The organism is Acinetobacter sp. Marseille-Q1623, from assembly GCF_902809895.1.
Taxonomy (GTDB): domain Bacteria; phylum Pseudomonadota; class Gammaproteobacteria; order Pseudomonadales; family Moraxellaceae; genus Acinetobacter; species Acinetobacter piscicola_A.
Genome location: NZ_CADDWG010000001.1, coordinates 2,133,844 through 2,191,514 on the forward strand (window position 1 = coordinate 2,133,844; position 57,671 = coordinate 2,191,514).

62 protein-coding genes (2 of these 62 only partly in view) are annotated in these 57,671 nt (G+C 39.7%); 20 read left to right on the forward strand and 42 right to left on the reverse strand.

Features of this window, described 5'->3' with window-relative positions:
* From HUV91_RS10085 to HUV91_RS10240, 32 genes are all read right to left on the reverse strand, one after another.
* Positions 1-403 carry the 5' end (the start) of a beta-ketoacyl-[acyl-carrier-protein] synthase family protein gene (locus HUV91_RS10085; protein WP_174493309.1) on the reverse strand. Its footprint begins 797 nt before the window's first position, so only the first 403 of its 1,200 coding nucleotides appear in the window; it begins with the start codon at positions 401-403; the stop codon falls past the left edge of the window.
* Between the two features lie 7 nt (positions 404-410).
* Positions 411-968 carry a DUF3261 domain-containing protein gene (locus HUV91_RS10090; RefSeq protein ID WP_174493310.1) on the reverse strand — a complete coding sequence of 186 codons (558 nt, stop codon included), beginning with the start codon at positions 966-968 and terminating at the stop codon, positions 411-413.
* Positions 959-2,266, reverse strand: coding sequence for an NAD(P)/FAD-dependent oxidoreductase (locus tag HUV91_RS10095; protein ID WP_174493311.1), 1,308 nt, complete (start codon positions 2,264-2,266; stop codon positions 959-961). Before HUV91_RS10095 ends, HUV91_RS10090 begins: the two co-directional genes overlap by 10 nt.
* Before the next feature lie 18 nt (positions 2,267-2,284).
* Positions 2,285-4,606, reverse strand: a complete 2,322-nt coding sequence (locus HUV91_RS10100; protein WP_174493312.1) for an MMPL family transporter — start codon at positions 4,604-4,606, stop codon at positions 2,285-2,287.
* A complete protein-coding gene (locus HUV91_RS10105) occupies positions 4,581-5,177 on the reverse strand; it encodes a LolA family protein (RefSeq protein ID WP_174493628.1) in 597 nt (198 codons plus the stop codon). The genes HUV91_RS10100 and HUV91_RS10105 overlap by 26 nt, the downstream gene beginning before the upstream one ends.
* A 121-nt stretch (positions 5,178-5,298) precedes the next feature.
* Entirely contained in the window at positions 5,299-5,718 is a 420-nt protein-coding gene (locus tag HUV91_RS10110) for an acyl-CoA thioesterase (protein ID WP_174493313.1), read from the reverse strand.
* Between the two features lie 3 nt (positions 5,719-5,721).
* The gene (locus tag HUV91_RS10115; RefSeq protein WP_174493314.1) at positions 5,722-7,272 is read right to left on the reverse strand and encodes an HAL/PAL/TAL family ammonia-lyase; all 1,551 of its coding nucleotides are present in this window, start codon (positions 7,270-7,272) and stop codon (positions 5,722-5,724) included.
* A 15-nt stretch (positions 7,273-7,287) separates the two neighbouring features.
* Entirely contained in the window at positions 7,288-8,214 is a 927-nt protein-coding gene (locus HUV91_RS10120; RefSeq protein WP_174493315.1) for an acyltransferase, read from the reverse strand.
* Positions 8,207-8,956: a glycosyltransferase family 2 protein gene (locus HUV91_RS10125; RefSeq protein WP_174493316.1), complete on the reverse strand. Its 750-nt coding sequence runs from the start codon at positions 8,954-8,956 to the stop codon at positions 8,207-8,209. The genes HUV91_RS10120 and HUV91_RS10125 overlap by 8 nt, the downstream gene beginning before the upstream one ends.
* A gap of 9 nt (positions 8,957-8,965) precedes the next feature.
* Positions 8,966-10,660 carry an AMP-binding protein gene (locus tag HUV91_RS10130; RefSeq protein ID WP_174493629.1) on the reverse strand — a complete coding sequence of 565 codons (1,695 nt, stop codon included), beginning with the start codon at positions 10,658-10,660 and terminating at the stop codon, positions 8,966-8,968.
* Positions 10,661-10,669: 9 nt separating this feature from the next.
* Positions 10,670-11,251, reverse strand: coding sequence for a septation protein IspZ (locus tag HUV91_RS10135; protein ID WP_174493317.1), 582 nt, complete (start codon positions 11,249-11,251; stop codon positions 10,670-10,672).
* Positions 11,248-11,496, reverse strand: a complete 249-nt coding sequence (locus HUV91_RS10140; RefSeq protein ID WP_130074110.1) for an acyl carrier protein — start codon at positions 11,494-11,496, stop codon at positions 11,248-11,250. Before HUV91_RS10140 ends, HUV91_RS10135 begins: the two co-directional genes overlap by 4 nt.
* A gap of 9 nt (positions 11,497-11,505) precedes the next feature.
* The gene (locus HUV91_RS10145) at positions 11,506-11,766 is read right to left on the reverse strand and encodes a phosphopantetheine-binding protein (protein ID WP_111858831.1); all 261 of its coding nucleotides are present in this window, start codon (positions 11,764-11,766) and stop codon (positions 11,506-11,508) included.
* Positions 11,750-12,556: a lysophospholipid acyltransferase family protein gene (locus HUV91_RS10150; protein WP_174493318.1), complete on the reverse strand. Its 807-nt coding sequence runs from the start codon at positions 12,554-12,556 to the stop codon at positions 11,750-11,752. Before HUV91_RS10150 ends, HUV91_RS10145 begins: the two co-directional genes overlap by 17 nt.
* Positions 12,553-13,179 carry a beta-ketoacyl synthase chain length factor gene (locus HUV91_RS10155; RefSeq protein ID WP_174493319.1) on the reverse strand — a complete coding sequence of 209 codons (627 nt, stop codon included), beginning with the start codon at positions 13,177-13,179 and terminating at the stop codon, positions 12,553-12,555. Before HUV91_RS10155 ends, HUV91_RS10150 begins: the two co-directional genes overlap by 4 nt.
* Positions 13,180-13,383: 204 nt before the next feature.
* Positions 13,384-14,793 (reverse strand): ribosome biogenesis GTPase Der, encoded by a 1,410-nt coding sequence (der, locus tag HUV91_RS10160; protein WP_130074107.1) that lies wholly within the window; start codon positions 14,791-14,793, stop codon positions 13,384-13,386.
* A 191-nt stretch (positions 14,794-14,984) separates the two neighbouring features.
* Complete coding sequence (gene bamB / locus HUV91_RS10165) at positions 14,985-16,133, reverse strand: outer membrane protein assembly factor BamB (RefSeq protein WP_174493320.1); 1,149 nt, start codon at positions 16,131-16,133, stop codon at positions 14,985-14,987.
* Positions 16,133-16,834 (reverse strand): YfgM family protein, encoded by a 702-nt coding sequence (locus tag HUV91_RS10170; protein WP_174493321.1) that lies wholly within the window; start codon positions 16,832-16,834, stop codon positions 16,133-16,135. The genes bamB and HUV91_RS10170 overlap by 1 nt, the downstream gene beginning before the upstream one ends.
* A gap of 28 nt (positions 16,835-16,862) precedes the next feature.
* Entirely contained in the window at positions 16,863-18,158 is a 1,296-nt protein-coding gene (gene hisS / locus HUV91_RS10175) for a histidine--tRNA ligase (RefSeq protein ID WP_130074104.1), read from the reverse strand.
* Between the two features lie 3 nt (positions 18,159-18,161).
* Complete coding sequence (gene ispG, locus HUV91_RS10180) at positions 18,162-19,283, reverse strand: flavodoxin-dependent (E)-4-hydroxy-3-methylbut-2-enyl-diphosphate synthase (RefSeq protein WP_130074103.1); 1,122 nt, start codon at positions 19,281-19,283, stop codon at positions 18,162-18,164.
* A 23-nt stretch (positions 19,284-19,306) separates the two neighbouring features.
* Positions 19,307-20,098 carry a helix-turn-helix domain-containing protein gene (locus HUV91_RS10185; protein WP_130074102.1) on the reverse strand — a complete coding sequence of 264 codons (792 nt, stop codon included), beginning with the start codon at positions 20,096-20,098 and terminating at the stop codon, positions 19,307-19,309.
* Entirely contained in the window at positions 20,089-20,889 is an 801-nt protein-coding gene (pilW, locus tag HUV91_RS10190) for a type IV pilus biogenesis/stability protein PilW (RefSeq protein ID WP_174493322.1), read from the reverse strand. Before pilW ends, HUV91_RS10185 begins: the two co-directional genes overlap by 10 nt.
* 44 nt (positions 20,890-20,933) lie before the next feature.
* Positions 20,934-22,169, reverse strand: a complete 1,236-nt coding sequence (rlmN, locus tag HUV91_RS10195; RefSeq protein ID WP_130074100.1) for a 23S rRNA (adenine(2503)-C(2))-methyltransferase RlmN — start codon at positions 22,167-22,169, stop codon at positions 20,934-20,936.
* A gap of 169 nt (positions 22,170-22,338) precedes the next feature.
* Positions 22,339-22,770 carry a nucleoside-diphosphate kinase gene (ndk, locus tag HUV91_RS10200; protein ID WP_016166212.1) on the reverse strand — a complete coding sequence of 144 codons (432 nt, stop codon included), beginning with the start codon at positions 22,768-22,770 and terminating at the stop codon, positions 22,339-22,341.
* A 119-nt stretch (positions 22,771-22,889) separates the two neighbouring features.
* On the reverse strand, positions 22,890-23,090 hold the full coding sequence (iscX, locus tag HUV91_RS10205; protein ID WP_130074099.1) for a Fe-S cluster assembly protein IscX: 201 nt from the start codon (positions 23,088-23,090) through the stop codon (positions 22,890-22,892).
* A 123-nt stretch (positions 23,091-23,213) separates the two neighbouring features.
* Positions 23,214-23,765, reverse strand: coding sequence for a phosphatase PAP2 family protein (locus tag HUV91_RS10210; protein ID WP_174493323.1), 552 nt, complete (start codon positions 23,763-23,765; stop codon positions 23,214-23,216).
* Between the two features lie 29 nt (positions 23,766-23,794).
* Positions 23,795-25,084 (reverse strand): glycosyltransferase family 4 protein, encoded by a 1,290-nt coding sequence (locus HUV91_RS10215; RefSeq protein ID WP_174493324.1) that lies wholly within the window; start codon positions 25,082-25,084, stop codon positions 23,795-23,797.
* A 91-nt stretch (positions 25,085-25,175) separates the two neighbouring features.
* Positions 25,176-25,553, reverse strand: a complete 378-nt coding sequence (locus tag HUV91_RS10220) for a hypothetical protein (protein ID WP_130074096.1) — start codon at positions 25,551-25,553, stop codon at positions 25,176-25,178.
* Between the two features lie 130 nt (positions 25,554-25,683).
* Entirely contained in the window at positions 25,684-26,493 is an 810-nt protein-coding gene (locus HUV91_RS10225) for an XAC2610-related protein (RefSeq protein WP_174493325.1), read from the reverse strand.
* Between the two features lie 365 nt (positions 26,494-26,858).
* The gene (gene ilvC / locus HUV91_RS10230; RefSeq protein ID WP_174493326.1) at positions 26,859-27,875 is read right to left on the reverse strand and encodes a ketol-acid reductoisomerase; all 1,017 of its coding nucleotides are present in this window, start codon (positions 27,873-27,875) and stop codon (positions 26,859-26,861) included.
* A 113-nt stretch (positions 27,876-27,988) separates the two neighbouring features.
* Complete coding sequence (gene ilvN / locus HUV91_RS10235) at positions 27,989-28,480, reverse strand: acetolactate synthase small subunit (protein WP_130074093.1); 492 nt, start codon at positions 28,478-28,480, stop codon at positions 27,989-27,991.
* Positions 28,477-30,204 (reverse strand): acetolactate synthase 3 large subunit, encoded by a 1,728-nt coding sequence (locus HUV91_RS10240; RefSeq protein ID WP_130074092.1) that lies wholly within the window; start codon positions 30,202-30,204, stop codon positions 28,477-28,479. The genes ilvN and HUV91_RS10240 overlap by 4 nt, the downstream gene beginning before the upstream one ends.
* Before the next feature lie 563 nt (positions 30,205-30,767).
* Here HUV91_RS10240 and HUV91_RS10245 point away from each other — a divergent pair.
* The 7 genes from HUV91_RS10245 to HUV91_RS10275 all read left to right on the forward strand — a co-directional run bounded on the left by HUV91_RS10245 (position 30,768) and on the right by HUV91_RS10275 (position 40,586).
* On the forward strand, positions 30,768-31,115 hold the full coding sequence (locus HUV91_RS10245) for a DUF4124 domain-containing protein (RefSeq protein WP_174493327.1): 348 nt from the start codon (positions 30,768-30,770) through the stop codon (positions 31,113-31,115).
* Positions 31,116-31,346: 231 nt separating this feature from the next.
* Complete coding sequence (gene leuS, locus HUV91_RS10250; RefSeq protein WP_174493328.1) at positions 31,347-33,971, forward strand: leucine--tRNA ligase; 2,625 nt, start codon at positions 31,347-31,349, stop codon at positions 33,969-33,971.
* 241 nt (positions 33,972-34,212) lie between these two features.
* Entirely contained in the window at positions 34,213-34,752 is a 540-nt protein-coding gene (lptE, locus tag HUV91_RS10255; protein ID WP_130074090.1) for an LPS assembly lipoprotein LptE, read from the forward strand.
* Positions 34,753-34,764: 12 nt separating this feature from the next.
* Positions 34,765-35,757 (forward strand): DNA polymerase III subunit delta, encoded by a 993-nt coding sequence (gene holA, locus HUV91_RS10260; protein WP_174493329.1) that lies wholly within the window; start codon positions 34,765-34,767, stop codon positions 35,755-35,757.
* A gap of 98 nt (positions 35,758-35,855) precedes the next feature.
* On the forward strand, positions 35,856-37,169 hold the full coding sequence (locus HUV91_RS10265) for a MacA family efflux pump subunit (protein WP_174493330.1): 1,314 nt from the start codon (positions 35,856-35,858) through the stop codon (positions 37,167-37,169).
* Between the two features lie 2 nt (positions 37,170-37,171).
* A complete protein-coding gene (locus tag HUV91_RS10270; RefSeq protein WP_174493331.1) occupies positions 37,172-39,151 on the forward strand; it encodes a MacB family efflux pump subunit in 1,980 nt (659 codons plus the stop codon).
* Between the two features lie 19 nt (positions 39,152-39,170).
* Positions 39,171-40,586, forward strand: coding sequence for an efflux transporter outer membrane subunit (locus HUV91_RS10275; protein ID WP_174493332.1), 1,416 nt, complete (start codon positions 39,171-39,173; stop codon positions 40,584-40,586).
* 76 nt (positions 40,587-40,662) lie between these two features.
* On the opposite strand, the gene HUV91_RS10280 is transcribed toward HUV91_RS10275, so the two are convergent.
* The 3 genes from HUV91_RS10280 to orn all read right to left on the reverse strand — a co-directional run bounded on the left by HUV91_RS10280 (position 40,663) and on the right by orn (position 43,104).
* Positions 40,663-41,466, reverse strand: coding sequence for an enoyl-ACP reductase FabI (locus HUV91_RS10280; RefSeq protein ID WP_174493333.1), 804 nt, complete (start codon positions 41,464-41,466; stop codon positions 40,663-40,665).
* A gap of 150 nt (positions 41,467-41,616) precedes the next feature.
* On the reverse strand, positions 41,617-42,351 hold the full coding sequence (locus HUV91_RS10285) for a Bax inhibitor-1/YccA family membrane protein (protein ID WP_130074084.1): 735 nt from the start codon (positions 42,349-42,351) through the stop codon (positions 41,617-41,619).
* 192 nt (positions 42,352-42,543) lie between these two features.
* A complete protein-coding gene (gene orn, locus HUV91_RS10290) occupies positions 42,544-43,104 on the reverse strand; it encodes an oligoribonuclease (protein ID WP_171457479.1) in 561 nt (186 codons plus the stop codon).
* A gap of 122 nt (positions 43,105-43,226) precedes the next feature.
* Between orn and rsgA the strand changes: the two genes are divergently transcribed.
* From rsgA to secB, 4 genes are all read left to right on the forward strand, one after another.
* The gene (rsgA, locus tag HUV91_RS10295) at positions 43,227-44,285 is read left to right on the forward strand and encodes a ribosome small subunit-dependent GTPase A (protein ID WP_174493334.1); all 1,059 of its coding nucleotides are present in this window, start codon (positions 43,227-43,229) and stop codon (positions 44,283-44,285) included.
* A gap of 91 nt (positions 44,286-44,376) precedes the next feature.
* Positions 44,377-44,784, forward strand: a complete 408-nt coding sequence (locus HUV91_RS10300) for a rhodanese-like domain-containing protein (protein ID WP_111858804.1) — start codon at positions 44,377-44,379, stop codon at positions 44,782-44,784.
* Positions 44,785-44,800: 16 nt separating this feature from the next.
* On the forward strand, positions 44,801-45,058 hold the full coding sequence (gene grxC, locus HUV91_RS10305; protein ID WP_130074081.1) for a glutaredoxin 3: 258 nt from the start codon (positions 44,801-44,803) through the stop codon (positions 45,056-45,058).
* Between the two features lie 30 nt (positions 45,059-45,088).
* Entirely contained in the window at positions 45,089-45,547 is a 459-nt protein-coding gene (secB, locus tag HUV91_RS10310; protein ID WP_130074080.1) for a protein-export chaperone SecB, read from the forward strand.
* Positions 45,548-45,863: 316 nt separating this feature from the next.
* On the opposite strand, the gene HUV91_RS10315 is transcribed toward secB, so the two are convergent.
* Together HUV91_RS10315 and coaBC are read right to left on the reverse strand one after the other, a co-directional pair.
* Positions 45,864-46,238 (reverse strand): cytochrome b562, encoded by a 375-nt coding sequence (locus tag HUV91_RS10315; RefSeq protein ID WP_130074079.1) that lies wholly within the window; start codon positions 46,236-46,238, stop codon positions 45,864-45,866.
* A gap of 179 nt (positions 46,239-46,417) precedes the next feature.
* Positions 46,418-47,683, reverse strand: coding sequence for a bifunctional phosphopantothenoylcysteine decarboxylase/phosphopantothenate--cysteine ligase CoaBC (coaBC, locus tag HUV91_RS10320; RefSeq protein WP_174493335.1), 1,266 nt, complete (start codon positions 47,681-47,683; stop codon positions 46,418-46,420).
* Between the two features lie 113 nt (positions 47,684-47,796).
* On the opposite strand from coaBC, the gene radC reads away from it, so the two are divergent.
* Together radC and HUV91_RS10330 are read left to right on the forward strand one after the other, a co-directional pair.
* A complete protein-coding gene (gene radC, locus HUV91_RS10325) occupies positions 47,797-48,534 on the forward strand; it encodes a RadC family protein (RefSeq protein ID WP_174493336.1) in 738 nt (245 codons plus the stop codon).
* Between the two features lie 39 nt (positions 48,535-48,573).
* Positions 48,574-49,485: a bestrophin family protein gene (locus HUV91_RS10330; RefSeq protein ID WP_130074076.1), complete on the forward strand. Its 912-nt coding sequence runs from the start codon at positions 48,574-48,576 to the stop codon at positions 49,483-49,485.
* Between the two features lie 80 nt (positions 49,486-49,565).
* Here the strand turns inward: HUV91_RS10330 and HUV91_RS10335 are convergent, their stop codons facing one another.
* Complete coding sequence (locus HUV91_RS10335) at positions 49,566-50,417, reverse strand: PHP domain-containing protein (RefSeq protein WP_174493337.1); 852 nt, start codon at positions 50,415-50,417, stop codon at positions 49,566-49,568.
* A 47-nt stretch (positions 50,418-50,464) separates the two neighbouring features.
* On the opposite strand from HUV91_RS10335, the gene HUV91_RS10340 reads away from it, so the two are divergent.
* From HUV91_RS10340 to mnmC, 4 genes are all read left to right on the forward strand, one after another.
* Positions 50,465-51,076, forward strand: coding sequence for an inner membrane-spanning protein YciB (locus tag HUV91_RS10340; RefSeq protein ID WP_130074074.1), 612 nt, complete (start codon positions 50,465-50,467; stop codon positions 51,074-51,076).
* Between the two features lie 14 nt (positions 51,077-51,090).
* Positions 51,091-51,393, forward strand: a complete 303-nt coding sequence (locus HUV91_RS10345; RefSeq protein ID WP_130074073.1) for a YciI family protein — start codon at positions 51,091-51,093, stop codon at positions 51,391-51,393.
* Between the two features lie 4 nt (positions 51,394-51,397).
* Entirely contained in the window at positions 51,398-51,895 is a 498-nt protein-coding gene (locus HUV91_RS10350) for a hypothetical protein (protein WP_174493338.1), read from the forward strand.
* 61 nt (positions 51,896-51,956) lie between these two features.
* Complete coding sequence (gene mnmC / locus HUV91_RS10355; RefSeq protein ID WP_174493339.1) at positions 51,957-53,888, forward strand: FAD-dependent 5-carboxymethylaminomethyl-2-thiouridine(34) oxidoreductase MnmC; 1,932 nt, start codon at positions 51,957-51,959, stop codon at positions 53,886-53,888.
* 75 nt (positions 53,889-53,963) lie between these two features.
* On the opposite strand, the gene HUV91_RS10360 is transcribed toward mnmC, so the two are convergent.
* A complete protein-coding gene (locus HUV91_RS10360) occupies positions 53,964-54,278 on the reverse strand; it encodes a rhodanese-like domain-containing protein (RefSeq protein ID WP_130074070.1) in 315 nt (104 codons plus the stop codon).
* A gap of 91 nt (positions 54,279-54,369) precedes the next feature.
* On the opposite strand from HUV91_RS10360, the gene HUV91_RS10365 reads away from it, so the two are divergent.
* The 3 genes from HUV91_RS10365 (at position 54,370) to HUV91_RS10375 (ending at position 56,030) form a co-directional block, all read left to right on the forward strand.
* Positions 54,370-54,858: a YajQ family cyclic di-GMP-binding protein gene (locus tag HUV91_RS10365; RefSeq protein WP_130074069.1), complete on the forward strand. Its 489-nt coding sequence runs from the start codon at positions 54,370-54,372 to the stop codon at positions 54,856-54,858.
* A gap of 23 nt (positions 54,859-54,881) precedes the next feature.
* Positions 54,882-55,385, forward strand: a complete 504-nt coding sequence (locus HUV91_RS10370) for a DUF4442 domain-containing protein (protein ID WP_130074068.1) — start codon at positions 54,882-54,884, stop codon at positions 55,383-55,385.
* Positions 55,386-55,517: 132 nt separating this feature from the next.
* Complete coding sequence (locus HUV91_RS10375) at positions 55,518-56,030, forward strand: nuclear transport factor 2 family protein (RefSeq protein WP_174493340.1); 513 nt, start codon at positions 55,518-55,520, stop codon at positions 56,028-56,030.
* Between the two features lie 78 nt (positions 56,031-56,108).
* On the opposite strand, the gene HUV91_RS10380 is transcribed toward HUV91_RS10375, so the two are convergent.
* From HUV91_RS10380 to HUV91_RS10390, 3 genes are all read right to left on the reverse strand, one after another.
* Complete coding sequence (locus HUV91_RS10380) at positions 56,109-56,477, reverse strand: acyl-CoA thioesterase (RefSeq protein ID WP_416332289.1); 369 nt, start codon at positions 56,475-56,477, stop codon at positions 56,109-56,111.
* Between the two features lie 78 nt (positions 56,478-56,555).
* Positions 56,556-56,984 carry a thioredoxin TrxC gene (gene trxC / locus HUV91_RS10385; RefSeq protein ID WP_174493341.1) on the reverse strand — a complete coding sequence of 143 codons (429 nt, stop codon included), beginning with the start codon at positions 56,982-56,984 and terminating at the stop codon, positions 56,556-56,558.
* On the reverse strand, positions 56,981-57,671 hold the 3' portion of the coding sequence (locus HUV91_RS10390; protein WP_174493342.1) for an alpha/beta hydrolase. The gene runs 209 nt beyond the window's last position; only the last 691 of its 900 coding nucleotides appear in the window; its start codon lies beyond the right edge, outside the window; its stop codon occupies positions 56,981-56,983. Before HUV91_RS10390 ends, trxC begins: the two co-directional genes overlap by 4 nt.

Below are 57,671 nucleotides of genomic sequence, written 5' to 3' on the forward strand. Positions count from 1 at the left end.
CAACTTGAGCGGTTTGATCACCTTGGAAATAACGTTGTAATTCAGGTTCATTATCTGCAATCCCTGAGGTCGATGTCCCGATAATAATCGCCAAACGTTTAGGGTCAAATTGGGCTGTATAAGTCCGTAGCTCGGCTTCAATACGTTGTAGTGCAGTCAAAGCAAAACGTAAATTTCGAGTTTCAACCGCTTTTAAGGCATCAGGCACAGTCTCAATTAAATCAACGGAACACGCACCGACCCAAACCTTTTTTTCTAGAATAAAGTCTGATCTTAAGCTTAAGGTCTGATCCGTTTGGGTTAATGCTTGTCGCATCTGTACTGCATCTGCACCCAAAGCAGACAAGCCCACACTGAGTTGAATGCCAACGGCTGGATTTTGCGTATCAATCTGTTTAGACATTCAACATTTACTCATTATTTTCTAAAGTATTTGGCACGGGACTAAAGACCATTTGGTAGGGTACTTGCAGATTATCCAGTTCAATCTGTGTCGCGAAATGTCGTATATTTAATACTTTTTGTTTTTTAATTTCAACATCTTGAATTTTCACATCTGCAGCATCCACATATTGTTTTACATGAACCTGTTCAGGTGGATGTTGAATAAAATCGGGATAAGTTGCAAATAAAATATCACGTACCACAAACTCAAAAGGTAATAATTTCATTGCATCAATGCGCTGCTCTACTGTGACCTTTTGCCCATCAAAATGCACTTTAAACAACTGCTGCCCTGTTAAGCTTAAAGCCAGAAACTCCAACTTTTGATCTTGCTGTTGTTGATACAGCAAAAAGCTAAAGCTGTGTTCTTGCCACTGCACTTCCACTTGATCTTGACGTTGGTATTGCTGCGCAGTCCATTGCGTAGTCGCCAGACCTTGAGCTTTGGGCAAGAGCTGCTGACATGCACTCAAGGGTACCATCATCAGCAACGCTAAAAAGCTATTTTTCCATCTCATTCGCATTCTTCGATTCCAATAACAGCTGCTTGTGGCTGATCTTCTCGACAATATGCTGCCAAAGTACTCAAACGTTGCTTGGCATTTTTATGAATTGGGTTGTGCTCATCCCATGCATAGCCTGCTAAAAGCGATGCAATCATACGGCGAATTTTATCATTTTGAGTTTTTGAAAAAACCACATCCTGAAACTCACCCTCATACCAAGACTCCACATAGGCACGGAAGACTTTAATCCCTTTACGTAGCGGCTGTTCATAGTCTTGCATCCAATCTACAGCTTGCCCCTGAAGCACACGTACAACCAAAGGCACTGCTAAACTTGATGACTTCAGCGCAATCGTCACACCTGAAGAAAACACAGGGTCTAAAAACTCACCTGCATTGCCCAATAATGCATAATTTTGACTCGCCAAGTGTTTCACATTGGCAGAATAACCCACCAAAGTTCGCACAGGAGTATCAAACTTTTTATTACGCAGTACATGTGATAAAGCAGGATCATCCGCTAAAATGCGCGCAAATGTTGCCTGCAAAGTTTCAGGACTGGCATCATCAAACTGATAATGATCAAAAAAATCTTGTTCAGCGACTACGCCAAAAGAGGAACGACCATCTGCAAATGGAATCAACCAATACCAAGCGCGTGGATCTTTTTCATGTACGGTAATCAAAATCTTTTCACGATCAAAATCAGGATCATCTAAAATTCCATCTTCAATATGAGTAAAAATCGCACGACGCACAGGAAAATTAGACGGACTTTCAAGGTCTAAAAACTTCGGTAAAATGCGTCCAAAACCACTTGCATCAAGTAAAAATTTTGCTTGAATTTGATATTGGACCGCTTGCTCATCTTTAACCGTTAAAATCGGATGTTGAGATTCAACATCCACTGCGATGACTTCATGTCCAAAACGAATTTCTGTACCATATTCTTCAGCTTGTAATGCCAATAAATGGTCAAAATTAGCACGGCGTACTTGCCAAGTCGTACCTGGACCTTCGCTAAATTTTTCAGTAAAGTCATAGAAACTGCGCTGTTGACCTTTTAAAAAAGCTGCCCCATTTTTAAATTGAAATGCATATTCTTCCACATGCTTTCGAACAGTGTCTAATAAACCTGCTTCTTCTAAAAATACCATCGATTGTGGTAATAAAGACTCACCAATTGAAAAACGAGGAAAATATTGTTTTTCAATGATGGTCACGGCATAGCCTTTTTTGCGTAATAATGCGGCTGCTGAACTCCCCGATGGACCTGCACCAATAATTAATACATCTGTGTGTTGAATTGAATTCATGATTTCCCCAACTTTTAGCTATTTTGCTGATTCTTTTAAAATAATAGAATGTTGATGATCTGCTTTCGTAAAAATAGTCGCGTAAATAAATGAAAATATCACGCCAAATAAAACCGTTAAACCAAAACAATGGATGGCATATGTCGAACTCAATGACAATAAACCAAAACCGAGTAAAGTCGACATCATACATAAGAATAATGCCATACCGACAACTTGTGGATGATCATGCCCATGCCGATAAAAAATCGCATAATCCACCCCAATCCCGATAATCAAAAATGTGCCCATAATACTGAACAAATTAATTTCTACCCCAAGCCATGCTTGGACAGCAAAGGTACTGAGCAATGCCAAACTGACGGGTAAAATCAGTGCAACAATCGCATTAACACCATAAATCAAAGTCAAACCGATCAGCAATGCTGCCAAAGCATAAAGCAGCAAGTATTGTGCTTGAATACGATGATTGTGAAACAAAGTCGATAAATTACTCACCGGCTGCAAAAATTGAATCTGTGCTGTTTGTAACTGCTTCAATGCTTGTACCTGTTGTACGCCTTGCACCATCACCAAACGCTCATGTGCATTGACCTGTAAAAATGCCAAAGGATGCTGTGCAAAATCAGACAGGCTTAATAACGGTTGCTGTGAAAGTTGTTGTTGCCATGCCCATACATCTGCCACATCGAGTTGCATTGCTGTGGCATAACGGCTCAACTCAGCTTTTGGAATCTGTTGTAACAGTTGAATATTGGCACGTTGTGTGGCTAAAGACGGAACTGATTGCCCAATCGCTTGTGTACTTTGTAATACACCCTGTTGCTGTAAGTGATTTAATTGGATCAATAAATCTTGCTCAAGCTGTTCAAGTTCAGCCGTATTTTTGCCACGAATGACGAAATAATCATTACTTTGCTGCTGCCCAAAACGTTCACGCACATAGCGATCTTCTTGTTTCAGCTTTTGATCCATACTTTGTAAATTACGAATATCATCATTGGCTTTAAGAAAATATAGACTTCCTATCGACACCACTGCGATGACGGCAATCATGCCAAAACGTAAGGTGTTACGCGTTAAAACATAGTCACGTGCACGCCCAATAAAGCGCAAGGTATCAATTGCAGGCTGTGCATTGAGTGCCTTTAAACGTGGCAATAATAAAATACTGGTGATCCACGCAGCACTTAACCCCACAATGGAGAAAACTGCAATCTGCTTAAAGCCCGGAAAGGGTGTAAAGGTCAAAAATACATATGCAACCAAAGTCGTCATCAAGCCCATAAACAGACTTGGCAAAACAGGTTTTAGAACCTTAAAACCATCGACTTTACGATGCTGTGATTGCAATGCCATAAAATAAAAAGAAAAATCGACACACACCCCAACTAGACTGGCACCAAACACCAAGGTCATCAGATGGATTTCACCAAATACCCAATGCGTAACCGCAAAAGCCACCAGACTGCCACTACTGACTGCAATAAATTCCGTCAGCATTGGACGTAATGAACGGAAACCAAACCAGACCAACAACAACACACCCAAACTTGAGCCTAATCCGATTGTCGAAATTTCTTTTTCAGCCGACTGCGTACCAAAGCTTGAAAATAATAACGTCCCTGTCCAATGGGTTTTTGCCCCGATTTTTTGCATCTCTGAATCGAGATTATGCATCCAAGTCGTTGTATTTTCTTGATAATCAATATTATAAGGGCTTTGTGTGAGTAATAAACTAAAAAACCGTGAATGTCCTTTTTCATCATGAATGGTGGCAAAGCCCTGTTCCATTTCAATGCTTTGGTCTGTTTTCTGATTGGACAGATTCATTGCAAAACGCGGAAATAATAACAGCGGATCTTTTTGCAATAATTCAGCCGTGATCGGCATTCCCGGACTCATCACTTGTAATAAAGCTTGCTCTGTAATCGCGGCATAATCATGCTGTTTTAACGCAGTTATATCTTCTGCACTCAACAAACCTGCATGATGCTGATAGAGCGTTTGCGCAAACTGATCAGTGTCTAATTGTGGTTTTAACGGCTGCCATAATGCAGTCTCAGCGACCCGTTGTTTCAGTAAATCAGTCGCATGTTGTAAAACCTGATCATTGGGCGCATCTATGACTAAAAACAATTGCTTGTTCAACTGTTCACTGACATATTTTTGCGTTTGCTCAGAGGCTTTGTCTTGGTTTTCTTTCGGTAACAGTGAAAAAATATTGGTTTGAATATGAATATCACGCTGCACCCATGCATAGGCTAAGCAAGAGATCACAATCAATAAAATAGCAAGCCACAGCGTAGTGAGTTTATTTTGCCAATTTGAAAAGAGCATCTTCTGTCGCCATCATTTGAACAGGTTGGGTCGTATGCTGACTAAATAGAATGGTCGTTGCATTATTGGCTTTTTCAGTGATCACAATACGGTCCACAAAGCGCTGACCTTGTGCATCTACACGCACAAATAGCTTTTTAAATAAGCTACTTTTTGGGGTTAATGTTACATTCCATTGCGTTGGGGAATAATGAGCTGAAACGATATTAAAGTTTTTTGCCAATGCCGCTTCATTGCCTGACATCAACTGTAAAAACATAGTGGCTACTGAGCCATAAGGTGATTTATCAATTTCAATTTGGCTCAAAGTCCGTTGGGTTTTTTGCACCAATTTTTTTGGAGTCACAATCAAACTGGCTTGTACAGGACTTTGAATCTGCCATAACACACCATTTTGTTTGGAAAATAAAACCGTCCCATGAGAAACAAAGGTTTTATTCAAAGATGCCAATTTCTTTTGCTGTTGAAAATTGGCACGCACTGTTGGTGTGGCTGACAATTGTTTAAAGATCTGCTCCACTTGGCTAGTTTGCGCAAAACTTGTCGTGGAAAATGTCATACTCAACACCATCGCACAGAAGCACACCCACAACAACTTCAATAGCAGAGCAGATGTAAATTTGGTCTGCTGTAGCGCCAATGCTTGCGATGCGACTTTCATATTTTGCATGACAATTTCCTCTAAATTCACACTAAGCAGGCTGAAAAGCCGACCATGCATTTAAACGTTCAAACAGGACAGATGGCGATTGAAAACACATTTCACGCGTTTCAATATGAACAGCAACCTGTGAGGTAAAACCTTTGGTCAAACGCTTGCCTGAGTCTGCATCAAAAATCTGATATTCAATTTTCAGACGGTTTTCCCATTCTTTTAAAATGGCACGCACACGTATTTTTTGTTGAAACTCGATGCCTTGTACATAACGTACATAGCTTTCAATGACTGGCCATGCATAGCCCGATTGTTTCATTTGTACATAGTTATACTGAAATTCATCAAGTAATTTACAACGTGCGATTTCAAAATATTTAATGTAATGCCCATGCCATACAATGTTCATGGTGTCGACATCATGAAATGGTATTTCAATGATCACATCAGCATGCATAACTCAGCTCCATTTCAACTGTTGATCATAACCATTGAGCAAATCAAACTGTTCAAAACGGTCAACCAAACGCTGTAAATCCTGTTGTAAAGGGCGATCTTCCTCTACAAAGGTGAAGCTTTCAAGCACCCACTGTTGGAACTGCGTTAACACCTGCCCCAATTGTGTATTCAGTCCTTTGAGTTGAATTGCTTGTACTGCGGCACAACTGAGTGCTGCCATCACTTGCTCAGTCAATAGGATCACTCGGCTAGCATCACGTGCAGCAATGGTGCCCATACTGACTTTGTCTTGATTGTGACATTCGGTCGAACGTGAAAAAATTGAAGCGGCAACGGTTTGTTTTAAGGCTTCTGCCGTCCATGCAGATACCCCAATTTGCACAGCTTTAAAGCCATGATTGAGTGGCAAACGCTCAAGACTTGAACCTGTTAAATTACGCGGCAAACCATGATTCATCTTGTGATCGACCAATTGTGCAAGCTGTCGATCCATTAAATCGGCAATATTGGCGATCATGATTTTTAAACTGTCCATGGCTTGGGCAATGTGCCCACCATAAAAATGCCCACCGTGTAATACCCGTAAATTGACAGGATCAATCAAAGGATTGTCATTACTTGAATTTAATTCATTTTCAATAAACTGACGCAGCCATACTTTAGAGTCTTCAAATACACCTATCACATGCGGTGCACAGCGTAATGAATAACGGTCTTGTAAACGTGGACTTTGGTGCGCTGTCTGTACTTCACTGTTTAACCAATTGCGTAATTGCGCAGCAATCTGTTGTTGCCCCTGATGCGGTTTTTGTGCAAATAAAACTTCATCAAAATGGCTCGGATTACCCTCTAAAGCCAAGACATTCATGGCTGTGACCAAAGTACTGCTGAGTGAAATCTGTTCCGCTTTTTTATAGTTCAGGCATGCGATGGCAGTCATGACTGCAGTGCCATTCATCAGTGCCAAACCTTCTTTTGGACGCAGTACCAAAGCCTCAATTTTCTGTTCAGCATAGACTTCTGCAATTGGAACGATTTTTTGCTGTGACTGCAAATACACATCACGCTCACCAACCAAAGCACCTGCAATATAAGACAATGGTGTTAAATCACCACTTGCCCCGACAGAACCTTCAGATGGAATCACAGGAATAATATTTTCATTGAGCATCCAAACCAGACGTTCCAACAATGCCAAAGACACACCTGAATAACCACGTGCCAAAGAACATAAACGTGTCACCACCACAGCACGTGCAGTGATTAAATCAAGATTCTGCCCCAAACCACAGCCATGAAAGCGTGATAAATGCAGGGGTAATTCGTGCACCTGATGCGTTGGAATTTCTACAAGACACGAGTCACCATAACCTGTGGTCACGCCATAAATTACCCCTTCATCTTCAAGCAACTGATCTAAAAAATCAGCACCACGTTGAATCAACTGACGCCATTCTGCTGTTTCAGGTAATGCCACATGGCAACGATGTTGTGCCACAGCCACAATCTGCTCGATGGTTAATGCCTGTTCCCCGACGACTAAAACTTGCATATTGTTATTTTCCAATTATTTATTCCAAAAATGATAAAAGTTAAACCATTGATATGGTGCACGTATGCAATGTTGTTCTAGCAACTGTACATACTGTCGTGTAATGCGATGGATCGCAGCAGTACGTTCACGGCGTGGCAATTGCATTTTCTCAGCCAACAGATGGATATGCACATCAAAACTCTGTTGTTGACGATAACAAAACACCGCTAATAACGGCACTTTCAGCAAATTTGCCAAGATCCATCCACCTTGAGGCCAAAGTGCATATTCACCTAAAAACTGTACACTTTGCACACGGTCTGACTGTACAGGTACACGGTCAGCCGCAATCACGACCCATTCCCCTTGGTCAACTTTATCTTGTAGCAGTAAAGCGGTGTCTATTCCTAACTCATCGACCGCAATCAGTCGTACATCGGCCTTACTGTTTAATTTTTTAATAAAATCATTAAACTTGGTGGCATGCTTTTGATAAACCAAGACATTAATTTTTTGTGTATGTTCTGACTTAATGGCACGTAACAATTCGGTATTGCCAAAGTGCGATACAACAATAATCGCTCCCTTTTGATAATGTGCCCGAAAATGTTCATGCCCATGCAAATTCAGTTTTTGCTCAGAAATATGCCCCAACCAACCTTCAATTTTATCTAAAAGACATTCGCCAAATTGCATGAGATGGGTATAACTATTTGCAAGCGTAGGTGCATGAGTAAACGGTGACTGTTCACCTGCAAATTGATGTAATTTGCTGAGATATTGCAAAGAAGCTTGCTTCGCGGTTTTAGAAAATAGCCAATACCACATAATCACAAAGTACAACACGATACGACATAAAAAACGCCCCCCTAAACGATAGAACCACAACATCAGCATCAAAGGCAGTGCACCACCTTTTTCTTTGAGCTCATTCCAACGCGGTGATCCTGCTTCAGACATCTGCCGAACCTTTATATTTATTTTTGAGCAGTTTAGGCAAGCGCAATAACATTCCAGCAAACAAACGAGAATGCGCTTGAGACATGCCTAAATTATCTCGCCACACATGAAAATGTGAAATACCTTGCTCAGGATAAATTACTTTGGTTGGTACATTAATAAAAGGGATATTTTCCCATTTCAGACGCACTAAAATTTCACTGTCAAAGCCCATACGTGCTTGAAATTTTGCAGTATTTAATATTTGAATGGTCGCTGCCAATGGGTAAATCCGAAATCCACACATACTGTCTTTAATGTCAAAAGACAGACTATTGATCCATACCCAAATATGCGTTGCATAACGTCCATATAAACGCTTTTTCGGTACAGTGTCATCAAAAATGGGCTGGCCGATCACCATTGCTTTTGGGTGCTGCTGTGAGATCTGTAAAAACTTAGCGATATCCTGCCAGTCATGCTGACCATCTGCATCAATTTGTAATGCATGGCTAAGACCTAAATCAAAGGCTTTTTGCAGCCCTGTCATGACGGCTTGCCCTTTGCCTTGGTTCATTGCATGTTCAACCAAAATAACATGTTCACACTGCTGATCCAGCATATGCAAGAGCTGTGTACATTCGGCATCACTACCATCATTTACCACAATGACAGGCAAGGCAAAATCATTTAAATGCTCAAGCAATGCTTGAATATAATGTGGATGATTATAAACAGGGATCACAAAACCATACTGCGCCATATTCATCTCCTAGATCGTATCGGTTTGCTGTTGCAGTACAAACAGTAAACGCCCTGATGCCAAAAGCTGTTGTTCTGAGCGCATTTGGAAATATACTTTGTGTTGTTTACGCTCTAAAAGCAAAGTCACCACAGCAAAAGGTTTAATCAAATCTTGAAATTTAAGTTGCTCATAGCCATTGCACCATGCTAAATCTGCCCATGCTTGTTTTGCAAACTGCTGAATAAATCCAATCTGCCCAACACCAGGATAAATAGGATAATTTGGAAAATGCCCCTTAAAACATTCAAGTTCAGGTGGAAATTCCAATAAATATTGTGCAGATTCTGCAGTATATGACTGATTCAGGACGACGGGCGTCAATAAAGGCTGAAACAAAGATTGCATCATCTGTTTATTCAGTTTGGATTGACTGTTACGAGGCAATTGTGACAAAAAGCGCCATTGCCGTGGTATTGCTATACTTTCTAATTTATCAGTTAGTTGTTGTTTGAGTTGTGCCACAAACTGTGCTTTACCGACTTGCGCTAAATGCTGTCTTGCACTTTCAGATAAAACAGCGACACACACTAAAATGTACCGATGTTGTTTTTCAATTAACAGCGTATGACATTCAAGCACATCGGTTAAAGTTAAGATTTTTTGCTCAATCGCATCCAAACTTAGCCGTTTTTCTTCAAGTTTAACAATACGATCTAAACGTCCAAGTAACTGAAAAGCAGATTGAGTTTGTGCTGCATCTACAGCCTGCGCACGATCACCCGTAAAAATCCAGTCGTCAGTAAATGCATGATTGGTTTTCACGCCTAACTCTTCTTGTGCTGTGACCTGTATTTCTACATTAGCAAAAGGGGTCCATACAGCCTCATCCTGCTGACGATGGGCGATTCCACCTGTTTCCGAGCTCCCCAACACTTCCACAATCGGACGATTCAGCAAAGGGCGTATGCCTGACTCTAATTTTCCACCCGAAGAATATACAGACTGACAATCTTGCAATACCACGTCCCTTGTCCAACGCTTCAATAAAGCAGGACTTGAAATCACATAATTTTTACGTTGCAAATGCTTTAATTTTTGCTGTACTGCGACCACATCTTCGGGAAAGGCGAGCTGTGGAAGATAAAAACTGCGTCCCGTTGCTAAAGGCAAAAGGAGTTTAAATAACAACCCATAAATATGCTGATGACTGACCGTTGCGATGGCAATACTGTCCTGATCTAAATCAAAACTTTGATCTAAACCTTGTACTTCATTCAGCAGTTGACGCAATGTTCTGGGAATTTTTTTCGGTTGTCCTGTAGAACCCGAGGTATAAAAGTAAACTTGTGCTTGTGTCAGAAATGCATCATCTAAAAGGAGCGAATCAAAATAAAATGGTGCTTTTACATCTGTAGTATGTTCTACAATCGGCTGAGGGCTTAAAAAATAAATATCTTGTGCTGCCAATTCAAGTTCCAAATCTTTCACACGATTCGGTGCCAACAGCAGTTCTTTATTGGCCAATAATGCTGCAAAAAACAGCACCAAAAATGTATAGCTGTCATTTTCCCAAAGTGCATATTGTTTTGCTTTTAACTGTTGTATCGCATTGGCTTGTTGACAGACCTCTTGCCAAAAATCACGAAAACTGATTTGCCCCAAATCTGCTTGGACACACAACGTTTTCAAAGATTGGATATGCGTTTGGAAATGACACAACAACATTTTAAATCACTCTTTCTTTTGGTTATTTAACTCAGCCAATTGCTGCTGATTTAAACGCTGATGGCGTTTACGCAAAATAAACTCACCTAAAAACAAAATTCCCATCAACATATAGGAAATAAAGCCATTATAAATGACCCAAATTTTCATGGGTGCAGCGATCACCGTATATAAAGCAATGGCAGCATTAAATACAAAGAAAATGCACCAAACAATGGTGACCTTTCTTGTCCAAATCACCCCTGACTCAGGTAAATTCGGCTCAACCAAACGCGCAAAACGCTCAATCATTGAAGGTGGTTTGATTAAGGTTGAAGCAAAAATAATCCCTGCTCCCACACTCATCAATACCGGGTACATTTTTAACCAAGCGTGCTCTTGGAGCAATAGACTAAGCCCACCACACAGAATGGCAAACCATGTCAGTGGCAAGAGTAAGGGATGACCTTGACTAAATAATCGGATGACACCGAGGACAATCAAGACGACACTGATCCAAACGAATTGTCCTTGAGATAAGCCCCAACCAACGAAAAAGGGATATGCAATCATTAAAATGACAACAATCCCTTTAAAAATATGCTTCATTCAACTGACATGTTTTGAATGACCGTCACCACATCTTGAACTGTGCGGACATTTTTAAAGTCTTCAGGCTGCACTTGCTTCCCTGTTAATTCTTTAATTTTCACAACTAAATCAATCGCATCAATACTGTCTACATCTAGATCAGAATACAAATTTGAATCCAACTGAATATCATCAGGTTCAATTTCAAATAACTCTTCCATCCACTCACGCAGTTTTTCTAAGATTTGTTCTTGTGTTAACATCTTATCCTCTTATGCTTTTTGTTGGCTTTCAACCAAAGCCACTAAACTTTGAATTGATTTAAAATGCTGTTTAGTGTCTGCTGACTCAGCATTGAGATGAATGTTGTAGCGTTTTTTCAATGCTAAACCTAATTCTAATGCATCAATTGAATCTAAACCTAAGCCATCCCCAAATAAAGGGGCTTCAGTGTCGATGTCATCTATGCTGATGTCCTCGAGTGCAAGTACATCAATAATCATTTGTTTTAATTCATCAGCAAGATTGCTCATTGTTGGATAGCTCTTGATTAAAAAATTGTTGAAGTTTTTGATTTAATTGACGAACACGCTTTGGCGAAACCTGAGTATCCTCAAGTAACTCATCAATTTGAATCGCATCTAAAACTTTGATTTGGATATGAAAAGGTTCAGATGGCACATGATACCATTTTTCATTTTTGGTTAATGTCGATGGCGTACAACGAATTAAAATTGGACGAATAGGCACATTGGCACGTAATGCAATATTGGCTGCACCGCGTTGAAACTCATTCAGTATTTCACCTTTCGCTGTGCGTGTTCCTTCAGGGAAAATCAATAAGGAAGCCGCATGATCTTCTTGCAATCGTGCGACACAATCTTGAATAAACTGCTCAGAACCTGCATTTAAAATATAGCCTGCTGAACGTACTGGACCTTTAGTAAATGGATTTGACCACAGCGCCTCTTTCACCACACAATTGGCTTTTTCCATCAGTCCAATTAATACGACGACATCCACCAATGTTGGATGATTCGCAATCACCAATTCTTGACGGCTTTGTTGTAACTTTTCTAAGCCTTCAATGTCATAAGTCATGATGCCCAATTTGACCATCATTTCAGTAAAACCTTTGAAACTGTGGCGAATCACTTGCTGTGCACGATTTTGTCGAATTTTGGCATCGGAACTCGATAAATTCACCAAAGGAGCAATAATCCCACCGATCGCCACACCACCTAAGCCAAAACTAGCAAAACTGAATCCCGTTGCACCCACACGCCAAGCATAGTTTATTTTTTTACGAAGTTGTTTCATCATTCACATCTTGACCAAGTACCACAGCTTGACTGTGATGGGTTCGTCCAAAAATTATAAAAATTATCTGCATCTAAATATTTAGGTTCTACTTCTCGCACAGCACGTTCATCAAGTTGTACATTTGCCGCCCTTAAATCCAATACAGCAGCAAAGGCAAAACCTTGAAATGCTTGCTGTTCCACATAAATATCTGGCAAGGCTTGGTCATAATATACCACCATTGCCCGACCTTGAGGACACATGGTTTTTAAATACGCATAAGCCTCTAATACTGCTTCAGACCAATTTGCACATAAACTGGTAGAGAGCGTTGCATCCTGACATAAAATCGAATACAAACCGCCGATTGCATTGTGTACAGAGGTTGAAAACTGTGTCGGTGAAGGCGTTAAACCTTGCAAAACATCTTGTAGAATTTTATAGGTTTTATGTTCATCACCATATTGAGATGCCCATACAATATAATCTACAGGGTTTTCCTCAACACATTCAATGGCAGTATTTAATGCTAATTTTGCAAGAGAAGATAATCGTCTACGCTGCATGGCAGGAATATGCTCAAGCGCAGGCAAACTTTCTCCTGCACAACGATATTTAAACTGTGAGATATTCAATTGAATCATGTTGAATCTCTGCCTACGGCATCACTATTTTCTATTTTTTTGCAACCTATAAAAATTGCGCGATGATTATATCACTGCATATAAAAAATACTCATCAAAAATCAATCTGTTTTTTGTATTTTTCAGTAAAAATATTTAACCAAATGAGCAAAACCCAAAGCGAACTTTGGGTTTTTCTTTTGAAAAAATATAAGGTAATGAAAGTTAACGATTAAATTTCTTTTCTGCTTTCTTAAATTTCTGAATATAACGACGACGACGTGCTGCTGTACGCTCATCCACCTGAGATTTACGTCCTTCAAATGGGTTTTCCGAAGTTTTAAAATCAATGCGTACAGGTGTACCTTCTAACTTGTAGACTTTACGGAACACATTTTCTAAATAACGACGATAGTCCGCAGGCGTTTTGTCGACTTTATTCCCATGAATCACAATCGTCGGTGGGTTCTGTCCGCCCATATGCGCATAACGCATTTTGATTCGTTTACCACTAAACATTGGCGGTTGATGTGCATCAGTCGCATCATTCAAAATTTGTGTTAATTTTGCAGGTGAAACTTTTAAGTGTGAAGAATCATAAGCACGATGAATCGAAGGATATAAATCCCCAACACCTGTGCCATGTAATGCTGAAATTAAATGAATTTTTGCCCAGGGAATAAAGTCAAAACGACGATCGACATCCAATTTACACTGTTTGCGGTCATACTCAGACATATTGTCCCATTTGTTAATGGCGATGACCATGGCACGCCCTGCTTCAAGCGCATAACCAATTAAATGTAAATCTTGTTCAACAATCCCTTCACGTGCATCCACAACCACGACCACAACATGTGCATCTTTCATTGCCTGTAAAGTTTTCACAACTGAGAATTTCTCAATCATTTCATCAACTTTACCTTTACGACGTACCCCTGCGGTATCAATCAGTGTATATTGACGACCATCACGTTCAAAGGGAATATAAATCGAGTCACGTGTTGTCCCTGGTTGGTCAAATGCCACCACACGTTCTTCACCCAATAATCGGTTAACTAAGGTTGATTTACCGACGTTTGGACGCCCAATAACAGCCAAACGTAAACCCGTCGCTTTATCGTGCTCTGCTTCATCTTCATCTTCAGGAACATCCGCAAGGACATCTTCAAGCATTTGCTGCACACCACGACCATGACTTGCAGCCACTTGTAGGGGCTCACCCATACCAAGTTTAAAGAACTCAACCAAAGCCGCTTCAGCATGTACGCCATCGACTTTATTGGCAACTAAAAAGACTTTTTTACCTAAGGTACGAAGCTCACGGGCAATTTGTTCGTCTGAAGCCAACAAACCTGCACGTGCATCAACTACAAATACAATAATATCAGCTTCATTGATGGCAGTTTTTGACTGCTCCGCCATGTAGGAGTCAATTCCTCCTTCATTTTCACCAATACCGCCAGTATCAACAACAATAAACGATTTATTTTGGTATACAGCATCACCGTATTTACGGTCACGTGTAAGACCTGCAAAGTCTGCAACAAGTGCATCACGACTCTTGGTAATCTGGTTAAATAACGTTGATTTTCCGACGTTCGGACGTCCAATGAGCGCAATTACGGGTTTCATAGATTAACCTTAATTCAAGATCAGCCAGTTGGACTGGTCTGAACATCAGAGAGCGAGGAAGAATGTGGGAGTAAATACTCCACGATCTTTCGATCAAATTCACTAAAATAAAGAACTCGGGGTATTGATTTTCAATCACCCCGAGTCATAAAAAATATATAGGTATTAGTTTAACACATGCATTAAAAAAATTAACGGTTCTGCCAAACAGTTAATTTACCTGTGCGTGTTGCAACATACAGTTGATTATCAATCACACGTAGTGTACGTACTTCACCACTGGTTTTTGCACGCCCCACAATTGTACCTGAGTTAGGGTCAATCAGATGCAACACACCATCCAAATCACCGACAACTAAATATTGTCCAAGAACAACCACATTACTCAGTTCACGATTTAACAATTGATCATTTGACCAAATGACTTGACCCGAAGTCAAGTCAAATGCTGCAACTTTACCATTGGTTTGCGCAACAAAAACTTTATTATCATACACTTCTGGACGTGTTGAACTTCCTGCATCAACACTCCAAATCACACGTTGTGAAGCTAAGTCCAATACAGTGACTTGACCTTGATAACTATTGGTCACGACAAACTGACCCACCACCACAGGTTCACCATCCACGTCAATAAGACGCTGAATATCTGAACGACCATCTGTCACTGCAACACGGCGCTGCATACGTGGCATACCCGACAAACTATCAATCGCATACACATAGCCCGTCGATGTCGCTACCGCAATGGTCCGTGGATCTAACTCTACAGGTGCAGCTTGACCACGTAAACTAAATGATGCATTCGATAGCTTGTATGTCCATGCTTGTTGACCTGTTTCTTGATCAAAAGCATAAACCGTACCATCATTGGCAACCACAATCACACGACCCGTTTGGATATGCGCTGGGCTAATAATCGCACCAGAAAGCTGTGCTGCCCATTTTTGCTCACCTGTTGCTTGATCTAAAGCAAACAATTGACCCTTACTATTACCAACAATCACAAGCCCTTGTGCTGCTTCAACACCTGAACTCAAACCGTTTTTAGATACTTTTTTTGACCATAGGCGTTGTTTACCTTGGTATGCTTCAACTTTACCATTCGGATCAAGTAAGAAAATTTTACCGTTATCTGCATCAAGTCTTAAACGTAAAGGATCTTCTTTTGCAGTCGAAGAAACACTTTGCGAAAACACTGGGACAAGACCTGTTGCTTGCGCAATCTTAGGAAGTGGGTTGGGTTTAACTTTTTCTTCTTTGACTTTGTTGCTTGAACAACCAACCAATGCAACTGATAATATTGCCAAAGCAAAAGGTATTTTATATTTTCTATCCATTAAGACTCATCCACTTGTGTTTCTAAGATTGGGCGTTCAAAATCAGGATCATCCACTAATACGCCGACACTTTCGAGTTTAATTTGTAAAATTTGACGCTCTTGTTTACGTTCCAATAACGCATCCCATGCAGCTTGATATGATTTTTTAGCATTCTCAATATCATTTTTTGCCACATAAACATCACCTTTCATTTCTTCCGCAGTCGATTTGAATGTAGGTTCATTCACTGCAGATAACGTTTTTAAGGCTTCATCATATTTCTTTTGTGCAAATTGTGCATCTGCTAGACGAATTTTAACAGCTTGTAAAATACCTTTATCGTCAATTTTAGAGTTTTCGACTTTTTTCAGCTCACGCTCAGCTTTGGCATAATCTGCTTGATCATACGCCAATTTCGCCATAGTAAATTGGGTCTGAATCGCCTGAATCGAGTCTGGATCTTCTTTAACGAGCTTATCTGCTGCTGTCGTTAATGCCGCTGTTGCTTTTGCATCACCATTTGCCGCATGTGCTTGATCAAACAATTGCTGCACTTTGGCAGTCTGATTTTGCGCTTTTGCCAAATTATTTTTTTGCCAATACTGCCAACCAAAAAAGGCGATCAACGCAATGAGAACCCCGCTCACCATAGCTGAGCCATATTTCTTAAAAAATGACTTCAAACTATCTAGTTGTTCTTCGTCAGTCATTGCGCTCATAAGATTGCCCTTTTATTCATGTTTTCAATTATTTTGCAGAAAATTTTTCTATAGAAAATGCAACTAGATCAGTCACGGCAACTTCATGCTGCTCAGCAGTTGCAAGTTCTTTCACCAAGACCTGCTGTGCTGCGGCTTCACGCTCACCATAAATCAATGCGTAAACTGCACCCGATTGATCCGCTTTTTTCATTTGGCTCTTCATCGAACCTTGTGAACCTGTTTTCAAGCGAATTGAACAATTTGCAGCATCCAGTTGATCACGAATTTGCTCAGCAAGTACCAACGCCTGACCTTGAGTCGCAGGGTCAGACACCAAGAACATTTCACATTCACGTACGGGTGTATTGTCTTCCACTTGCTCAAGTAGAAGTAATAAACGCTCCATTCCCATCGCAAAACCAACAGCAGGAACAGATTGATCAGGCTTACCTTTTAACTGTCCAACTAAACCATCATAGCGACCACCTGCACATACTGTGCCTTGTGAACCTAAATGTGTTGTTGTCCATTCAAAAACAGTTTTATTGTAATAATCCAAACCACGTACTAATTTTTGATTAATTACAAATTTTATACCTGCATCGCTCAAATATTGCTGCAATTGAGCAAAATGCTGCATGGTCTCTTGACCCATAAAATCATGCAATTTTGGCGCATTTTGCAAAATTTCTTGGGTACGTGCATCTTTTGAATCTAAAATTCGAAGTGGATTGGTACTTAAACGACGTTGAGAGTCTTCATCTAATTCTGCTTTGTGTGCATTTAAAAATTCAACCAATGCCGTACGATATTCAGCACGTTCATCTGACTCGCCCAAAGTATTCAATTCTAATTGAACTTTATCTGCCACGCCCATGCGTTTCCACAAACGTGCAGTCATTAAAATCAGTTCTGCATCTTGGTCAGGTGTAGCGACACCAAAAGTTTCCACACCAAATTGATGAAATTGACGATAGCGCCCTTTTTGTGGTTTTTCATAACGGAACATTGGTCCCACATACCAAACACGTGGGTTTGCACCACGCAGTAAGTTATGTTCAAGCATAGCACGCACACAACCTGCAGTTCCTTCAGGACGCAAAGTCAAAGACTCGGGTGGATTGCCTTTGTCTAAGAATGTGTACATTTCTTTTTCAACAATATCCGTTGCATCACCAATTGAACGCTTGAACAAATGGGTCTGCTCAACCATCGGCAAACGAATTTGTTGATAGCCATAGGCATCCATCAACGATGCTAAATGCTGTTCTAAACGTCTCCACGCAGGCGTTTGCGTTGGAAGAATATCGTTAAAACCTTTAATTGCGACAATTGAACTCATGACTTACTCAGAAAAACTTGTGCGGATAATCTCTTTAGCTTTCGCTTCTTCAAGCTCTACAATACGTTGACGAACCATTGCTTCGATTTCATCAACAAGCTGATTAGTATCAATCAAATGGCTCTTTTCACCATTACGATAGACCAATGAGCGTGGGGCTGCCCCAACCACACCAATATCAGCTTCTTTCGCTTCACCTGGCCCATTCACTTTACAGCCAATCACCGAGACATCCATTGGTGTGCGCACATCTTCTAAGCGCTCCTCCAATGTTTGCATCACTTTGATGACATTAAATTCTTGACGTGAACAACTTGGGCAAGCAATAAAATTAATCCCATTAGAACGTAAGCCTAATGATTTTAAAATATCAAAACCGATTTTAATTTCTTCTTCAGGCTCTGCTGCCAAAGAAATACGCATGGTATCGCCAATGCCTTCCATCAACAAACCACCCAAAGCAATGGCTGATTTTACTGAACCTGTGCGATATACACCTGCTTCAGTCACCCCCAAATGCAATGGATTGTCAATTTGTGCAGACAATAAACGATAAGCATCCAGGGTTAAAAACACATTCGATGCTTTCACTGAGACTTTAAACTCTTGGAAATCCAAACGATCTAAAATATCAATATGGCGCATTGCAGACTCAAGCAAGGCTTGACCTGTCGGCTCACCATATTTTTTTTGAATATCTTTTTCTAACGACCCAGCATTTACCCCAATTCTCATCGAAATATCATGATGTTTTGCCGCAGCAACCACTTCACGAATTTTCGCTTCCGAACCAATATTCCCAGGATTAATACGTAAACAATCCGCACCAAAGTCAGCGACAGCAAGCGCAATTTTATAGTCAAAGTGGATATCAGCAACCAAAGGCACTGAAACACGTTTACGAATTTCACCGAAAGCTTGAGCTGCTTCCATGCTTGGCACAGACACACGCATGATGTCCGCACCAACGTCTACACAACGTTGAATCTGTGCAACAGTCGCTTCGACATCACACGTTTCAGTATTGGTCATGCTTTGGATGCTAATCGGTGCATCACCACCAACATACACTGAACCGACACGAATTTTTCGGGTTGGACGACGTTTAATTGGATTTTCAATCATTGTACCGCTCGACTTAATTTAAATTAACGAGATAAACGGAATTCTGCTTTCCCGTTCACAGTATATGGAGACAATGAAATCTGTTCATTATTAAGGCTTAATGACACAGCAGCAGCATCATCAAGTCGAATCTGGAATGGAGATTCACCTGTCAATGTTAATGTTGATGATTGACGACCCGTCGCCAACACTTTACCTGTGCTATCCACAATATTGACAGAGGTTGGGCGACTAAAGTTCAACACCATCTGATCGCCAGAGCTATGACTTGAGCTATTGTTCATCGACAACACTTCAACATCGGATTGTTGTGGTTTGGCATCTGAACCGTCATTTTTACTTGATGACCATTTTTGAATCCCTGCAACCACCGCCCAAATCACCGCCAATGCAATCACGGCAATTAAAGCACGTTTCAACCATTTTTTGTTGCGATCACTGTTAGAACCCGGCAATTTCCCCATGATTTTAATGGGAGAATTGTTTAATGCATGGTTGGGCATCAATCCAGTATCATTTTGATAAATGTCATCAAAACGTTGAATGATTGCAGTTGCATCAACATTCAAATATTTTGCATACGAGCGATAATAGCCTTTAATAAACGTGGCTTCAGGCAAAGATTTATATTCATCTTTCTCTAAAGCTTCTAAAGTTTTTAAAGGCATATTTAAGTCTGTAGCAACGGCTTTAATATCACGATGCTGTGAAACACGAACTTGACGTAAGTACTCGCCCGGACGCTGAACATTTCCTAAACCATTAGGTGCTACGTTTGAACCAGTAGGTTGCTGTGAATTAGGATTTACTTCCATACGGCCTCAGTACTGTACTGTAATTGCAAATAACGTTGATATTCTTGGCTTTCAGGAAAAAGTGCGCGTAATTGATTGACCAATACTTGCGACCCCATCTGATCACCATTCGCTCTCGCGATACGAATTCCGATCCAAAGCGCTCTTGAGTCTTGATTTTTCTGACCCACTAAACGCACAAACTGCTCATACAGTTGACTGGCTTGAGCGGTTTGCTGTTTTAAATATAATAGTTCTGACAACTCGATTAAAGATATAACAGAATCTCGATTGACTTGTAGCGTTTGCTTGAACGTTTTTTCAGCATTCTCTTTATCGCCTACAATCATATAGACTTTACCGAGATTTTCCAAAGCTCTATAGCGTTGGTCATAGCCTAAACTCGCACCTGCAAACTGCAGTTGTTCAATGGCGTCATTATAACGCTTCATCAAATATAAGTAAGTCCCATAATTATTACGGGCTTGTGCATTGTCTGGATCACGGGAAATAGCACGTTTAAAATAACTATCCGCTTTATCCATGCTGACTTTACTGCCTTCTTGTTGCAGTAAAACCCCCATCATCATATTGGCAGTCGAATCACCTGAATCAATTTCTAAGGCTTGATCAAGTGAACGCTTTGCTGCATCTAAATCATGTGTTCGAATATATTCTGCAGCCAATTGAGTACGTACTTTAACTGCTTTTTCTGGATCTTTTTTTAAAACCGACCCTGTTTGTGTGGTTTCACAAGCCGTCAAGAACACAGCACAACTGATTGCAGCGACTGTGATCAATTTTTTGTACATATGATTTCTCAAAGCTTGCTCCCCATATTTAATGTTAAAAATGGTCAACCTTGTGAACGCAAAATCTCGTTCTGCTGCGCAACTTTTTTCTTCCATTGTTCTGCACGGCGAGTACGGTCAGCCACCTGACCAACCAATTGACCACACGCAGCATCAATATCATCACCACGTGTCTGACGAATCGTACACACAAATCCTGCATCAGACAAAGTTTTTTGAAAAGAAATAATTCGATTACGGCTTGAACGACCATAAGGTGCATGCGGAAACGGATTAAATGGAATTAAATTAATTTTACTTGGTAAATTTTTCAACAACTTAATCATTTGCTGTGCATGTTCAGGCTGATCATTCACCCCTTCTAACATGACATATTCAATGGTGACATGTTTACGTGAACTTTCATTGCCATCTTTGGCAATATAACGCTGACATGCTGCAATGAGTTGTTCTAATGGATATTTTTTATTAATTGGTACTAATTCATTACGCAGCTCATCATTTGGTGCATGTAAAGAAATGGCTAAAGCAACATCGATATCCTGTGCCAATTGATCAATTTTTGGCACCACACCTGATGTAGACAAAGTCACGCGACGTTTAGACATACCATAAGCAAAGTCGTCCAACATGATATTCATTGAACTTAAAACAGCATCATAGTTGAGTAATGGCTCACCCATTCCCATCATAACAACATTGGTCACCGAGCGTTCACGCTCTGCAACTGGCACTTCTTCCATATACGAGTAGTTCGCCATCCATAACTGACCAATAATTTCACTCGGCGTTAAATCACGTTGAAAACCCTGTTTACCTGTTGAACAAAATGAACAGTCCAATGCACAACCCACTTGTGAAGAAATACATAAAGTTTTACGCGAACCTGTTTTATCTTCAGCAGGAATTAAAACAGTTTCAACCAATGAGCCTTCCCCTTCGCCCACTCGGAACACCCATTTACGGGTACCATCTTTTGAATAATTACGATGTACAACTTCTGGTGCTTCAATCACACACACTTTTTCTAATTTTTCACGCAACTTACCTGAAATATTAGTCATTTCAGCAAAATCTGTGACGAAAAATTGATGAATCCATTTCATCACCTGTCCTGCACGGAATTTTTTCTCCCCCATATCTTCGAAGAATTTTTCCAATTGTGGACGTGACATGCCCAGTAAATTCACTTTCTGTACATGTGTTTGCTGTGCAGATTTTGATGATGCAGGCTTCTGTTCATCTTGCGTTAATGACGAAGCGACAACTTCAGAATTCATGAGTATTACCTAAAAAACATGCCAATGGGTAGGATTCGTTCAATATTCGAACATTAAAAATAAAAAAACCAGACAAGCAGTATAACACTTATCTGGTTCAGGGTCTGTTTACAATTTACAAAACGTAAAACGCTTCTGTGAATTTTAAGACAACCCTATTGACTCAGAATTAACGAGTACGTGGGCAAACTTCAGTTTGAGCGAAGAAGTAGTTTACTTCACGGTCAGCAGAAGCTACAGAGTCAGAACCGTGAGCAGCATTTTCATCGATGCTTACAGCGAAATCTGCACGGATTGTACCAGGAGCAGCTTCTTTAGGGTTTGTAGCACCCAAGATTTCACGGTGAGCAAGAACTGCGTTTTCACCTTCAAGAACTGAAACAACCACTGGACCAGAAGTCATGAATGCAACTAAGTCAGCAAAGAAACCACGTTCTTTATGTTCAGCATAGAAACCTTCAGCTTCAGCTTGAGAAAGGTGTTTCATTTTAGTCGCAACGATTTTAAGACCAGCTTTTTCGAAACGAGCAAAGATATCACCAATGTGGTTTTTAGCAACTGCGTCTGGTTTTACGATAGATAAAGTACGTTCAATAGCCATTGATTGGCTCCTTAAGTCAAATTGACACGAAAATTTTGGCGCATTATACCGAATAATGCGTGATTTTCCGCGGTTTAAACTGTAAAAAAATGATTTTTTAGACAGATTGAGTTGATTTTTTAACTTGCTTCGTCAATCCAAGCCATTTGGATCGCCTCTAGCAACCCTTCCGTTGACTTGGTTGGGTCATCACTAAAGTCAGGTAATGCACAAATCCATGCATGTAAATCTGTAAAACGCACCCATTGCGGGTCAACATCTGGGTGAGCTTCATATAGCTCAATTGCGATATCTAATGTATCAGTCCAACGTAAACCCATTGAGGTCATCCTATCCGTTCAATTTATTGAACTACTTTAACAAAATCCGTAGCATTGCCAAAATAGATTTTATTTTTAAACCTGCTGATTTTTCATCAACTCCACCTTGATCAAATAAAATACTTACAAAGCAATACTCAGAAATGGTGCAGCGACCAAAATCAGACTCGCTACCGTTGCCCCAATTAAAGCCCCCACAATCACATCACTTGGATAGTGCAACCCCAAGACCATACGTGACAATGCCACTAAAATTGTAAAAGGCATCATGATCAATAACAGCACAGGTTGAATATAACCAAGCACGACTGTCGTCATCACGGCGTGCAAAGTATGTCCCGAAGGAAAACTAAAATGATCCAATGGACGCTCACCTAAACGAATCACTTGATGTACTTGGTATGGACGTGGACGTACTGTTTTATGCTTTAATATTTTATAGATGCCTGTGCCAATCAAGGCACTTAAAACTACATATAACAGTTTCAATCCATAGAGCAAACCTTTGTTCAACCAAACAATAAACAACATTAGGTACCAAAAAGTACCATCCCCAAACCGACTGATCACTTTAAAAAACACAGCAATATGTTGTACGTGTGACAAATTATTGAGATATAAGCAGCCTTTTAAATCTAAATCGAGTATTTTTATTTTGGTCTCTTTAAAATTCATTGTCGCTCTCCTCTCTATCCGAGATGATTTTAAGTCACTAAAACCTGATCTTGCGTGACTTGATAAAGTGCCTGTTCAAATTGTTGTACCGCCTGTTGCCAACCAATATTTTGCACATCACGCATCGCATGTTGCCCCATGTCATGCAAAATCGAATTGTTTGGAAGTCGAAGAATATTCTGAATAAATTGATCTGTTGCACCCAAAGGACAGACCCAACCTGTTTGTTGATGTGTCACATAAAGTTGTGTGCTTGCATAGTTATACGCAACGATCGCCAAACCACTTGCCATCGCCTCAAGCACCACATTACCAAATGTTTCCACCTGACTTGCAAAGACAAAGACATCTGCACTCGCATAAGCTTCAGCAAGTTGCTGACCACTCAAGTTCCCTGTAAAAATAATATGTTCCGCAGCAAGCATTTGTTGCAAACGCTTACGATCAGGTCCATCACCCACGATGACCAATTTCACTTTTTTATTCCGACAATTTCTCATTGCCGCATACGCATCAATCAAAACATTGATTTCTTTCTCAGGAGATAAACGTCCGACATACAATAAAACAGTGGTATCTTGGTCGACACCCCACATGCGTCTCAGCTTTTCTGAGCGATGTTTTGCCGAAAACTTTTCAACATCCACCCCTCGTCCCACCACTTGCATTGGACAAGTCACACCAAATTGGCGCAATGCTTTTTCAGTATCAACACTAGGGACACAAGTAAGCTGCGTATTATTATGAAACCATTTCAAATAATGCTGCACCGGTTTTACTAAAAATGCTAAATCAAAAAATCGACTAAACTCTTGAAATGGTGAATGAAAACCACTTGATACAGGGATACGTTTTGCCTTCGCCGCATGTAAAGCCGTAAAACCTAAGGGCCCTTCAGTCACGATATGAATAATATCTGGCACAAAATCAGAAATTGCTTGGGATACTTTTAAATATTGTGGCCAACCAAAACGCATATCAGGATATTTTGGAACGGCTTGAGCTGTCACTAAGCACTCTTTATTGGGCGAAAATTCATAACATACATGTTTTTGTTTTGGGCGAATCAGTAAAATTTTATGCCCTTGTTTCTGCAACCCCTTGCATAACTGCATCAATGACATTGCTACCCCATTAATTTCAGGCGGCCATGTTTCTGTCACAATGACGATTTTCAGCCGTGGACGAACAAGTTTTTGAAGCGTATTTAAATTCTCTGAAATATGAGTGGGATTTTTATTTTTCTTTAAATAAAATTTAAAATAGTCTGGAAATTCTTGTTGTTTATACAATAAGGTTTCTGCGTACGTCTTGGTCATACGTTTACCCCAATCTTCTCTTCATTTTTGAATAGTTTAAATTTTCTTTTTTACATTTCGATGATGATGCAATGACGTTTTGCTTACAGCATTATTGTTTTGTTAAATTGAATTCTAAAAATGCATAAAATGCTTCATTACGAACGGAATAAATATGTTGATGATTAAACATACTTCGCACACACTCAGCAAAAGGACCTATTGTATTTGTCCAGTTTTCTAACAATACTCCCCTCTCACTCACCCTAGACACAATTTCAAAAGATGTACCCTGATAAAACTGTGCACAAAAACCAATAGAAACTGAAAGCGGCTCTGCATAAGAGCGATTTAATTGTGATTTTTCTTGTTCAGTTAAACTATTTTCATATTCAACGGCTTGTTCTTTCAATAGGTCATAATCTATAACTTGTGCATGAACACCTCCCACCATCAAGACTAAAAATATTTTCACAACCTGTTTTAGCATAAAAATTTAACCTAAATTTAGCCTTAAATCACCAACAAATATGCTCATTACATCCCTTGAGCTCTGTGCATGTGCCCCCTAGACCATAAAGTATCTCCTAGGGGTTACGCATATTATCGAAAATTAAAAGCTAAATTCGATTTAATAAGCCATTTTTCACTTGATATACTCGACCACCTCCAAAATCAATTTGCTGTTTTTCACCATGTAAATTTGGGAAACCGATGATTTTATCAAGTTGTGGCGAACGCTGAAATTGTCCTGTTTTTGGATTATACATCCAATAAATATAACGCTTATCTTCTACAGAATAAGACTGTGAAATATCAGATAAAATGACATCATAATAACCATCAAAGTTAATATCCATATAACCTATACTTTTTGGATAGGCAACAAACCCCGTCAAGGACTGAATCGTCTGATTATTACTTTTATTAACCACATCTACACGCTGTAAAGGTGCACCATAGGTTGTCGTTTGATCACCACTATAAAATTTAAATACAAATGAAGGCTTGTTGCTCACTTTCACAGCTGGTTCAAACTGAATATTTTTACCAAAAGTATCACCGCCTGCTGAGAGTAAAGTTTTGAAATAACCCGTATTTGCATTTAACGTTCCCGTCAACTGATAAGCACCATTTTCAATTGCATCAGTTTCAGAATTTACTGACTTTAGCGTGAGTTGATCTGCTTTTTGTAAGCCTTTAAATGCAATATTTTTATTTTCTACTAAATCCGTCAGTACCGCATGTGGATTCCAAATACCCGCATACAGACTTAAAAAATAACGTCCTTCGGTAGAACGCAACATCCGTTGCATAGAAACACGAACTTCGTTCAGCGGTTTAAACTCTTTTGAATTTATTACAGTTCCAGCATGATTTAAATTTGAAAATGTTATAGCAACCATGCCCAATAAAATTTTAAATTTCATAATTTCACCACATTTAAAAACAGCAAAATAATGCGTAATTTATCACAAAAAAAAGCCCACTCAATAGAGTCGGCTTTGATAAAGTTAAAAACTTAAACTTAGTTTTTATTTTATCAACAATTCTATTTACTTGAATTCAAAGTATGAACGAGGACTAGCAAAGTACTACTTTGTTATGTTTTAAAGCATGTAGTGAATACTCATTTCTTTAGAACATAAAAAAAGCCCTTGTTTTAACAAGGGCTTTTTGACTCAAAAATTAGAACTTAGTTCTTTTCTTTGTCAACGATTTTGTTCGCTTGAATCCAAGGCACGAAAAAATGGGAAAGCACTGCTTTCCCATTTTTAAGGCACGTAACGTAACCTTAGTTCTTTTCTTTATCAACGATTTTGTTTGCTTGAATCCAAGGCATCATCGCACGTAACTTGTTACCAGTTACTTCGATACCATGAGCAGCATTTTGACGACGACGAGCAGTCATAGATGGGTAGTTTAATGCACCCTCTTGAATGAACATCTTCGCGTATTCACCAGATTGAATACGTTTAAGTGCATTACGCATTGCTTCACGAGACTGTTCGTTGATTACTTCAGTACCTGTTACATATTCGCCATATTCAGCATTGTTCGATACTGAGTAGTTCATGTCAGCGATACCGCCTTCGAACATTAAATCAACGATCAATTTAAGTTCGTGTAGGCACTCGAAGTAAGCCATTTCTGGTGCATAACCCGCTTCAACCAAAGTTTCGAAGCCCATTTTAACCAATTCAACAGCACCACCACAAAGAACTGCTTGCTCACCGAATAAGTCAGTTTCAGTTTCTTCACGGAAAGAAGTTTCGATAATACCAGTACGGCCGCCACCTACGCCTGAAGCATAAGAAAGCGCAACGTTACGTGCATTACCAGAAGCATCTTGGTGAATTGCGATTAGGTCAGGAACACCTGAACCACGTTGATATTCTGAACGTACAGTATGACCAGGTGCTTTAGGTGCAACCATGATTACGTCTAAGTCAGCACGTGGAACAACTTGGTTATAAAGAACAGAGAAACCATGAGCAAATGCTAAAGTTGCACCTTGCTTGATGTTTGGCTCAATCACATCACGATAAAGTTGTGATTGGAATTCATCAGGCGTCAAGATCATAACTAAGTCAGCTTGAGCTACAGCAGCAGGAACTTCTGAAACTTTAAGACCAGCATTTTCAGCTTTTTTCCAAGAAGTAGAACCAGCGCGTAGACCTACAGTTACGTCAACGCCTGAATCTTTAAGGTTAAGCGCATGCGCATGGCCTTGTGAACCATAACCAATGATTGCTACTTTTTTGCCTTGGATGATAGATAAGTCACAGTCTTTATCATAAAAAATTTGCATTGCTGTCTCCGCTTAAATGCTTTTGTTTCCTTTAACTTAGTTGGTACGGCTTTATTGTGTACTGGTCAACTAAGCCTCTCCTTTTTTCTAGGAGAGGAGTATAGGTGAATAAATTAAATAGTTAAAACTTTTTCGCCGCGTGCCACGCCTGACACGCCCGAACGTACAACTTCAAGAATGGTATTTTCAGCAAGTGCATCAATAAAACCATCAATTTTTTCAGTTGTACCTGCAATCTGAATGGTATAAGTCGTTGGTGTTACATCGACAATTTGTGCACGGAAAATATCGGCTGTACGTTTAATTTCAGCACGTGCTGAACCTAAAGCCTTAACCTTAATGAGCATCAATTCACGCTCAATATGTGCACCCTCTGATAAATCAACCACTTTGACTACTTCAACCAATTTGTTTAGTTGCTTGGTAATTTGCTCAATTTTGTGCTCATCACCATACGTGGTTAATGTCAAACGTGACAAAGTTGGATCTTCTGTGGGCGCAACATTTAATGTTTCAATGTTATAGCCACGTTGACTAAATAAACCCACCAAACGAGAAAGCGCACCAGCTTCGTTTTCCATGAGTACAGAAATTATATGTCTCATTGTGTACGCTCCCCTTTAGACAACCACATATCTTTCATTGATTGACCCGCGATCAGCATCGGATAAACATGCTCTGAACGATCAACCATGACATTAATAAATACGCATTTATCATTAATTGCCATTGCTTCAGCAAGTTTAGATTCGAGCTCGTCCGCATGGTCAATTTGAATCCCGACATGACCATAAGCTTCCATCAATTTAGCGAAGTCTGGTAATGACTCAACATAAGAACTTGAATGACGACCTTCGTAGTTCATGTCCTGCCATTGCTTAACCATCCCTAAAGCACGGTTATTCAAACACAGAATTTTCACATTTAAGCCATATTGCTTACATGTTGAAAGCTCTTGGATACACATCTGAATCGATGCTTCACCTGTAATACACACCACTTGTTGATCTGGGAATGCAAGCTTAGCAGCCATTGCATATGGTAAGCCTACACCCATTGTTCCTAAGCCACCCGAGTTAATCCATTGACGTGGACGAATATAGGTGTAGTACAGTGCACCAAACATTTGATGCTGACCCACATCAGAGGTAATAATCGCTTGGCTGTTGGTCACTTTATCGAGTGCTTGAACCACTTGTTGTGGTTTCATTACACCATCTTGACCTGCTTCATATTTCAAACCATGAACTTTGCGCCATTCATTGATTTGATCCCACCAAGCTGCAATTGCTTCTGGATTTGGTTTTGAAACATTCATTTGTTTCAATTGAACCAACATTTCTTGTAATACAGGCTCAACTGCACCCACAATCGGGATATGCGCCATAATGGTTTTAGAAATGGTTGCAGGGTCAATATCAATATGAATGACTTTAGCATTTGGACAGAATTTAGCTGGATTATTGGTTACACGGTCATCAAAACGTGCGCCAATGGCTAAAATTAAATCTGCATTTGCCATGGTCATATTGGCTTCATACGTACCATGCATCCCCAACATACCCACAAATTGTGGATCATTACCAGGGAAAGCACCTAAGCCCATTAAAGTATTGGTGACAGGATAGCCCAATAAATGTGCAAGCTCTGTTAACGACTCAGAAGCATTGCCTTGAACCACACCACCACCTGTATAAATGACAGGGCGTTTTGCATTAATCAGTTCATCAATTGCTTTACGAATCTGCCCAGAATGACCACGATGCGGCGGTTGATACGAACGCATTTTTACCTTTTCAGGATATTCGTATGCAAATTTTTCAGCAGGATTTGTTGCATCTTTTGGAATATCGACAACAACTGGACCTGGACGACCACTTGAAGCAATATAAAATGCTTTTTTAATAATTGCAGGAATTTCGCTTGCATGGCGCACTTGGAAACTATGCTTCACGATTGGACGAGAAATACCGACCATATCCGTTTCTTGGAACGCATCCTCACCGATTAAATGGCTTGCAACCTGACCAGACAAAATCACCATAGGGATTGAGTCCATATAAGCGGTCGCAATTGGCGTTACGGTATTGGTCGCACCTGGACCAGATGTTACAAGTACAACACCTGTCTTACCTGTCACGCGTGAGTAAGCATCAGCCATGTGACCTGCTGCTTGTTCATGACGCACGAGGTAATGATTGATTTTCTCTTGTTGAAATAGCGCATCATAAATATGCAAAACTGCGCCGCCTGGGTACCCAAAAACATGTTCAACGCCTTCGTCCGCCAATGCACGAACGAGCATTTCACCACCAGATAAAAGTTCCAACGTATTCACCCTAATCTTTTTTCCACAACACTATGGGAGACATAGTTTGTGTTTTCATTCATTGATTTGTGTGCTCTGTTATAACACACATATTTAATAGTTTTTGCAGCAATAAAAAATTAAATCATCACACAGCCGTTTGGGCTGTATAAATCACTAAAAAATGTTGGGATAAACATCTTTCGGTTAGGTTCGACTTCTCGGCTTAGAGAAAACGTTATTGCTTGCTTTGATATTTTTATTCGAAGGGTGATCGAATAAAAGCATATAAAACTGTTTCAGCATTTTTGTTGTTTTAGCAAGCAAAGTCAAGGTTTCTATTCGCTTTTTTATTGATTATTTCCCATACGCATTTTTTTTAAACTATTCCTTTTTTTTAACTTAGTTATAACTAAATTTTCAAATAGTTATAACTTAATAAATTTATGATAAAAATCTGCATTATTTTAAAATTTTGTTTAAAATAACAGCACGAAAAATCACAATGACAATTTCTTTATTTTAAGTCTCTTTGCAACACCGCATACTTAAAATATTGATAAGTTCAGTAATAAGGTTTAGGTATGTATCATCTAAAAAAATTAAAAATGGCTTTGATTTCAGGCATGGGGTTACTCTTGACTCTTGGCGTGACTGCTCCAAGTTTTGCCAAAGAGTATTATAAATGGGTTGATCAAAATGGGTCGACCCATTATTCAGAAACCCCTCCGCCACGTAATGCAAAGCACAAAACCACGGTAACAACCTACGGGCACAATGTTTCAAGTTCAGCAAGCGCTGCTGCGCCTGCAAATACAACACCTACAAATACAACGACAGCAGCACCTACAAATGAAGTCCCACATACAGACCAACAAAGTGAGGCAAATGCTGCACTACAAAAAGGTCAGTTAGAGCGCGCACCGCAATAATTAAAAAATGCCATGAAACAAAATAGAAAAAGCCTTTCAAAATGAAAGGCTTTTTTATGGTCATTTTAGATTGAGCGATTGAGTTCTTTAAAATTTAACGCACATCGACACATTGCGTTAAATAGCAACCTTTTACATAAATTGCGTGCGAAAATCTGACATTTTTTTAGGTTTTAAGCTATGCTGTGTGACACATTTTAACTTTGTTCTTATTAAATACGTTTATTTACTATGACTAATCCTCACATTGACCCTGAATATCAAGCGAGTGCGATTGAACCTAACGTCCAACAAGACTGGGAAACTCGCAAAGCATTTAAAGTTGCCGACACTGTAGAAGGTCCACGTCGTTATATCCTCTCGATGTTCCCTTACCCAAGCGGTAAACTGCATATGGGTCATGTGCGTAACTATACCATTGGTGACGTGATCAGCCGTTTTCACCGTCTTAAAGGTGAAACTGTCCTACAACCTATGGGGTGGGATGCCTTTGGTCTACCTGCTGAAAATGCTGCGATTGCTCACCAAGTGGCGCCTGCAAAATGGACATTTGAAAATATCGCTTACATGCGTGACCAATTAAAAAAATTAGGTCTTGCGGTTGACTGGGATCGTGAATTTGCCACCTGTACCCCTGAGTACTATCACTGGGAACAATGGTTATTTGTTCAGCTTTATAAAAAAGGTCTGATTTACCGTAAACTCTCTACCGTAAACTGGGATCCTGTAGACCAAACTGTTCTTGCCAATGAGCAAGTGGAAAATGGTCGCGGTTGGCGCTCAGGTGCATTGGTTGAAAAACGTGATATTCCAATGTACTACTTCCGTATTACCGACTATGCACAAGAATTATTAGACGATTTAGACACTTTAAAAGACGGTTGGCCACAACAAGTCTTGACCATGCAACGTAACTGGATTGGTCGTTCACAAGGGATGGAAATTACCTTCCCTTCAGCGAATACAGACGTTTATGCTGATGGTTTAACGGTATATACCACGCGTGCTGATACCTTAATGGGTGTGACTTATGTTGCGGTAGCAGCAGAACACCCTATGGCATTAAAAGCAGCTGAAAGTAACCCTGAACTTGCAGCATTTATTGAAGAATGCCGTATGGGTTCAGTCGCAGAAGCCGATCTTGCCACTGCTGAAAAGAAAGGTATGGCAACAGGTCTTTCTGTTAAGCATCCTGTGACTGGTGAAGAAGTGCCAGTTTGGATCGCGAACTATGTGTTGATGTCATATGGTTCAGGTGCTGTGATGGCGGTTCCTGCACATGATGAACGTGATTTTGAATTTGCCAATAAATACAACTTGCCAATCAAACAAGTGATTGATGCCAAAGGTGCTGATGATGCAGATTACTCTGCAACTGAATGGCAAGAATGGTACGGTTCTAAAGAAGGTAAATTGGTCAATTCAGCTGAATTTGACGGTTTAGATTTCCAAGCGGCTTTTGATGCATTCCTTGCAAAATTACAACCACAACAACTTGCAAATTCTAAAGTTCAATTCCGTTTACGTGACTGGGGTGTATCTCGTCAGCGTTATTGGGGTTGTCCAATTCCAATGATCAACTGTGACAAGTGTGGTCAAGTACCTGTTCCTGAAGATCAATTACCTGTGGTATTACCAACAGATGTTGTTCCTGATGGCTCAGGTAACCCACTGAATAAAATGCCTGAATTCTATGAAACCAAATGTCCATGTTGTGGTGGCGACGCACGTCGCGAAACCGATACTTTGGATACTTTCGTAGAGTCGTCTTGGTATTATGCACGTTATGCGTCTCCTGATTTCACGGGTGGTATGGTGAAACCTGAAGCTGCACAATCTTGGTTACCAGTGAACCAGTACATCGGTGGTGTAGAGCACGCGATCCTTCACTTACTTTATGCACGTTTCTTCCATAAATTGATGCGTGATGAAGGGGTAGTTCAAGGCAACGAACCATTCACCAACTTGCTTACACAAGGCATGGTCCTTGCTGATACTTTCTATCGTGAAGCTGAATCTGGTAAGAAAACTTGGTTCAACCCTGCTGATATTGAGTTAGAAAAAGACGAAAAAGGTCGTGTTCTTTCTGCAAAATATAAAGGTGATGGTCAAGAAGTTGTGGTTGGCGGTCAAGAAAAAATGTCGAAATCGAAAAATAACGGTATCGACCCGCAAGCCATTATTGACCAATACGGTGCAGATACTGCTCGTGTCTTCATGATGTTTGCTGCTCCACCTGATCAATCACTTGAATGGTCAGATGCAGGTGTTGAAGGTTCAAACCGTTTCTTAAAACGTGTATGGCGTTTAACCACAGGCTTCCTTGAAAAAGGCAACAATGCATCTGCTATTGATACTGCGAAACTATCTCAAGATGCGCAAGATTTACGCCGTAAAACGCATGAAACGATTCAGAAAGTCGGTGATGACATTGAACGCCGTCATGCCTTTAACACAGCGATTGCTGCGTTAATGGAATTGTTAAATGCCAATAACAAGTTTGATGCAAAAGATGACAATGATATCGCGGTTGCTCGTGAATCGATCATCACATTGCTGACTTTACTTGCACCATTTGCACCGCATTTAAGTCAGACTTTATTAGCGCAATTTGATATTGATTTAACTACAGTATTATTCCCTGCTGTCGATGAGTCTGCACTCACGCGTAATACGCAAACGATTGTGGTTCAGGTGAATGGTAAACTTCGTGGCAAGTTAGAAGTGTCTGTAGATGCGTCTAAAGATGACATCTTGGCACAAGCGAAAGCTTTACCTGAAGTGCAACAATTTTTGACAGGTCCAACCAAGAAAGAAATCGTTGTACCAAATAAATTAGTAAATTTGGTGGTTTAAAATCCTTACACCCCCTTCTCCCTTTGGGATGAGGAATATATTCCGCAAGGGGATGAGGGTTCTTAAATAAATTACCTCTCCCCTTGCGAAACAGTGTTTCTCATCTCCTAAAAAGAGAGGGAATTTAAGGCTAAAAACAAAACCCTAACAAAGCCCGTTGTTATTCAACGGGCTTTGACTTTACAATCCATCCCAAGATCTTTAAATTATTTTCCATTTTGGAAAAATCAGAGGACACCACATGCATTTGGTTCAACGTGTTGCCGCAGTTGTATTAACTTTGGGTTTCAGTGCAGGCTTAGTGGGTTGTGATTTCCATTTAAAAGGCACAAACCAATATGTAACCCCTTTGGTTTATACCAAACTTAATCTACAACTTCCTAAAAATACAGACGATCTAGAAAGTAAACTGAGTGTTTATTTGACAGCATCAGGCGTACAACTCGGCAATAGCAGTGATGCCTATGTATTACGTGTGTTAGATTACAAACCGATTCGTCATGAACTCAATGGTCAATTGATTGAAACCCTATTACGTCTCAGTGTGACTTTTCAAATTGAAGATCAACAAGGTCATGCGATTACTGAGCCACGTACCTTGACTGCATCACGTAGTTACCAATATGACGTTGCGACGGTCAATACCGATGATCAACAAGAAAAGTATTTAAAACAAGTTATTATTGATGATATTGCACAACAAATTAGTCGTCAAATCTCAGCAAATCGTTTACCTAAAGCGCAACATTTATTGAACCCAGCACCACAAACTGCACAGTAATCTGATTTAATTATGAAACTTGACTATCTCCAAGCCTTAAAACGTGTTGATGAAGCCCGTGGGGCTTGGATTATGTACGGTCAAGAACCGTTATTAGAACAAAATCTACTCGATGCTTTTCGTAAAAGTTGGAGTACGCACGACATTGAACGTCAACGTTATGATTTAACGAACGTCAGTGATTGGAAAAACGTATTTAATGCATTAGATAGTTTGTCATTGTTTTCTCAGCATTTGGCTGTGGAAGTGCATGGCAATATTAAGCCTGATGCCAATGGACTCAAACAACTTAAACATTATCTTCAACACAATGAGCATAATTTATTGCTCATTGTAATGCCAAAACAAGATACAAATAGTTTAAAGTCTAGTTTCTTTCAAACCGTTGAAGCCAATGGGGTTATGGTACAGCTTAGTGCCAATTCCCCCAAAGATCGTCAACGAATTTTAACCATTGAAGCAGATCAATTGGGTATTCAATTGGATCAAGATGCTTGGCTATGGCTTGAACAGCATCATGAGCATAATTTATTGGCTGCAAAAAATAGCTTAATGCGTGTTGCCGATACATTTCCTGAACAAAGACAGATCAAGATTGAACATCTATATGAATGTTTACAGGATCAATCACGTTATAACAGTTTTGACTTAAGCGATGCATTTTTGGCAGGAGATTTTGCTCAAAGCATCAAAATTTTAAATTATTTATTTGAATCTGGTGAAGCACCCAGTCTATTGTTATGGACGATTAGTAAAGAAATGCGCCTGTTGATGCAATTGTATGAACAGCCGCAAAATGCTTTACAATTGGGCATTTGGAAAACTAAAATTGCCACTTATCAGCAAACATTACGCCGTTTAAATCCACAAACCTTTTTATTATGGCCCGCGTTATTACTCAGCATTGATGCCTCAATTAAAGGTTTAAGTCAGGAAAATCCTGAACATTTAATCCAGCAAGCGATTGCTCTACTGTGTGGAAAAAGCTTATTCACCAATCACTAAAGAAAATAATTATCATTTAGCTTTGTGAAAAAATTCACTGTTTATCCTTATTTACATCTTATAATTTAACCAATTATCTTAGTTTACCTGCGACCATCATGCCAAAAATAAAACCGTCCAAAATCATTGTAATTGTGGTCTGTATTGCCATTATTGCTGCAATTTCATGGTTTATGTTGAAGCCAAAAGATGAAAAACCGCAGTTCATCACCTCAGAAGTAGTACGTGGAGATATTGAAAATGCTGTCCTTGCCACAGGAGGTCTTGAAGCCACAAAAATGGTCAGTGTCGGCGCACAGGTTTCAGGTCAGGTCAAAAAAATGTATGTTCAACTTGGTGACCAAGTCAAACAAGGTCAATTGATTGCACAAATTGACTCAGTACGCCAGACCAATGATTTAAAAACGGCAGAAGCCAATATTAAAAATCAACAAGCACAGTTGGCAACCAAACAAGCGACTTTAGCAAAAGTTGAAGCTGAATATAATCGTCAAAAAAATATGTATGCACAGGATGCAACATCAAAAGCTGAATATGAAAGTGCACTTGCTGCATTTAAAACTGCACAAGCAGATATTACTGCAATGAATGCACAAATTGAACAATCACGCTTAACACTTGCAACAGCAAAAGAAGATTTAGGTTATACCCAAATCCTAGCACCAATGAATGGTACAGTCGTAGCAATCGTCACGGAAGAAGGTCAAACCGTAAATGCGAATCAAAGTGCACCAACGATTGTAAAACTTGCTCAACTCAATACTATGACCATCAAAGCGCAAATTTCTGAAGCTGACGTGATGAAAGTAGAAGAAGGTCAAAAAGTTTATTTTACAACTTTGGGTGATAGTGAGAAAAAACGTTACGCAACTTTACGTCAAGTAGAACCTGCACCTGAGTCGATCAATACTGAAACATCAAATAACAGTTCATCATCTTCAAGTAATGCTGTTTATTATAATGCTTTGTTTGATGTCCCAAATGATGATGGCAAACTACGGATTGATATGACGGCACAAGTATATATCATCCTTGCCGAAGCAAAAAATGTACTGACTGTTCCTGCTGCTGCATTGCAAAGTTCAAACCGCCCACAACGTGCTAACCGCAATAATGCCGATAAAAAACCAGAAACAGCTCAGAAAGACAAAGCAGACCGCCCACAACGCCTAGAACTCACTGCGGACGAAAAAGCTTTAATCGATCAGGGCAAAGCATCCGTGTCGATAGTTCGTGTCGTGCAAGCAGATGGTACAGCCAAACGCCAACAAGTTTTGGTCGGTTTAAACAATCGTGTCACTGCTGAAATTATGCGTGGTCTTAAACAAGGTGATCAAGTGGTCATTGCAGATGGTTCTGACACCAGTAATGATTCAGCAAAACGTAGCAATCGAGGCGGAATGAGATTTTAATCATGAATCAGCATCAGCAACCTCTACTTGAGGTGAATAATCTGATCCGTGAATTTCCCGCTGGTGATTCGACTGTTCAGATTTTAAAAGGTATCGACTTAAAGATTTATGCAGGTGAATTGGTTGCCATTGTTGGGCAATCAGGTTCAGGTAAATCAACGTTGATGAATATTTTAGGTTGTTTAGACAAACCCACCTCAGGCAGTTATCAAGTCAAAGGACGTGAAACACGTGAACTTGAACCCGATGAACTGGCACAGTTACGCCGTGAATATTTTGGTTTTATTTTCCAACGTTATCACTTATTGGGTGACATCAATGCGGCAGGCAATGTAGAAGTTCCTGCAATCTACGCAGGGATGAATCCCACTGCCCGCCAAGAACGCTCTAAAGCATTGTTGACTGAACTAGGACTAGGTGAAAAAACTCAAAACCGTCCAAACCAATTATCAGGTGGTCAGCAACAACGTGTCTCTATTGCACGTGCTTTAATGAATGGCGGTGATGTGATCCTTGCTGATGAACCAACGGGTGCATTGGACAAGAACAGCGGTATAGAAGTGATGCGTATTTTACGTGAACTGAATGCCAAAGGTCATACCATTATCTTGGTAACCCATGATATGAATGTGGCAAAAAATGCAACGCGTATCATTGAAATCAGTGATGGTAATATCATTTCAGATACACCCAACACCCCCGAAGCTGAAAGCATTGCAGCAACAGAAAATGCACTTGATGGTATAGAAAAGCAAAAAAAATCTTCTGCTTGGCGTTCGACATTAGACCGTTTCAGTGAAGCTTTTCGCATGGCATTATTGGCCATGAATGCACATCGTATGCGTACATTTTTGACCATGCTTGGGATTATTATCGGGATTGCTTCGGTCGTTTCGGTTGTGGCGCTCGGGAATGGCTCACAAAAACAAATTTTAGAAAATATTAGCAGTTTGGGTACCAATACCATCACGGTATTTCAAGGGCGAGGCTTTGGAGATAACTCCAAAACTGCCCAAGTCAAAACCCTGATCCCTGCCGATGCCGACGCCTTAGCAGAACAGCCTTATGTACAAGCGGTCAGCCCATCAGTTAATTCAAGTTTAACTGGGCGTTTCAAAGATACGGAAGCTGCAATTACGGTTAATGGGGTCAGTAGTGACTTTTTTGATGTCAAAGGCATGAGCTTTACCTCAGGACAAGCTTTTGACAAACATAGTGTGATTGAGCGTGCTCAAGATGTGGTCATTGACACCAATACAAAAAATACTTTTTTCGCTGATGGAACAAATCCCGTTGGACAAGTCATTTTATTAGGGACTGTACCCAGTCGAATTATTGGGATTGTAGATGCTCAAAAAGGGATGATGGGCTCAGACAGTTTAAATGTCTACCTGCCCTATTCAACAGTGATGAGTCGTATGTTAGGGCAATCTAACGTACGCAGTATTATCGTTCGTGTGAAAGATGAATATCCTACAGCAATCGCGGAAAATGCCATTCTCAGCTTACTTGAACAACGTCATGGTACACAGGATGTCTTTACCCAAAACTCTGACAGTATCCGTGAAACCATTGAACAAACCACTGCAACAATGACCTTACTCGTTTCAGCAATTGCCGTCATTTCTTTGGTGGTCGGTGGAATTGGCGTCATGAATATTATGCTGGTATCGGTGACTGAACGTACCCAAGAAATTGGGGTACGTATGGCTGTAGGTGCTCGACAAAGCGATATTTTACAACAATTCCTGATTGAAGCGATTTTGGTTTGTATCTTAGGCGGGATTTTAGGGGTGCTCTTATCTTTAGGAGTTGGTCAACTGATTAGCCACTTTGCCGGTGATAGTTTCCAAATGGCGTATTCTACAACCTCAATTATTGCAGCTTTCGTCTGTTCAACCTTAATTGGTGTGGTATTTGGCTTTATTCCTGCCCGTAATGCTGCACAACTTGATCCCGTCGATGCTCTCTCACGCGAATAAACAGAATAAGGAAATTATTATGCAAATGAATTTAACAAAGCTTGCAACTGCCTTGATTCTTGGAAGTTCTTTGGTGGGATGTGCGGCTGTGGTAAAAACCCCTTATCAAGCACCTGCGGTTGATATTCCAAACCAATTTGCTTATAAAATCAATCAACAACAGATTCATACAGCGCTAAATGCCGACCAATGGTGGAGCTTATTTGGTGATGCTCAACTCAACAGTTTGGTTGAACAGGTCATTGCAAAAAATGCAGATTTAGCTGTTGCTGGAATCAATTTACAAACTGCTCGCTTAAAAGCGGGTTTAGCTCGTGATCAACAAGGGCCTCGTGTCAACTCAGGCGTATCGACAGGTCATTCATTTGATTTAAATTCAGGGGATGACAGTGCGAAGGGTTTATCGCTCAGTACAGGCGTCAGTTATGAAATTGACCTGTTTGGAAAATTGGCTCGTCAAACCGAAGCGGCAAAATGGGAATCTTTAGCGACCGAGCAAGATTTACAAGCCACAGGGCAAACACTGATTGCCACGACAGCAAATCTATATTGGCAATTAGGTTATTTAAATGAACGCTATAGCGTAGCACAGCAAAGTTTATCCACCACGCAAAAGCTCTATGAACTGGTACGCACGCAATATCGTGCAGGTGCGGTTTCAGGCTTAGATTTGACCCAAGCAGAACAGTCTGTACAAAGTCAAAAAGCCAGTTTGAGCCAAATTGAACAACAGCTGGTCGAAACACGTACTGCTTTGGCGGTGCTATTACAAATTCCTGTACAGCAGCTGAATATTCAAGAACCCAAAAAACTGCCACGCATCAGCTTACCGTATATTGCAACAGGCTTACCTGCCGATATTTTGTCACGTCGCCCCGATTTACGTGCTGCTGAGTTACGCTTGCGTGAAGCGCTCGCCTCTAAAGATGCAACCAAAGCCAGTTATTATCCTTCGATCAGTTTGACGGGCAACTTAGGCTCAAGCAGTACTTCACTCACCAATTTACTGAAAAATCCTGCACTGACGCTCGGTGCCAGTTTGAGTCTGCCCTTTTTGCAATATAATGATATGAAAAAGGACTTAAAAATTAGTGAATTGGATTATGAAAAAGCCATTATTCAATATCGTCAGACTTTATACCAAGCCTTTGCTGATACTGAAAATGCACTTTCAAATCGAATTGAATTAGATAAGCAAGTTGCTTTACAGCAGAAAAATTTAGAACTGGCTGAGAAAACTGAACGTTTAACAGATGTACGTTATCGCAATGGTGCGATTGCTTTAAAAAATCTGTTAGATGCGCAAGAAACCACGCGTAATGCACGACTGTCTTTAGTACAAGTCAAGCAAAATCAATACAATGCTTATGTGACCTTAATGCAAGCACTAGGGGGTAGCCCGATTCAGCAATTGCCCAATACCACAACCAACTAATGTTTACTTGGATCTAAAATATTAAAACAAAAAAGGCACTGAATGCAGTGCCTTTTTTTATCCATGCAAAATAAAATTATTCTGCATCCATCATTGAAGCGCTCATACCCACAGTATTGAAACCTGCATCTACATACAAAATTTCACCTGTAATCCCATTTGCCCAAGGTGAACAAAGGAAAAGTGCGGCATTTCCTACATCTTCAATCGTCACATTACGTTTTAACGGGGCAATTTTTTCATTCGCATCTAACATTTTACGGAAAGATTTAATACCTGACGCCGCTAAAGTACGGATTGGACCTGCCGAAATCGCATTTACACGAATCCCTTCAGCACCTAAGCTTGATGCTAAATAACGTACACCTGCTTCTAAAGATGCTTTTGCCATGCCCATTACATTGTAGTTTGGCATGACTGACTCAGAACCTTGATAAGTCAATGTGAGTAAGCAACCTTGACGCGCAAGCAACAACGGTTTTGCTGCACGTGCCATTGCAATAAAGCTATATGCGCTAATGTCATGTGCAACTTTAAAACCTTCACGATCGGTAACTTCAGTAAAATCACCATCTAAGGTATGTGCAGGTGCAAAGCCGATTGAATGCACAACACCATCTAAACCGTCCCAATGTTTTGCCAACTCAGTAAATGCATGATCAATTTCAGCATCAACAGCAACATCACAAGGAAAAACCAAGGTAGAACCAAATTGCTCTGCAAAGTCGTCTACACGTTTTTTCAATTTTTCGTTTGGATAAGTAAATGCAAGCTCTGCTCCTTCACGATGTAGCGCTTGCGCAATACCAAATGCAATCGATAATTTACTTGCAATTCCTGCGATGAGGAAGCGCTTACCTGCCAAAAGTCCTTGTGCCATGAAATTCTCACTTACAATAAGTTTGTATGCATAATGCCAAGAGTTTAATCAGAACAAAATTGCATAATCCACCTTTTTTCAGAACTTTACTCAAATCATAAAAAAATCGCCCATAAAGGACGATTTTTGAATTTATAACAAGGTGAGAACTTAATCATCGCCTTGCAATAAGCTAAATAAACGCATGAATGAATAATACATCCAAACTAAAGTGGCTAATAATGCGATACCACATAGCCATTCAAACGCTTTTGGTGCACGTTGTGCAGCAGCATTTTCAATTAAATCAAAATCTAAAATTAAGTTCAATGAGGCAATAACCGCAACAAAAGCAGCAAAGCCTATGCCCAACCAAGAACTTTCAAATAGCCCAGGAATGCTTGAACCAAATGCCAAATTCATGATGAACTGCACAACAAAAACTAATGCAATCGCAATCGTTGCTGACATCACAATCGATTTAAATTTTTCAGTGGCACGAATAATTTTAAAACGATACAAACCAAACATCACAAAAGTGGTGACAAAAGTTGCCAACAACGCTTGTAACGGTACACCCGGAAATTTCAATTGGAAAATAACCGATGCACCACCTAAAAATGCACCTTCAAACAGCGCATAAGGAATTGCTAAAACACGTGCAGTATTTGGTTTAAAAGTTGCAACTAATGCAATGATGAGACCACCAATTGCGCCAACCATTGCAGCTGCATAGGCCATACCAAAATTCATGGTTGCAAAACTATAAATGAAAACACCCAAACCAAGCACAGCAGCAATCACAGTCATCAATATCGACTTTTGAATTGCACCCTGCACGGTCATCGGCTGACTGTAGTCCGCATGTGTTTCCACACGGGTTAAAATAGGGTTATTACTTTGCATATCTCAACTCATTGTAATATTTAAAATATAAAGGGATTGTAAAACGAATAATTGTCAAATTAATGTACAGCTTACTTCTTTTTGTAACAAAAGCAAAAATGTTGCCTAAATTAGTATAACTTAATTTTTAAAAATACACAGTGCATAAAAAAGAGGCAATTTCTGCCTCTTTTAATCATTTTCAATATGCAATTAATCTTGATTTGAGATAAAGAAATACTGACGATAGTATTTTAACTCCGCAATTGAATCACGAATATCATCCATTGCTAAATGTGAGGCATTTTTCTTCAGACCGCTCATAATCTCAGGGCGCCAGCGTTTTGCCAACTCTTTTACAGAAGAAACGTCTAAATTACGATAGTGGAAATATTGTTCCATTTCGGGCATTAAACGATGTAAAAAACGACGATCTTGGCAAATTGAATTACCACACATTGGCGATGATTTTGGATTGACCCATTTCTTTAAAAATTCCAAAGTCTGTAACTCTGCATCACGTGCAGTCAATTTACTACGACGGACACGTTCAATCAGACCTGACTGACCATGCTGTTTGGTATTCCACTCATCCATTGCATTTAAAATAACATCTGATTGATGTACTGCGAGCACTGGACCTTCCGCAAGAATATTTAAATGATCGTCCGTTACAATGGTGGCAACTTCAATAATTTGATCGTTGTCCGTATCAAGACCTGTCATTTCAAGATCAATCCAAATCAAGCGTGTATCTGGGGTGCTGCTGCTCATAAAGTGCAATCTTATTAGGCTATAAAACATGAATAGTAGCAAATTTCTGACATCTGCGCTGTAATTCATTCGTTCAGCATGTTATTTTTGCCTTCTTATTTTTACGGTTTTTTAGGATATGAATGGCTTTAATTCGTAAACGTCGTTTAACTGAACAGCAACAACGTCGCATTCAGAAACAACATAAAACACGTCAAGAAGAAATCGACACTTCAAATGACCTCGAAGGTTTAGTGGTCCAACATTATGGACGTCAACTTGAAGTACAAGCCCTTTCTGTTCCTGATCAACATCCTGAAAAACCGCAAGTTAAAGCAGGTGATCCCGAACCCTTTTGGAAAACCATTGAGCTAGACAGTGTCTGGCGTTGCCATACGCGTACCAACTTAGAACTTTTGGTCACAGGCGATAAAGTCAAATGGCAAGCTGATCCCAATACAGGTTTAGGGATTATCACAGCCATTCATCCACGAACATCATTACTCACCCGCCCTGATCGTTATCACAAAGTTAAACCCGTGGCAGCTAATATTAGTTTGATTGTCATTGTCTTTGCAGCTTTACCCGAACCTGCACCGACACTGATTGACCGTTATCTGGTTGCTTGTGCTGATGCCGATATTCCTGTGTTATTGGTACTGAATAAGTCTGACTTACTTAAAGAAAATGATCCTATTTTAGATATGCTTAAAGAGTATCAAGCTTTAGGCTATGAAGTCCTCATCACACGTTCTGATGGTGATTTGACGCCACTCGCACAACGTCTTGATAATGAAACGGTTGCTTTTGTGGGGCAATCTGGTGTGGGCAAAAGCTCTCTGATCAATGTCATCGTGCCTGATGCAGCGCAAAAAACCAATATTATTTCTGAAAACTCAGCTTTAGGACAACATACCACCACATCTACGCGTTTAATTCGCTTTGGTGAAAATGGTGCGCTGATTGACTCACCGGGCATTCGTGAGTTTGGACTTTGGCATTTAGATTTAGAAAAAATTGATGCTGGATTTTCAGATATTGCCAATTTTTTAGGGCATTGCCAATATCGCAATTGTACCCATACGCATGAAAAGCAATGTGCACTGAAACAAGCTGTTGCCGAAGGTGAAATCTTAGCAAGACGCTTAGACAGTTATTTGCGCTTGGTAGACGAAATTACCGAGGCGCAACAAAAAAATTAATTTTCTTTAAATCTAGCCTTGAAGCAGTGATTTTGATCACCATATATATAGGCTATACTCGACACAAATTTTGATTGTAATTAGGTGAATTGTGGAACGTTGGTTTGAGTTTATGGGGAATCACCCCTTCTTATTTGGTGTTTTAGGGGTTCTGATCATTTTGTTCTTCGTATTTGAAGGTCAACGCAGTGGTCGTAAAATCTCTCCTCAATCACTCGGTATTTTAGTGAAAGCAAAAAATGCCATGTTGATCGATTTACGTGATGCCAAAGATTTTAAAGAAGGTCATATCAGCGGTAGTCGCAATATCCCTTACAGCAAAATTACAAGTCATTTAGAAGAGTTAAAAACTGCTGATCGTCCATTGGTCTTTATTTGTAATATGGGTCAAGTTGCAGGCAGTGCATTGCAACAAGTCGGTCATACAGATAGTTACCGCTTAGACGGTGGTATTAGCAATTGGAAAGCCCAAGGCTTACCATTGATCAAAGCGAAATAAGTTTAAGGAGTTGAAAATGACTGCTAATGTAATTGTATATTCTACAGTTTCTTGCCCATATTGCGTTCGAGCAAAACAACTTCTTGAACGTAAAGGTATTGAGTTTAAAGAAATTAATCTTTCAAATGAAGCACCTGAAGTTCGTGTAGAACTCATGCAACGTACAAAACATCGTACAGTGCCACAAATTTTTATTAAAGATCAATTCATCGGTGGGTTTGACCAACTTTATGCGCTTGAAAAAGCTGGCAAACTTGACGAATTACTCGCTTAATCACTTCATAATATTTAAGGAATATAAAGAATGAGTGAAGAACAACAAGCTCAACCACAACTTGCTTTAGAACGTTTATATGCAAAAGACTTATCTTTTGAAGTTCCTGGGGCGCAAGTTTTTACTAAAGAATGGCAACCTGAGCTGAACATCAATTTGTCTTCTTCTGCTGAAAAAGTAGACCCAACACACTTCGAAGTTTCTTTGAAAGTGGTTGTTCAAGCGAACAATGGTGGTGAGACTGCTTTTATCGTTGATGCAACACAAGCGGGTATTTTCCTGATTGATGGAATCGAAGAAGAACGCTTACCTTACATTTTAGGTGCTTACTGCCCGAACATTTTGTTCCCATTCCTTCGTGAAGCGGTGAATGATCTTGTCACTAAAGGTAGCTTCCCACAATTACTTCTTACTCCGATCAATTTTGATGCTGAGTTTGAAGCAAATATGGAACGTGCTCAAGCCGCTGCTGCTGAAGGTCAAGCTTAATTTTTTCGAATTAAGTGTTGATTGAAAGACCGCTTTATGCGGTCTTTTTTATGACAAATTTAAAAATGACTAAAGCTTTATATCTGGTTGTTCATCAGAGCTATTTATAGCTTGGTTTATTTAAACGACTCCGTAAACACCCTCTTTAACTTCCTAAGCCTCAATTGTAGGATTATTTTCTTACTTATCTTATCGATAAAAAGATTGAAATACTTTTAGATTATCCGTACTTTTCTCATATTTCATGTCATAAAAAACCGCATCTTAATGCGGTTTTAAAGGAAGCAGGTTTAACGCGGTGCTTCAACTGATCAATTTAACGATAAATTTTATGCCCTTGATCACGAATCTCAGCAATTTTCTTTGCTTCTATTTTAGCATGGTCTAAGTGACCACCTTTTACCAGCGATTGAGTTTTATCAATTTCTGCAATAATCTGATCATATAATTGCGTTGAGGTGACCGCTTGTGCTTCGCCACGACCTTTGAGTTTAACTTTTTTAGCGTCATTTGCAGCTAGGCGCATATTATCTAAAGCTTTATTGGCTTCAGCAGCATTATTACTCTGATTAAATGCTTTGTAATTCTTTGCAAGTGTTTTCATATTCTCTTCTAGACTTGCAGCAAAGCTCATAGAACTCATGACACATGTTGAAGCAAGTAGAAAAGTGGCTAAAGTTTTTTTGATCATCTCGATCATCCTTTAAAACTGTGGCTGTCAATAAAAATTAAATAGCGCAATACTGTTATATTTATTGTCCATTTATATGCTTAAACATAAGTTAAAATCATTCAAAATTGCAAATAAAAAATGCAACGGATTCGTTGCATTTTCTTAGACTAATTGCATCTAAAATCTTAAATAAACGATTAAACAGGCTCTATTTCATGATGTAAGGCATCGTGAATTGCTTCAATCAGTTGCTGCGCAATCTCCTGTTTTGATGCTTTTTCTAGATCACGTTTTTCCATTTGGTATTGCTCTGCAAAAAATACGGTCATGGCGTTTTGATCTGACGCAAAACCAATATCTGCACGGGATACATCATTACAAGCAATCATATCGAGCTTTTTAGCCACCAATTTTCCTGCAGCATATTCTTCAACATGACGTGTTTCTGCTGCAAAACCCACCATAAATGGACGTTTCTTTTGCTGTGCAATCGTTGCCACAATGTCGGGATTTTTAATCAATGCGACATTGAGCTCATCACCCGCTTTTTTAATTTTATGTTCAGCAACTTCAGCCACTCTATAGTCTGCTACGGCTGCTGTCGCAATAAAAATATCACAGCCTTCTTCAAGCTGTTTCATGCTTTCATCTAGCATCTTTAAGGCAGATGAAACATTAATACGTTTTACACCATTTGGTGTATCTAAGCTCACAGGACCTGCTAACAATGTCACTTTGGCTCCTGCACTATAACATGCTGCTGCAATCGCAAAGCCCATTTTGCCAGTACTATGATTTGAGATATAACGCACGGGATCAATCGCTTCACGTGTTGGCCCTGCCGTAATTGTCACTCGTTTCCCTGCCAATAAACCAAATTTTTCTGCAATCGCTCTTTGTGCTTGATGGAAATAGTCTTTGACTTGATCTGCTAAATGCTCAGGTTCAGGCATACGTCCTAAGCCAACATCTCCACAAGCTTGTGAACCTGCATCAGGCATAATGACATGTACACCATCTTCAACCAGAGTATTTAAATTACGCTGCGTTGCTTTGGCTGCCCACATTTGCTGATTCATCGCAGGTGCAACCCAAACTGGCGCTTTGGTTGCTAAATATAAAGTGCTGAGTAAATCGTCTGCTAAACCAGCCGCAAACTTAGCAAGGGTGTCACAACTTGCAGGGGCAACAAGAAGCAAATCTGCCCAACGTGCCAGCTCAATATGCCCCATACCTGCTTCAGCTTCTGGGTTTAATAATTCAGTATGGACGGGATTTCCCGACAACGCTTGAAATGTTAATGGGGTAATAAATGCTTGAGCGCCATGGGTCATCACCACACGCACGTTAAAACCGTAATCCTTTAAACGGCGGACGAGAATGGCACTTTTATATGCGGCAATTCCGCCTGTGACAGCGAGAAGAATATTTTTATTAGAAAATACACTGAGATCGAAACTCACGATCAAGTCACCTTTCTGTTGCAGTGGCGCTCACAATAGCATTAAATAATCTAGATCCCAAGACATTCACTTGGGAAATTGAAAAGTAAAATAAATCAAAATAGTGAATAATAATGAATAATTCCACTAAAACGACATCAATTAAACAATGGCCTGAACAAGAACGTCCAAGAGAACGTTTACTCAACCAAGGGGCTGAAAGCTTGTCTGATGCTGAGCTTTTAGCAATTTTCCTACGTTCAGGCTCAAAACAACATTCTGCTGTAGAGTTGGCACGTATACTCATCCAACATTTTGGGCATCTCAATGCCGTATTTGATGCAACATCTGATGAAATTAAACAGTTTCATGGTATTGCAGATACCAAATACTCTCAGCTCATGGCAGTTAAAGAACTTGGACGACGTTATCTCAAACAACAACTCTATCAAGGGGTCGATTTAAGTCGCTCCGATTTAATTGGAGATTATCTACGTTATGAATTACTTGGTGAACGTCAGGAAGTCTTTGCCGTTCTATGTTTGGACAGCCAATTACGCAAACTTAGCTTTAAAAAATTATTTTATGGTTCAACTAACTATTGTGATATTTCAATCAATCAACTATTACGCTACGCCATACAAAAACAAGCCAGTTTTATTGTAATCGCACACAATCATCCCAACGGTGCTGCCCAACCTTCTATCGCTGATCAGCAGCTTACTCAACAGATTTTAAAAGCATGTCAGCTTGTGGAAATACAATTGCTTGATCATATCATTGTCACAACAACACAAAATTATTCATTTGCTGAACATCAACAAATCATTACCACGGGTTTTGTACCAAATCATATTGACAATAACCATTAATGTGAGGAAGATCATAGAAAAATAACAGATTCGATTTACATGATTGTTCGGGAACAAAACGACACTTTTAAACTACTTTTTTCATGGCGTGGTACGATTTTACCCAAGGTTTTACCGCCTTTAGGTTTTGTCATGCTGATTTCTGCGATCGTAGGAGGAATTGAATATACGGGTTTATATCGTTTCCCTGAATTACCTTTAGTCGGATTTACTTTAATCGGTGTGGTACTTTCAATTTTTTTAGGCTTTAAAAATACAGCTTGTTATGATCGTTGGTGGGAAGCCCGAAAACTTTGGGGAATGTTGATTGCCAATGCACGACATTTTGACCGAGACTGTCGTATGTTTCCTCAAGGTCGTCGTGAACGTATCATTCAACATGTGATTGTTTTTGCAAATGTATTACGCGACCGCCTACGCCATCAAACCGCAAGTCCAGATGTTTTAGTTGAAACCAGTGGTATGAGCCAACAGGCTTTAAAACAACTCTATCAACAATCTAATGCACCTCAATACACGCTCAGCCTAATCCAATGGGAACTGATGCAAGCGCTAAAAGAAGGTGAAATTTCCGATATTATTTATACTCAGCTCAATGAGCATGTCAATGAACTCAGCCTCGTACAAACAGGTTGTGACCGTATTGCCACCACGCCTTTGCCCTTTGCTTATTCTGTGTTGCTCAATCGTACTGTCTATTTCTTCTGTTTTATGCTGCCCTTTAGTTTGGGCTCATTATTGGGGTTAGGTACACCACTTTTGGTCGGAATTTTAGCATACACATTTTTAGGCTTGGATGCTTTAAGCTCTGAAATTGAAGAACCTTTTGGTACCCAAAGCAATGATTTACCTTTAGATGCAATGGTACGTACAATAGAAATCGAGCTTTTAGGCACTTTAGGTAAGCCAACACCACCGCCCATTCAGGCACAGGATCATAATTTGTTGTAATGTATATTTTCCCTGTTCTTGATTTTAATTCATATCAACGTTCCCTTCTAAATCGTGAGAATGCTATTAAAAAAGATAACTTAACGAAAATACTCCCAAATCCCCACTTGTCCTTCTTTTACACGTGGAATATTACCGAGTTTAATCCAAGGCATATGACTGCCATGAAAATCACTTCCGATAGAAACTTTTAATGCAAATTGTGCAATCATCCGATCTACCATTTGTCGGGTAGATAAAGTTTCGATCGCAGGTGGCAGCTCGACAGCATCCCCCCCAAATTGGGCAAAAATCTCAATCAAATAACGAATATTCGTTGCTGATAAATCATAACGTGTGGGGTGTGCCAAAACAGCAAAACCTTGGCTGTCATGAATCACTTGAATGGTTTCTGCCAAACCTAAACCATCAAATTTTACATAGGCTTTTTTACCTTCTTTGATATATTTATCAAATGCTTGTTGTACCCGACTCACAATGCCTTTTTGCACCAATATTTTAGCAATATGGGTACGTGTCACTCGATCTGCCTCACCCTCTACCATCAATAAAACTTCAGGATAAATATCCTGCCCAATGAGGGGGATAAGTAATTGGCAAATTTTTTCGGCACGTTCAGCACGAATACGTTTTTGTTCGGCAAGTAATTTCTCTAATGGCGCAGGATTTTGCATATTCAGCGCCACAATATGCACACCATAGGTTTTTTTAGTGGCAGGACGTGACCATTGACTTGAGATTTCTACACCTGAAATCAGTTGCATGCCTAAGGCATCAGCACATTTTTTCGCACGTTGTACACCATCCATCGTATCATGGTCAGTCAATGCAAAGGTCTTTATTCCCAATGCATGTGCAGCTTCAATCAGCTCTTCAGGTGTAAGTGTTCCATCTGAAATATTACTATGCGTATGTAAATCGACACCAATCATTGTTTGTATTATGCTAAGTCACCAAAATTTGATGACTCTACTGTAGCATGAAAGCGCTATTTGATTATTTACCAATTATTATCTTCTTTTATTTTTATAAAACGACAGATCCCAAAGATAACCATCACCCATTATTAGAATTAGTGGGAAGTACAGGCAATGCAGACCAAAACCATATTTTAGTTGCAACCTGTGCCTTATTAATCTCAACCTTAGTGGTTTATGGGTGCTTATTCTTCGCACAAAAATTCAGACTGGAAAAAATGCAATGGTTTATTGTCATTATGTCTGTCATTTTTGGTGGAATTACCCTCGCATTTAGTGATGTGACCTATATCAAACTTAAAGCAGTCATCTTAAATTTAGGCATTGGTATTGGCTTTTTAGTTACACCATTCTTCAATAAAGAACGTTTACCAATTATTCAAAAAATGTTAGGTTCGATGCTTGAACTCACACGCCAAGGTTGGATGCGCTTGAACTGGGCATGGTGTGGTCAATTCTTCCTACTCGCTGCTTTACATTACTTTTTCGGTTTCTTGTATATGAATGGCAAATATTGGGGCGAATTTACCGCTTTTGGCGATATTATCGTATCCTTGAGCTACCTTGCTGTTATACTATTTTGCTTGCGAAAACATTTTAAATCTTCAGAGTAAATCAGGTTTTTTCCATGCCTTTATTTGTGATTACCTGTACCGATCGAGATGGTACAGTTGAAAAACGTCTTGCTGTGCGTCCTCAACATTTGGCACGTTTAGAAAAATTAGATGCCGAAGGTCGCGTCATTGTCGCAGGCGCTATGCCCAAAGACCGTGAGAATCCACAAGCAGGTTTTTATGGTAGTACCATGATTTTAGATTTTGAAAGTCGTGAAGCATTGGATGAATGGTTGCAGGATGAACCTTTTGTCAAAGAAGGTGTGTATAGCCACGTTGATGTTAAACCATTTAACAAAGCTCTACCAAAAGGATAAGCCAATGCGTGTTGTTGTCCAAAGTTTATTGGGTTTTTCTTTATTCTGCTCGTCTGTCGTTTGGGCAGAACCGACAGCTACAACACCAACCAATCAAGCTGCACAAATTACTGCGGCAACGCCTCCCCCAAAACCCTCTATTCTGCCTGCGGTTGCGGGTGCTAATGCGATTGTACAAAATCAAGCGCAAGCACAGGAAAATAAACCATTAACCGCAGAACAGATCATCAAAGAAAAAGCCGCGCAAGATGCCAAAGTCAAAGCTTTGGTCAAAGATCAAGCGACTCGCTTACAGCAGCTTGAAAAAGCCAATTTGGAAGCATTATCACAAAACCAAGAATTACAATTGAAAAATGACAATCTTGGTGTGCAAGTTCAAGTTTTACAGAGTGAACAAAGTGCACAAATGTTTTTATACGGCGCCGCAACCATTGCTGTGGGTGTATTATTAGGCTTCTTGATTGCCAGTTATATCTATACCAAGCGTCGTCGTCAATGGTAAGCCACTGACCTCACCGACTTGATTTAAGCGTTTTATTTAAAATTTCAAAAGGTATATAACATTGCCAAATACCATTCAAACTGCTGACTTGGATTGGCAATGTGTTGATGGAATTGAAGTTCCTGTCTCTAAACAATTCGGTGATGTCTATTTTTCCAAAGACAATGGATTACTCGAAACACGCCATGTATTTTTAAATGGCAATGATCTTTCCACCCGCTTAGCCGATTTACATAATTTTGAATATTTCACAGTCGCTGAAACAGGTTTTGGCACAGGTTTAAATATTTTAGCGTTATGGCAACTTTGGCAACAGGTTCGTCCTGATAATCATAGCCATTTACATGCCATCAGTGTTGAAAAATTTCCATTGTCCAAAACGGATCTGATACGTGCTTTAAATGCTTGGGATGAACTCAAGCCTTTAGCAGATCAACTGATTCAGCAGTACCCTTTACCTCTTGCGGGTTGTCATCGTCTAAACTTTCCATCTGAGCGCTTTTCCATTGATTTATGGCTCGGTGACGCACAGGATGTTTTCCCCATCATTCCAAAAACCACATCGGTGAATGCATGGTTTTTAGATGGTTTTGCACCCTCGTGTAATCCTGATTTATGGGCAGAACATATTTTCAATCATGTCGTGCGTTTATCTAATTATGGGACGAGCTTTGCCTCATTCAGTGTTGCAGGTGTTTTAAAACGAGCTTTAAAACAACATGGCATTTTTATTTCACGCCCCAAAGGTTTTGGGCATAAACGGGAAATGCTCAAAGCGATTTGGATCAAACCCGAGGCACAATCAGCGCTGCATAACAATGATGATGCAAAGCAACATCAAGAGGTAGTGCAACAAAAATCTGAAACCAATATTGCTCAGTACAACAAACAACGCCATATTGCGATTATAGGCGCAGGAATCGCGGGCTTAAGCTGTGCTTGGGCATTTGCCGAGCGTGGGCATCAAGTGAGCATCTACGACCAATCAGCGCCATTGGCAGGTGCTTCGGGTAATCCCCTCGCGTTACTTAACCCTAAACTCAGTCCGATTGCACAAAGTGCAGATCATCTGATGACCTTATCATGGCAATTTGCACAACATTATTACCCTCAATTTAAAGCCTTTCGGGCAATTTCAGTGCAGCAACTGATTCAAAAAAATCTGCAAGAGGCTTTAGATTTAGTCAATGATTATTCTTCTGAGGTTTTAGAATATTTCACTGCTGAGCAATTAGATCTGCAAACCCACTATGCCAGTGTGCAACTTAAACAGGCAGGTGCAATTTCACCGCAGCAACTACGTGATCAAATCCTTGCGCATGATTTAATTGATTTTAAAATCGCACAGATTGAACAATGCCAAAAATTAGACAATAAACAGGTTCAACTTTCAGATGCACATAAAAATATCTTAGGGCAGTTTGATCATGTTGTGGTGTGCTGCGCACGTGAAAGTCAGAAGTTTTTCTCACACTACCCACGCTTAAGGGCCATTCGTGGGCAAGTGAGTTGGCTCGAAAATACCGGACTGGCTTTAAATCCCCAACATGCCTACAGTTTTGGTGGTTACTGTATGCAACTCGATGCTGAACATTTGATTTTAGGTGCATCATTCCATCCTGAATGCGATGATTCAGCTTTAGCACAAGCCGACCATGTGCATAACTACGAACTTATCCACAATGCCTTTCCTGCCTATGCTGAAGCATTGCCTCAAATAGATAGTTGGCAAGGGCGTGCCTCTGTACGTGCGCAAACATTGGACTATTTTCCTGTACTTGGGCAAGGCGTAGATGATCTAGAGATGTATACCTTTGCAGGCTTAGGCTCGAAAGGTTTTTTATTTGCACCGCTTTGTAGTGAAATTTTAGCAGCATTGGTTTTAAAGGAAGCCTGCCCTATTTCGCAAAATTTATTGAATATGCTCAGTCCTACACGTGGTCGAAAAAAGATCAGGGTGCGTAAACCTTATTATCAAGCACCACACATTTAACTTTTTGTTTTTATTTACGCTCAGAATTTAAAACCTTTCTCTAATGCCAAAAAAAGCGCCTTACGGCGCTTTTCTTTATGCTTCTTGCTCTAAAGGCAAGCCTGCATCACGTGCTGCACGTGTACCACCCATAAGTACGACATAATCACGAGAGCTATCTAAGCTTTCTAACTTTTCAGCTGCACGTGGGGCTTTACTACCACCGCCACATAAAATGTATATGGGTTGATCCGAATTCACTTGAGTTAAGCTCTCCGCCGATAAATTATCAATAGGCTGATTAACAGCACCTTTGATATGACCTTCAGCATAAGCTTTTTGATCACGAACATCCCAGATAATTGCATTTTCTGGGAACTCAAATGTTGTAATTTCTTGTTTACGGATCATTGCGCACTCCTTTGATGTAAACAACACTTGGCAAATGAAGAAAACATCCCTAGCATCTCAGATATTCTTTCCATTTGTAAAGGTCTAAACTATGCCATCTTTCGATATTGTTTCAGAATTAGAGATTTTTGAAGTAAATCATGCTGTTCAGAACACACAAAAAGAGATTGCGACTCGCTTTGACTTCCGTGGTCAAGACGTTTCGATTGAAATTAATGAAAAAAACAAAGAAATCAAAATTTCAACTGAAAGCGATTTCCAATGTGAACAAGTCTATACTATGCTTGAAAATCATTTCTTTAAACGCAAAATTGACATTCAAGCACTTGATCCACAAAAAATGACAGCTTCAGGTAAAAATGTGATTCAAATCATCAAACTCAAAGATGGTCTTGACTCTGATACTGCAAAAAAAATTAATAAAGCCATTAAAGAAAGTGGTGTTAAAGTGCAATCATCTATTCAAGGTGACAAAATTCGTGTAACTGATAAAAAGCGCGATACTTTACAGCAAGTCATGGCATTTTTAAAAGAACAGCAGTTTGGTGTCCCACTCCAATTCAATAACTTTAAAGACTAAGGTCTTTTCATCAGGGATCTCATATGACTCAGACCAATCGTTTAGCAAAAATCGTCAAAGCAACATCTAAATTGCCTTCAGGTATTCGTAGTACCGTTTTAAGCAAAGCGTTTGGTCGAGTCGTCCCGATGGTGGGAACGGCAAAACTACGTTATATCGACATCACACCCTCACGTGTCGAAGTCAAAATTGAAAATAATAAAAATATGCAAAACCATATCGGACAAGCGCATGCGTGTGCGATGGCCTTAGTGGCAGAAACTGCGACAGGTTTTGTGACAGGTATGAATATTCCTGATTCATGCATCGTCCTCATTAAACATATGAATATTCAGTTTAAACGCCCATCAAAAGGTGGGTTAACTGCGATTGCAACATTAACCGAAGAACAACGTAAGCTCATGCAAGACACCGAAAAAGGTGAAACTGTTGTCGCTGTCACAGTCACAGATGAGTCAGGTCAACAACCTATTGAAGCAGAAATGTTGTGGGCTTGGGTATCAAAAGCACATCTTAAAAACAAATAAATGTAAATAAAACTTACTTTTGAGTAAGTAAAAATTTTACCAAATCACTCAAAATCAGAGACGAATATTCACTATATTCTCTCGTATTTAATCTTCAAGATGGTGTATATAAACATCATCTTGAGAATAATCATGTTACACGCTACTTTAAAAAAAGCGCTTATTTCTAGTGCTATTGTACTGCCATTACTCATCACTGCATGTAGTCAAAGTCCAATACAAAATTCACAATCTTCAGCTACAACAACGGTCACAACTGCACAAAACAGTGCAGAACAAAATAAAAAAATCGTCATCGATTTCTATGAAGGTGTATTTTTAAAACATCAAGTCAAAGAATATGCTGATCGTTATATCGGTGATCAATATATTCAACACAACCCACATGTCCCTGATGGTAAAGCACCATTTGTCAATTATTTCATAGGACATTTCAAAGAGAATCCTGAAGCTAAAAGCGTGATCAAACGTGCTGTTGCAGAAGGAAATCTGGTCTTTTTACATGTACATTCAACACAAAATACACAAGACCGTGGCGTTGCCATTGTCGATATTTTTAGAGTAGAAAATGGTAAAATTGTAGAGCATTGGGATGTACAACAGGCTATTCCTGAACAAAGTGCCAATAGCAATACGATGTTTTAAAGTGAATATTTAAAATCACATAGACATAAAAAATCCCAAACATAATTGGGATTTTTTATTTTTAATCTTTACAAAAAGTTAAGCACTTTTCGATGCAGCATATTGTACTTTCACTTCTTCAGGAATTTGACGTTTATTCCCAGCAACATCGACAGCAACAAAGGTAAAGACGCCTTCTGTTACACGTTTTGCTGAACGAGAACTGTCATGACTATCCCATACTTCAATCTGCATTTGAATTGAGGTATTCCCCACTTTTAAAATCTTCGTATAACAACTAATCACGTCACCGACTTTTACAGGAACTAAAAAAGTCATCTGATTAATTGAAATCGTTGCACAACGTCCTTTACTAAAACGTTCTGCATGAATTGCACCTGCCAAATCCATTTGCGAAACGATCCATCCACCAAAAACATCACCACTCCAGTTGGTATCCGCAGGCATTGCGATGGTTTGAAGGGAAAGCGTACCTTCAGGTTTTACATGAGAATCTGACACATGAACTCCAAATTGGTCAATTAACTAAAAAGATTTTAACTGCTCATCTAACCAATCTTGTAACTGGCTAGAACGTAAAGCGCCGCTTATTCTAGCAATTTCTGTGGTTTTATTCATTAAAACTAACGTTGGAATACTACGAACATTAAATGCACTGCTCAAACGCGGGTTTGCTTCCGTGTCAATTTTAGCAAATACCACCTGTGGATTATGCTTTGCAACTTCTGCAAAATGTGGTGCCATCATTTTACAAGGTCCACACCAATCCGCCCATAAATCAATTAAAATGGGTAAATCACTGTGACTGACAAAATTGCTAAAATTTTGTTCATTTAACTCAATTGGTGCGAGTGGAATAAGCGCTTGATGACATTGACCACACGTGGGTTGTGCATCTAATTTTTCATCAGGTACGCGATTTTTAGCGCCGCAATCTGGGCATACAATGATCATGAGCTCACTCCAATATGTTGATGTAAAAACTCTAATTGGGTCAAAATGGCTTTTTCCAACCATTGCCCATGATAAATATCATAATGAGACATGTTCCATTCGTAATATTTTACAAATGGTGCAATATTTGTTGCTGTTTCACGGCTAGATGAAATAGGAACAACACTGTCTTTTTTCGCCGCAATAAACAACACAGGAATATTAATCCTTCTCACGATTTCAATCGGACGATAGCGAATCAAATTAAAGAACACCCGTGCAGGAACTTCACCACTCCAATAATAATCAGGATTGACTATCGACATATAACCGTTATAGCTGTCCCTTGTCGGAATAAAACACAAACTAAAAGGATGTACCACAGGCAATGTTTTTGGCTGCATCCCTATTTTTGCACTCATATAGTCTTGGCTAGAGAGTTTCAGCGCTTTCGGTAAATGATGAATCGGATAAAGTTTAGCCGTCTCATTACCATCCACAAAAGGAATTTGCACCATGACCGCTTGAATATTTTTCACTTCTGCTGCGAGTGTTAAGACATATCCCCCACTGAGTGATGTTCCCCACAACACCATTTTACGTGAGTTAATACTTTTTTTACTACTCACGTAGGTGATCACTGTTTTCCAATCTTCTAATTGATCGGTCAAGGAAATTTGTTCACGGGGTTGCCCAGTACTCCCCCCC

Bases quoted from the DNA above. Each gene is read 5' to 3' on its own strand.
- HUV91_RS10090 (WP_174493310.1), bottom strand. From the start codon at position 968: ATGCGAATGAGATGGAAAAATAGCTTTTTAGCGTTGCTGATGATGGTA.
- HUV91_RS10095 (WP_174493311.1), bottom strand. From the start codon at position 2,266: ATGAATTCAATTCAACACACAGATGTATTAATTATTGGTGCAGGTCCA.
- HUV91_RS10100 (WP_174493312.1), bottom strand. From the start codon at position 4,606: ATGCTCTTTTCAAATTGGCAAAATAAACTCACTACGCTGTGGCTTGCT.
- HUV91_RS10105 (WP_174493628.1), bottom strand. From the start codon at position 5,177: ATGGTGTTGAGTATGACATTTTCCACGACAAGTTTTGCGCAAACTAGC.
- HUV91_RS10110 (WP_174493313.1), bottom strand. From the start codon at position 5,718: ATGCATGCTGATGTGATCATTGAAATACCATTTCATGATGTCGACACC.
- HUV91_RS10115 (WP_174493314.1), bottom strand. From the start codon at position 7,272: ATGCAAGTTTTAGTCGTCGGGGAACAGGCATTAACCATCGAGCAGATT.
- HUV91_RS10120 (WP_174493315.1), bottom strand. From the start codon at position 8,214: ATGTCTGAAGCAGGATCACCGCGTTGGAATGAGCTCAAAGAAAAAGGT.
- HUV91_RS10125 (WP_174493316.1), bottom strand. From the start codon at position 8,956: ATGGCGCAGTATGGTTTTGTGATCCCTGTTTATAATCATCCACATTAT.
- HUV91_RS10135 (WP_174493317.1), bottom strand. From the start codon at position 11,251: ATGAAGCATATTTTTAAAGGGATTGTTGTCATTTTAATGATTGCATAT.
- HUV91_RS10140 (WP_130074110.1), bottom strand. From the start codon at position 11,496: ATGTTAACACAAGAACAAATCTTAGAAAAACTGCGTGAGTGGATGGAA.
- HUV91_RS10145 (WP_111858831.1), bottom strand. From the start codon at position 11,766: ATGAGCAATCTTGCTGATGAATTAAAACAAATGATTATTGATGTACTT.
- HUV91_RS10150 (WP_174493318.1), bottom strand. From the start codon at position 12,556: ATGATGAAACAACTTCGTAAAAAAATAAACTATGCTTGGCGTGTGGGT.
- HUV91_RS10155 (WP_174493319.1), bottom strand. From the start codon at position 13,179: ATGATTCAATTGAATATCTCACAGTTTAAATATCGTTGTGCAGGAGAA.
- der (WP_130074107.1), bottom strand. From the start codon at position 14,793: ATGAAACCCGTAATTGCGCTCATTGGACGTCCGAACGTCGGAAAATCA.
- bamB (WP_174493320.1), bottom strand. From the start codon at position 16,133: ATGGATAGAAAATATAAAATACCTTTTGCTTTGGCAATATTATCAGTT.
- HUV91_RS10170 (WP_174493321.1), bottom strand. From the start codon at position 16,834: ATGAGCGCAATGACTGACGAAGAACAACTAGATAGTTTGAAGTCATTT.
- hisS (WP_130074104.1), bottom strand. From the start codon at position 18,158: ATGAGTTCAATTGTCGCAATTAAAGGTTTTAACGATATTCTTCCAACG.
- ispG (WP_130074103.1), bottom strand. From the start codon at position 19,283: ATGATTGAAAATCCAATTAAACGTCGTCCAACCCGAAAAATTCGTGTC.
- HUV91_RS10185 (WP_130074102.1), bottom strand. From the start codon at position 20,098: ATGGAAGTAAATCCTAATTCACAGCAACCTACTGGTTCAAACGTAGCA.
- pilW (WP_174493322.1), bottom strand. From the start codon at position 20,889: ATGTACAAAAAATTGATCACAGTCGCTGCAATCAGTTGTGCTGTGTTC.
- rlmN (WP_130074100.1), bottom strand. From the start codon at position 22,169: ATGAATTCTGAAGTTGTCGCTTCGTCATTAACGCAAGATGAACAGAAG.
- ndk (WP_016166212.1), bottom strand. From the start codon at position 22,770: ATGGCTATTGAACGTACTTTATCTATCGTAAAACCAGACGCAGTTGCT.
- iscX (WP_130074099.1), bottom strand. From the start codon at position 23,090: ATGGGTTTACGTTGGACTGATACATTAGATATCGCAATTGAGCTATAT.
- HUV91_RS10210 (WP_174493323.1), bottom strand. From the start codon at position 23,765: ATGAATTTTAAAGAGACCAAAATAAAAATACTCGATTTAGATTTAAAA.
- HUV91_RS10215 (WP_174493324.1), bottom strand. From the start codon at position 25,084: ATGACCAAGACGTACGCAGAAACCTTATTGTATAAACAACAAGAATTT.
- HUV91_RS10220 (WP_130074096.1), bottom strand. From the start codon at position 25,553: ATGCTAAAACAGGTTGTGAAAATATTTTTAGTCTTGATGGTGGGAGGT.
- HUV91_RS10225 (WP_174493325.1), bottom strand. From the start codon at position 26,493: ATGAAATTTAAAATTTTATTGGGCATGGTTGCTATAACATTTTCAAAT.
- ilvC (WP_174493326.1), bottom strand. From the start codon at position 27,875: ATGCAAATTTTTTATGATAAAGACTGTGACTTATCTATCATCCAAGGC.
- ilvN (WP_130074093.1), bottom strand. From the start codon at position 28,480: ATGAGACATATAATTTCTGTACTCATGGAAAACGAAGCTGGTGCGCTT.
- HUV91_RS10245 (WP_174493327.1), top strand. From the start codon at position 30,768: ATGTATCATCTAAAAAAATTAAAAATGGCTTTGATTTCAGGCATGGGG.
- leuS (WP_174493328.1), top strand. From the start codon at position 31,347: ATGACTAATCCTCACATTGACCCTGAATATCAAGCGAGTGCGATTGAA.
- lptE (WP_130074090.1), top strand. From the start codon at position 34,213: ATGCATTTGGTTCAACGTGTTGCCGCAGTTGTATTAACTTTGGGTTTC.
- holA (WP_174493329.1), top strand. From the start codon at position 34,765: ATGAAACTTGACTATCTCCAAGCCTTAAAACGTGTTGATGAAGCCCGT.
- HUV91_RS10265 (WP_174493330.1), top strand. From the start codon at position 35,856: ATGCCAAAAATAAAACCGTCCAAAATCATTGTAATTGTGGTCTGTATT.
- HUV91_RS10270 (WP_174493331.1), top strand. From the start codon at position 37,172: ATGAATCAGCATCAGCAACCTCTACTTGAGGTGAATAATCTGATCCGT.
- HUV91_RS10275 (WP_174493332.1), top strand. From the start codon at position 39,171: ATGCAAATGAATTTAACAAAGCTTGCAACTGCCTTGATTCTTGGAAGT.
- HUV91_RS10280 (WP_174493333.1), bottom strand. From the start codon at position 41,466: ATGGCACAAGGACTTTTGGCAGGTAAGCGCTTCCTCATCGCAGGAATT.
- HUV91_RS10285 (WP_130074084.1), bottom strand. From the start codon at position 42,351: ATGCAAAGTAATAACCCTATTTTAACCCGTGTGGAAACACATGCGGAC.
- orn (WP_171457479.1), bottom strand. From the start codon at position 43,104: ATGAGCAGCAGCACCCCAGATACACGCTTGATTTGGATTGATCTTGAA.
- rsgA (WP_174493334.1), top strand. From the start codon at position 43,227: ATGGCTTTAATTCGTAAACGTCGTTTAACTGAACAGCAACAACGTCGC.
- grxC (WP_130074081.1), top strand. From the start codon at position 44,801: ATGACTGCTAATGTAATTGTATATTCTACAGTTTCTTGCCCATATTGC.
- secB (WP_130074080.1), top strand. From the start codon at position 45,089: ATGAGTGAAGAACAACAAGCTCAACCACAACTTGCTTTAGAACGTTTA.
- HUV91_RS10315 (WP_130074079.1), bottom strand. From the start codon at position 46,238: ATGATCAAAAAAACTTTAGCCACTTTTCTACTTGCTTCAACATGTGTC.
- radC (WP_174493336.1), top strand. From the start codon at position 47,797: ATGAATAATTCCACTAAAACGACATCAATTAAACAATGGCCTGAACAA.
- HUV91_RS10330 (WP_130074076.1), top strand. From the start codon at position 48,574: ATGATTGTTCGGGAACAAAACGACACTTTTAAACTACTTTTTTCATGG.
- HUV91_RS10335 (WP_174493337.1), bottom strand. From the start codon at position 50,417: ATGATTGGTGTCGATTTACATACGCATAGTAATATTTCAGATGGAACA.
- HUV91_RS10340 (WP_130074074.1), top strand. From the start codon at position 50,465: ATGAAAGCGCTATTTGATTATTTACCAATTATTATCTTCTTTTATTTT.
- HUV91_RS10345 (WP_130074073.1), top strand. From the start codon at position 51,091: ATGCCTTTATTTGTGATTACCTGTACCGATCGAGATGGTACAGTTGAA.
- HUV91_RS10350 (WP_174493338.1), top strand. From the start codon at position 51,398: ATGCGTGTTGTTGTCCAAAGTTTATTGGGTTTTTCTTTATTCTGCTCG.
- HUV91_RS10360 (WP_130074070.1), bottom strand. From the start codon at position 54,278: ATGATCCGTAAACAAGAAATTACAACATTTGAGTTCCCAGAAAATGCA.
- HUV91_RS10365 (WP_130074069.1), top strand. From the start codon at position 54,370: ATGCCATCTTTCGATATTGTTTCAGAATTAGAGATTTTTGAAGTAAAT.
- HUV91_RS10370 (WP_130074068.1), top strand. From the start codon at position 54,882: ATGACTCAGACCAATCGTTTAGCAAAAATCGTCAAAGCAACATCTAAA.
- HUV91_RS10375 (WP_174493340.1), top strand. From the start codon at position 55,518: ATGTTACACGCTACTTTAAAAAAAGCGCTTATTTCTAGTGCTATTGTA.
- HUV91_RS10380 (WP_416332289.1), bottom strand. From the start codon at position 56,477: ATGCCTGCGGATACCAACTGGAGTGGTGATGTTTTTGGTGGATGGATC.
- trxC (WP_174493341.1), bottom strand. From the start codon at position 56,984: ATGATCATTGTATGCCCAGATTGCGGCGCTAAAAATCGCGTACCTGAT.